Here is a 57,671-nt window from a genome sequence, read left to right on the forward strand (position 1 = left end):
TACACTAGATCGCTCGTCGGCAGCGTCAGATGTGTATAAGAGACAGGTTTATTATAGCACAGATTTTGCCGAGATTGTATATAGTAAAATATTAATACTGTATACATTTGACTTTTTGACGCAAGCACTTTTTGAAGAAACAGTTTGGCAAATGGTTGTCGTTCGCAGAATGCTTTTGCATAAATATTAAAAAAATGTTATAATGGGGACGTTATTTTTAATTTTTTGAAGGAGTGATTGTCCCCTATGCAAACAACGCAAGCAAAAAATCAGACCGGCGGAATTCTCGGTTTGATTGAACGCGTCGGCAACAAAATCCCCGATATCACGATTTTGTTCATCGGTGCGTTTATCATCTGCTGCATTATGTCAGCAATTCTTTCGACGATGCACTTTGGTTATGTGCATCCCACTACCGGTAAGGAAATCGTGGTCAACAATATGTTGAGCGGCAAAAACCTTGTCGCACTGTTAAGCAAGATGGTTACCAACTATTCCGGCTTTCCTCCGCTGGGCATGGTAATCGTTGCTACCCTGGGTATCGGTATTGCTGACGGCTCCGGCTACATTAATACTGCGCTGAAAAAAATTCTGGCTGTTACGCCTAAGTTTTTGATTACCCCGATTATTATTCTCGTCGGTATGCTGAGCCATCTCGGTCCCGATACCGGCTATGTAATCATCATCCCGGTTGCGGCCTACATGTATTATGCGAGCGGCAAGCATCCGCTGGCAGGTATCGGCGCATCCTTCGCAGGTATTGCGGGCGCCTTCGCTGCCAACTATACTCCGTCCGCGATTGACCCGGTTATTCAGGGCTTCACCCAGAGCGCTGCGCAGATTATAGACCCGTCCTATCAGGTTAACGTACTGTGCAACTATTTTTACGCCTTCGGTGCGACCTTCCTCGTAATCCCCAGCTGCTGGTGGGTAACAGAAAAGATTGTTGAGCCGTGGCTGTGGAAAAACTGCCCGCTCGATGATGATATCGAGGTAGGCGAGGACGGCAACACCGCCGTAACTCCCAAAGAAAACCGTGCCTTCTACGCTGCTACCGGCCTTTTGATTGTGATGGTTGCGCTGCTCGTTTACCTGCTGCTGCCGGCTGATTCCATCTTCCGCGATGATAAGGGTATGCTGGCAAGCTTCAAGGCACCGATTATGCAGTCCATCGTTTCCCTGCTGTTTGTGTTCACCGGTGCTGTCGGCCTGACCTACGGCGTAATGGTAGAAAAATTCAAATCCCCGAAGGATGTTACCACTGCGATGGAGGATATCACCAAAACTCTGGTGCAGCTGATTGTATTCTATTTCTTCGCTGCGCAGTTCCTCTATGCCTTCGGTGCTTCCAACATGGGCGCGCTGATTGCGATTGCGGGCGCTGAGTTCCTGAAATCTCTGGCACTGCCGCCGCAGGTAACTATTTTCGGCATCATCATCTTCGTTGCGATGCTGAATCTTATTATTACCTCTGCTTCCGCTAAGTGGGCGATTCTGGCACCTATCTTCGTGCCGATGCTGATGGCTGTAGGCATTGCGCCGGAGCTGACTCAGGTTGCCTTCCGCGTTAGTGACTCTGCGGTTAACGTTGTAACTCCGATGTTTGCGTTCTATCCGCTGATTATCCTCTACTGCCAGAAGTATGTGAAGAGCGCCGGTATCGGTACGCTGAGCTCCCTGATGCTGCCGTACACTATTACGCTGCTGGTTACTCTTACTATTATGCTGTATGCTTTCTGGTTTATGGATATACCTTTGGGATTGCAAGCGGATTATGTGTACCCGCGTAGAATGTAGTGTTTTAAGACGAGTGATAAGGGCGCATCTGCTGTGGGAAGTTTCCTATATAGCGACGAACGATAAGGGCGCATCTGCTTCAGATAATTTTTTTGACGTACCTCTAGTACGCCTTCAAAAATTATCTTCGCATCTGCAACCCTTCTCCTTCGTCTTTGTGGAAGAGGAGAGGGAGTATCTGCAAGCCTTCTCGCTCGTCTTGTGTGGGAGAGGAGAGGGAGCATCTGCAAGCCTTCTCGCTCGTCTTGGTTAGGTAAGATGATAGGGTTCATCTGCTTTATTTTTGCTGTAATATTATTTCAGAGATGATATAATGAAGATAGCCTCTCCTTGGGGAGAGGTGCCGAGCGTAGTACCCGAAGGGTACAAGCGAGGCGGAGAGGGGTGAAACGCTATGTGCAAGCCCTTATCTTGTCCTACGATTAATTCACCTTGCCTCCCCTCAAAGGGGAGGTGGCTGCGAGCATAGCGAGCAGACGGAAGGGTGTTATATGTATTTATGAAAGAAGGTCTTTGAAAATGTCTTTGCAAGAACGTTTGACTGAACGCTTTTTACGTTACGCTGCCGTACCATCCCAAAGTAAGGAGGGCTGTGCTGTTGTCCCCAGTACTCCCGGCCAATGGGATATGGCTAAGCTGCTGAAGGAGGATTTGGCTGAGCTTGGTCTGGTAGACCTGGAAATCAGTGAATTCTGCGTGCTGACCGGCCGTCTGCCGGCTAACCTGCCTGCAGGCCACGCTCCCGTGCCGAATGTAGGCTGGGTTGCGCATATGGATACCGTTGACGTAAACCTTTCTCCCGAGGTACATCCGCAGATTGTGAAAAACTATCAGGGCGGCGATGTACTGCTGAACGCTGAAAAGCAAATCTACATCAAGGTAAGCGAGCATCCCGAGCTGAACAAATATATCGGCAGCGACCTGATTACCACCGACGGCACTTCCGTACTAGGCGCAGACAACAAGGCTGCCGTTGCCAACCTGATGGTAGCACTGGAAACCATCATCAAAGAAAACCGTCCGCACGGCGAAATTTATGTAGCCTTTGTTCCGGATGAAGAGGTTGGTCTTTGCGGTTCCAAGAAGATGGATTTCAGCAAGTTCCCGGTTGAATTTGCATATACCATTGACTGCTGCGAGCTGGGCGAGGTTGTATACCAAACCTTTAACGCAGGCAGCGCACACATCAAAATCAAGGGTGTAACCGCACATCCGATGTCCGCTAAGAACACTCTGGTTAACCCTGCCCTGGTTGCCGTAGATATCATCAACTGCTTCGACAGAATGCAGACTCCGGAGCACACCGAGGGCACCGAAGGCTTTATCTGGGTGCAGGCTATCCATTCCAACGCTGCGGAAGCAACTTTGGATATCAAAATCCGCGACCATAACAAAAAGATGTATGAAGCACGCAAGGAGTTCATCCGTCATGCTGTGGAATATGTACAGGCCAAGAATCCGAAGGCCGGCATTGAGCTGAACATCACCGACGTATACGGCAACATTGCCGATGCGCTAAACGATGACAACAGAAAATGCGTTGAGTACATTTTCGAGGCTATGAAGGAACTGGATATCGAGCCGAAGGATATCGCTATGCGCGGCGGCACCGACGGTTCCTTTATTTCCACCAAGGGCATTCCGACGCCGAACTATTTCACCGGCGCGCTCAACTTCCACTCCAACTGCGAGTTTATGCCGATGGCTGCAGTGGAAAAATCCTGCCTGATGACTTTGAAGCTGGTTGAGCTGATTACCAAATAAAAAATGCTTGACAAAAGCGTCGCTTTACTGTAAAATTTTACTTGTTTCTGACGCAAATGCGCGCGAAGCCTTTTGGGGGCGTAGCTCAGCTGGGAGAGCACCTGCCTTGCAAGCAGGGGGTCAGGAGTTCGATTCTCCTCGTCTCCACCAATCGTTAATTAGCGGTCTTACTTTGGTAGGACCGCTTTTTTTATTCCCTTGAAACACCAAAAATGTTATAATGTAATAGAGTATGTAAGAAGGAAGGAGAAACACATGGGAATCTTTTTGAACCCTGGAAATACTGCTTTTAAAGAAGCAGTGAATGCCAGAATATATGTCGATAAGACCAAGCTTATTGATTTTACCAACCAGTTCATCAATACGCCCCAGAAATTCATTTGCAGCAGTCGTCCGCGCCGTTTCGGCAAATCAATGGCTGCTGATATGCTCCTGGCCTATTACAGTAAGGAGAGCAAATCTGAAGAGCTTTTTGCAGGACTTGCTATTACAGACTGCCAAAGCTTTAAAACGCACCTGAACAAATACGATGTAATCTACTTCGATGTTCAGGAATGCATTGACAACGCAGAAAGCATTGAAAATACTATAGAATACATAACCCAGAGCGTTTTGGAGGAGCTGAACCTGGCTTATCCTAAGACAATACCGTCAGATACCAAGACGGTTTCCGAAGCACTGAACTATATCAATCAGGCTACCGAAAACAGATTTGTCATCATAATAGATGAATGGGATGCTATGTTCCGTGCCGCACCCAAGCAAAAAGAAACCCATGAAAAATATATCGCGTTTCTTCGCAGTCTGTTCAAAGGAGCAGGGGCAAGACGTTTTATTGCGCTTGCTTATATCACAGGCATCCTGCCTATAAAGAAGTATAAAACGCAGTCGACATTGAATAACTTCATGGAATACACTATGATAAACCCCGGCCCGATTGCTCCCTATTTTGGCTTTACGGAAGAAGAAGTAGCAGTACTTTGCAAAACTTACAACAAAGATTTTGGCAATATACGGCGCTGGTACGACGGCTACAGGCTGAGTGGCCTGCACATCTATAATCCTTTTGCTGTAACTAATTTGATCCTGCAGGGAAACTTTCAAAGCTACTGGCTTCAGAGCGGGACTTACGAATCTGTTAAAGATCTTATCAGTATTGACTTTGACGGATTACGCAAGGATGTTATTGAGCTGCTTGCAGGTGGAAGCGTAAAGGTTAATCCCTATTTTTTCCAGAATGATATGGATTCTTTTGATGACAAGAATGATGTACTTGCGCTGCTCATCCATCTCGGTTATCTTGCATATAATCCTGAAGAAGAAAGCGCCGAAATTCCTAATGAAGAAATCAGGACAGAATTTCAGAAGGCTGTACAGTCCGTAAAATGGACAGAGATTTTAGACTTCCTCAAAGAATCCGAAAGACTGCTTGCTGCGGTTAATAAAAAAGACAATAATGAAGTTGCCAAGATTATTGAAGCTGTTCATGATACATCCGTTTCGATACTTCAGTACAACGACGAAAATTCTTTGAGCTACGTCTTAGACAAAGCTTTTCTGGCAACGATGAATTTTTATTTCAAGCCTAAAAGAGAACTTCCTGCAGGCAAAGGATTCGCTGATATTGTCTATATTCCTAAGCCGGAATACAGGAAAAACCATCCGGCATTAGTAGTCGAACTGAAATGGAACAAAGATGCCCAAACTGCAATTGACCAGATTAAAAAGAAGCAGTATCAGGAAACTATCAAAGAATATACTGATAACATCCTGTTTATCGGTATAAACTACGATAGGAAAAGTAAAAAGCACGAATGCCTTATAGAAGAGTTCAAAAATTAAGTTCGATTCTCCTCGTCTCCACCAATTGTTAATTAGCGGTCTTACTTTGGTAGGACCGCTTTTTTGTGCGCAAAAAAAGAATGCAGTTGTTTTCCTGTTTACAAAGTGTCTTTAGAAAATGGTGGCGGAGCGTGCGCCGTGTTCTAAATATTGACAAGCACAGAAGAAAGTGATATAAATAAGGTACTAAGAAAAATATAGGAGTACCAAAAGTATCATGAAAAATATTATTATCAATGCGGCAATGGAGGAAGTCAATCTGCGCGGTCTGCGTTTCACCATGCAGGATTTGGCGACAAGGCTCAAGGTGAGCAAGCGCTCGCTTTATGAAAACTTTTCCTCTAAAGAAAATTTGATTGATGAAATGGTTGATATTATTTTGGCAGATATGGCGCAGGAGGAGCAGGAGATTTATGCCGGTGATGCGCCTGTAATTAGTAAGCTGGAGAAGCTGCTTACACTGCATCCTTATGCTGCCGAAATGTTCAATAAGAATATTTATGAGGATTTGCGCCGTCTGTTTCCCAAGCAGTGGGAAAAGGTTGAAGCTTCCAGAGCTGAAAGGCAAAAGCATTTGCAGCTTTTAGTTGAGCAGGGTATTCAGGATGGCGTGCTCAGGCCTGTTAACGTAAATTTGGTAGGGCAGATACTGAAGGATGCTTTTGACAGCTTTACCTCGTACAGCTTTTTGGAGAGCAACGGCTTAACCTATAAAAAGGCGATGCAGGAGCTTTTGGATATTTTGTTTAAAGGTATGCTATTAAAATAAAAGAATAGAAATGCAGCGTGGCGTTGCATTTTTATTTTTGCATATTGGTACCGAAAATAATGTTATAGTACCAATGGTTTCGGGAGGTTTTAGACATGAAAAAATGGCAAAATTTACTTATTATATGCCTTGCACTGGCAGCGCTGCTGCTTAATGCAGGCTGTGGCAAAAATGAATTACGTGATCCGAATGCTGTCTGGGGACAGGCAGATGCAACCGAGGTGGATGTGAATACGAAGGTTCCCGGCCGTTTGGTTGAGCTGTATGTACATGAAGGCAGCCAGGTTAAAAAGGGCGATAAAATTGCGCAGATTGATGCCAGAGAGCAGGACGCTCTTACTGATGCAGCCAAGGCTAAGGTGGAGGCTGCCAAAGCAAGCAGGCTGCAGGCGCTGGCTAATTATAAGCAGGCGCAGCGTGATTTTGCCCGTTATGCGCAGCTTTATCAAAGCGGTGCTGTTTCCAAGTCCGTTTACGAAGCGTACAACAGCAAGCAGGAGGTTCTGGCTGCTGTTTACGAGCAGGCGAATGCCAGCGTGGAGGCCAGCGAGAAGGCCTTGAAGCAATCAAGCATTAATTTGGGTGAAACTATTCTGGTGGCTCCCTTTGACGGTGTTGTTACAACAAAGTATTCGGATGTAGGCACGATGATTTCCAGCGGTATGCCGATTGTTGCTATTCAAAGCCCGAGCGATAATTGGGTGAATTTTAAAGTCAAGGAAACTGATTTGGAAAAATATACTCTTAACAGCAGCGTTATGCTGCAGGGGCGCAATCCCGAGTTGAAGCTGCAGGGAAAAATTGTTGATATCTCTAAAAAGCCTAATTTTGCAACATATCGCGCTACCAGTGAAAGAGGCAACGATGACGATATTATCACCTTTAATATCAAGGTTCAGACTAATGATGCGCGTGTGCGTCCCGGCATGCGCTTTAAACTTCTGCAGGGGTGAGAAGAATGCTGAGAGAATGGTGTAGGGAGCTGAGGGCAGCTTTCGTTGCTGAATTTAAGGCTGAAGGATGCCTTAATAAAACAGCGCTGCTGCTCCTTGTATGTCTTCCTCTTATATATACAATTCTTTTGGGTGCTGCCTATAGCGCGAACGTCCTGAACGACATTCCTATGGTGGTTTGCGATTTGCAGCAAAGCAAAATATCACGACAGGTTGTGTCCAATTATGATACATCCGACCGTTTTACTGTGGTGAAGCATGTAGGCACACAGGAGGAGCTGCTCCGGGCGATAGAAAACGGCGAGGCCAAGGTGGGACTGTATATAGAGCCTGATCTGGATAAGAATATCAAAACAGCAAAGCCTGCCGAAATCGGTATTTATATTGAGGCCTCGAATATGGTTTACGGCAGTGCGTCGCTTGTTGCTTCGGAAGAAATCAATTTAAACCTGCTGGTATCAGGCAGCCAGAGAATTTTGGAACGCATGACCTATTATCCGGACAGAGCTTTGCGAACCGCTTATCCTGCTACGTATGGCGTGCGTATTTTAAATAACCCTACTCATGGCTATTGTAATTTTATGCTGTTGGGGTTGATTTGTAACGGCGTACAGATTTCGCTGTTCCTTTATGCTGCTGATATTTTCTTTAAAAACAGGCGCAAGGACTGGCGGTTTAAAAGCGCCTTGCTTTTAGGCAAGCTGCTGGCGATTGAAGTAATATCCGGCTTGGCTTTCAGCCTGAGTATTTTGCTGGCGCAGGAGCTTTTTGCAGTTCCGCTGCGCGGCGCATGGTACGAGTTTTTGGCGCTGGAGGCAGCCTTTATCTTCTTCTTTGCCAGTTTGGGCATGATGCTTTCTTTAGCCTTTCCTAATCCTATCCTGATGATTCAGGAATCCTTGCTGTTTATTATGCCCGGTATGCTGTACAGCGGTTTAAGTTGGCCTAATGAATGGTTAAGCACCTTGCCGGCTTATATCCGTGTCATCTTTCCTATAACCTATCTGGCGATGCCGATGAGAGATTTATCCTTGCTGGGCTGGTCGGATTTGCTTGTAAAAAATATTGGCATCCTGGCGGGAGCAGGCCTGGTCTGCTTTATCGCCGCTTATCTGCTTTTGCGCCATCGTGCATGGCAGGAGGTTGAGGTATGAAAAAAATCTTTGCGATTGTTAAATATGAAATAGCCAATATTTTCCTTCATGATATCAGGCGCGGTATTTTGCTTATTTTTGCGGCTTCGGCATATCTGCTGCTGTTTTCGTGGCTGTATCTGTTCGGCATCGTCAATCATATTCCTATGCTGATTGTAGACCAGGATAACACTGCTATCAGCAGAAATTTGACGCAGAAGTTTGCGGACAGTGATGCCTTTGAGGCTGTGGCCTGGGGCGACAAGCTGGAGGATGTAGAAAACTGGTTCCACACGCAGGGACGCCATTGTGCGGCTTTGGTTATTCCCAAGGATTTTGGCAAAAAGATTCAAACCGAAACCCAAAGTAACGTTATGCTGGTTGTTGATGCCAGCAATATCATTGTCAGCAGCAACAGCAATATTGCGGCCTTTGATATCGTTCAGTCCTTTAATCAGGAGATGGGGCGTAAGCTGATTGCCCGCGATGTGAGTCAGGTGCCGTATCTGGCGGAGTTAAGGCTGGAGCCTGTTAAGTTCAATTATCGTATTTTAGGTAATCCGCAGCTGGATTATCTGCGCTTTTTCGTTTTCGGTCTGGCGCTGATAGCTATGCAGCAGGGTATACTTTTGGCGGTGGCAGCAGCTGTTTTGTGGCAGGGCAACAAGCCCTTGCATGCAGAATGGGAGCTGAAGCCGTGGCAGCGCTGGCTGCTGAAAAGCTGCATCTACTGGGTTTTGGGCATGGCAGCCTATGCACTGTTTTTAAATATCGGCAGTACGTTCTTTGTTTTGCCGGTGGCCGCCGGCCTAAAGCAGCATTTGCTTATCGGCGGCAGCTTTATCTTCTGCTTAATACAGCTGGCTGGTGTTTTGGCCGGAGTTTGCAAGGATGAATTGCTCTTTACCCGTATTTCGGTAAGCTATACTGTGCCTGCGTTTATTTTGTCCGGCTTTACCTGGCCGTTGGAGCCTATGCCATCGTGGGTAAGGTTTCTGGCGTATTTTTCGCCTTATACCTACGTGTCGGAGGCTGCCCGCAGCTTATATATTTATGGCTACTATTATCGCCTGAATACTAACGCAGCATTGCTTTTTGCGGTTGGCCTAGTGTGCTTTCCGTTAGCTGCAAGGCTGTACAGCAAAAGAATGCGCAGATGTTAAGGGTGATTTGGTGATTATGATAATCAATAGCCGGTCAGCAAAGGAGGAAAAATTATGCTAAGGCGTTTTTCGCACTTTGAAATCGGCTTGCTGTATTTTGTGTTAATGATATTGGTGGAAATGGTTCTGCCTGTATGGGCAGGAGATGAAAACGGCATTATTGAAAATCTGCAGCTTTTATGGCTGCTGGGCGGTTTTACGTATTGCTATAAAAACCGCAAGGCTAAATTCCGCAACTGGGGCGGAGATAGTGTTTCCTTATGGAATGCCGGAATGATATACTTTTTCTTGCTCTTTATGCGCGAAATCAGCTGGGGACGGGTGCTTTTTACCAATCCTGACGGCTCATCTGTTCAATATAGCCAGATGGGGTTATATGGCAAGCTGGTGCATCCGTTGGTAGGCGTTTTGCTTGTAGTCTTGTTGGTTCTGCTTTACAAGGCTCGCGTCTGGCGCATGCTGTGCAGCATAAAATTTCCTGTGAAATCATTTGTTGTACTCTTGCTGTTTGTTTTTGCAGCCTGGCTTGCCGAAAAAGGTAAGTATGCGGGCTTTCATGGGCAGGTGGCAGAGGAGCTGGCAGAGTTTGGCGCGTATATGATGATGTATTTCCTCTTACGTGATGCTGGCGAGCAGCTTCAGGCGGATTGACGGAAGTGCTGTTATGCTTAGTGAAAAAAGTATTATGCTGTGATTTTCTTCACACACAATAAAAAAGACGCCCATGCATATGAGCGTCTGCGTAATTTGTTTAATTGCTCAGCAGCCTTCGTTTTCTTCCCATTCCTCGCTGTTTTCGTTGATGTACCATTTGCCGTTGATATAAATGTTTTCTTCGACAGTACGCGGTCCCCAGATAACGCTGCCTTCAGGGCCATAGTCCTCGTCATCATCGGGGCAGGTGTCGTCATAGGTGATCAGGGGAACGTAAGCATCGACGCTGTCTGCGTCTATATTATTTACGTTATTGTACTGCTGTTCTTCCTTCTGCGGATGCAGCATCCTATTGTATTTGTACAAAAGCTTTGAGGCATAGACAACGGCGGCAAGCAATACTCCCTCCTTCGGCAGTCCACAGAGAACTAAAATAAAAGCCAGAACGGCTAAAACTACGCTGTGGAAGAAGCTTTCTTGTTCATCCAGCTCTTTCATTTTATGTAAAAGATAAATAATCAGCAGTGTTATGGGCAGCAGCACAAGAAAATAGCCTAATGATGTATGCGTAAAAATTAAAATAACGAGCGTTAAAAGGAGCATTGAAGCTATAAGGGCAGTTACCTTTTTTATGTTACTGCAGAAGCTATCGATAAAATTCATGGCACGCACCTCACTTTTATCTGTATTATAGCATGCCGGGGAATTTTCTACAAAAAATCTAAAAAAAACTGCAGAAATCGCTTGAATATGCTCTTTAAATGTGATATAGTATACACTATATTAAGGATTTCCCCAGAAAAAAGTATAGTATTTTAAAAGGAGCAAATTATTATGGAGAAAGAAAAAGCATTCCTGCTGTGGTTTGACCAGCTGGAGAGAAAAGACGTAGCAATCGCCGGTGGTAAGTCTTCTTCCTTGGGCGAGCTGACTTCTCATGTTGACGTACCTGTACCGTATGGCTTCGCAACTACTGCCTGCGCTTACAGATACTTCTTTGAAAAGACCGGTCTGTATGAAAAGATTAAAGCTTTAATTGCCGGTCTGGACGTAGACAACAGCGCTCAACTGCGCGAGGTTTGCGCTAAGGTCCGCCAGGCAATTATGGACGAAGAAATGCCGCAGGATCTGCAGGACCTGATTGCTGAAGCTTACAAAGAGCTGGGCGAAAAGGTTGGCCAGGCTGATCCGTTCGTTGCTGTTCGCAGCAGCGCTACCGCAGAGGATTTGCCGGATGCAAGCTTTGCAGGCCAACAGGACACCTACCTGAACGTAAAGGGTGCTGAAACCATCGTTGCTAAGGTTAAGGAATGCTATGCTTCCTGCTTTACCGACCGTGCGGTTTACTACCGTGAAAAACAAGGCTTTGACCATCTGGATGTAGCACTGAGCGCTGCAGTACAGATGATGGTATTCTCCAAGGCTGCTGGTGTTATGTTCACTGTTAACGTTGCTACCGGCGACGACAAGAACATCCTCATCGAAGGCGCATGGGGCCTGGGCGAATATGTTGTTCAAGGCACCGTAACTCCGGATAACTATACTGTAAATAAAGCTACCTGCGAGATTGTTGAAAAGAACGTTAATGCGCAGGACATTAAGCTGATCCGTAAGGCTGACGGCGACTGCGAAGAGGTTGTTGTACCGCTGGATGAGCAAAACGAGCAGAAGCTGACTGATGAGCAAATCAAACAATTGGCTGAATGCGCTAAGAAAATTGAAGCACACTATGGCTGCTACATGGATATGGAATGGGGCGTTGACGAGCGCGATAACAAGGTTTACATCCTGCAAGCCCGTCCTGAAACCGTATGGAGCCGTCGTAACAAAGAAAATGGTGCACCGAAAGAGGAGAAGAAAGTGACTACTGATCGCAAAGTTATCGTTAAAGGCTTGCCTGCCAGCCCTGGTAATGTAGCAGGCCGTGTACATGTAATTTTGGATCCGTCCCATATCGACGAGTTCAAGGAAGGCGAAATTCTCGTAACCGAAATGACCGCTCCTGACTGGGTACCGGCTATGAAGAAAGCGAAAGCAATCGTAACCGATAGCGGCGGAATGACCTGCCATGCTTCTATCGTATCCCGCGAGCTGGGCATTCCCTGTATCGTAGGTACCAAGAGCCGTGGCGAAGCTGCTACCACCACTATTCCTGATGGCATTGACGTAACCATTGATGCTACTCATGGTGTTGTATACGAAGGCATTATCGAAGAGCCGAAGGCTGAACAGCCGGCACAACAAGTAGTTGCTGCTGCTGAATACTTCCCGCCGACCGGCACTAAGATTTATATGAACCTGGGCGATCCTGAGCTGGCTGAAAAATATGCTGCTCTGCCTTGCGACGGCATCGGCCTGATGCGTGAAGAGTTCATCTGGACTACCTATATCCATGAGCATCCGCTGTATCTGATCAAAATCGGTCAACCGGAAAAGGTTGTAGACCAACTGGCTGAAGGCATCCGCCAAGTTTGCCAGGCTATGGCTCCGAGACCGGTAACCCTGCGCTTCTCCGACTTCAAGTCCAGCGAATACCGCGACCTGAAGGGCGGCGACGAATTCGAGCCGAACGAGCCTTCCGCTCTGCTGGGCTGGCGCGGTGCTTCCCGTTACTATGATCCTAAATATATCGAAGCATTCAAACTGGAATGCATGGCTGTTCGCAAAGTTCGTGAAGAGTTCGGCCTGAAGAACCTGAATGTTATGATTCCGTTCTGCCGCAACGTAGAGGAATGCGAAAAGGTTACCAAGATCATGGCTGACTGCGGTCTGTCCCGTGGTAAGGACTTCAAGGTTTGGCTGATGGCTGAGATTCCGTCCAACATCATCCTGGCTGACCAGTTCAACAAATTTGTTGATGGCTATTCCATCGGTTCCAACGACCTGACCATGCTGGTTCTGGGTTGCGACCGTGATAACGACACCGTTTCCCATATCTATGACGAACGTAACCTGGCTGTACGTCGCGCAATCCGTCACCTGATCGAGGTTGCTCATAAGGATGGCAAGACCGTTTCTATCTGCGGTCAGGCTCCGAGCGTATATCCTGAGTTCTGCGAGTTCCTCATTAAGAGCGGTATCGACAGCATGTCCGTTAACCCGGATACTGTTAAGTTCACCAAGAAGCTGGCTGCTCAAATCGAGCAACGCGTCATGATGGACGCTCTGACCGGCAAAGGCCGTCAAGAGGTTGAGGACCTGAACTGGTAATCAGTAAGCAAGACTTTCAGCTCTGTAGTCAAGTGCATTGGCTTTATCTGGGAGCAGAAAAAGTAAATATGTAGTAAAGAGTTTTAGGACTCCTGTATTGTAGTACAAATTGCAATATGGGAGTCCTATTTGTGTTTTGAGGGGGGAAACGATTTTAAGGAGGTAAGTATGCTGTCTATTATTTTTATTCTTTGTTTGCTTTATCACACCTATACGGATATGAAATCTATGCTGCTTTATGATAAGGTAACATTGCTTTTGGCGGCAGTAGGCGTAGTGCGTGCCTTTTTTGAGCACCAGCTGCTAGAAGCTCTTTATGGTGCAGGAGGAATGCTAGTAATTATGCTGCTTTTGTATTTTGTCAGTCGCGGCGGTATGGGAGAGGGAGATGTTAAGTTGGCACCGGCGCTGGGAATCTGGCTTGGTCTGGAGCAGGGGCTGTTATGTCTGCTACTGGCTTTTGTCAGCGGTGGCATCGTGGGTGCGTTATTATTGTTGCATAGACGAGGCGGACTAAAACAGGCAATTCCTTTTGGACCGTTTTTGTGCGCAGGGGCTGTTGTTGCATATTTTTGGGGAATCGAAATTGTTACATGGTATTGGAGGGTTATTTTATGATGAAGCTTGGAAAAAGTATGAATCTTGAGGAGCTGTTTGAGCCGCTATTATGTGCTTGTCGTCGCCGTTGGCGTCGTAGGCAGCCGCTTTTGCTGCTGTCGCTGCAGACAGGGGAAATCGCATATTTTGAAAGCGAAGTGCTTAGCTGGCAGGAGATGCTGGATGAGGCTTACCTTGCAGACATGCATAGTCTTACAGATGCGTTACGCGAATTACTGTTACAGCATGAGGTAGAGGAGGAGGCTGCGGTGCTTCTGTTGCCAGCGGCAGAAGCTCTATATTCTGAGCAACTGCTGTTGCCCTCAATGCAGCGGCGTGACCTGCAGGTTGCCTTAATGTGGGAGCTGCAGCAGAGCGTTTCCTGGGCGGAAACAAGCTATAGTTATAGCTTTGAAGCGAATGCTGTCGGTGAAGCGGATGAACAGCAATATCAGGTGACATATACGGCTTTGCCAGATACGTATCGAGCTGAGCTTGAGCAGCTGTGTAGCAGTTTGTTACTGAAGCTGCAGGGCATTTGGTTGGGAAAGGTAACGCTTGACGCAGCAGCGACAGCTTGGTTTGCCGGTAAGTCGTTACCGCCGGTATACAGGCAACAGCAAAAAAGCTTGCAGAGTGCAGCGGCCACTTTTGGCCGCTGGTTGCCTAAGGTTAGTTGTGCTGTATTTGCTTTAGCGCTATTAGCATATGGCAGTGCCTTGGGAGGCTGCTATTTGGCGCAGCATAATTTGCAGAAGGTAGAACAGAAGCTTAAGCAGTATGAAGTGTGGGAGCAACGTATTCAGGAAAGCGAAGCTATGGAACGCAGTTGTCAGCACTTGGAAAAGCTGTTGGCTGCAGCGCCTAAGGCATCTAAAGAGGCTAATGGTGAGGTGGAGCGTATCTGCCGCCAGATGCTGCCTGGTTGCTGGCTTACTGCTTTGGAATATGGCGGTACGAAGAAGCATTTATTGTTGCAGGGAAGGGCAGTTGATGCATTAGCTTTGGAAAGCATGGTTGAGCAGCTGCAAAAATGTGGCTTTTATAGCAGAGTGGAGCTGCTGCAATCACAGCAACAGGGAAATGCTATTGCTTATAAGCTCAAGCTGGAGCTGAAGGAGGGGAAGAAATGAAGCTGGGAGAAAAGACGGTTAATGTATTAGCCTGCGTAGCAATTTTAATCGCCATTGGCTTGCTAGCTAATGCATGGTCTCTGTGGACTGAACGCCAACTGGCGGTAGCAAAGGCAGATAAGCTACAGGCAAAGCTGACGCGGCAGCTGCGCTTTGCTAATGAGCATAGTGATTATAAAACGTATAAAAGAAAACTGCAGGATAAGCAGAATGATTTAGAGCAGAAGGTAGAGCAGCAGCTTAGCTTGAACATCGGGCTCCAGCGACTGCAAAAGCAGGCGCAGGCTCAGGGGATTCAGCTGAGCAAGCTTCAGATAGAAGGGAAGCCTGTTATCTTGCAGAATGGCTTACAAATGCAGACATTAAATGTTAGTGCTGTTGGTGAGTTTTATTCATTGCTGCGTTGGCTGCGACAAGTGGAACGCGATGGCTGCAAGGTAAAGGAGCTGCGCTTACATAGTGACATGCAGGAAAAAGAAGTGCTGAAAATGGAACTTTCTCTAGAATTTCATGTCGCAAACTAATCCAACCAATTAGCCTACGCTAATTTTAACTTGACAAATTCATCTCATTGTAAGATAATGTCATAGTAAAGTTAGACTGGGCTAATTTAATTTAATAGATAGCACTAGCTAATAACGTAAAAGGGAGTTGCGTATGAAAAAATATATCTTACTCGTATTTGTTGTAATCATAGCCCTGGCAGGCTATTTCCTTCTGGCAAGAGGCCAACACAAGCTGGCAGCCAACGCTGCCGTAACTGTAACCGACAGCACCGGCGCAACGGTGCACATCCCTGCTAAGCCGAAGCGTATCGTTTTCCTCAACGCTTCTAACTTGGAAATCTTCACCTCCATCGGTGGCAAGGCCGTCGGCAGACCTACCAGCACTTCATATCCCGATGACGTCAAGGAAAGCATTAAGGACATCCCCGAAGTAGGCATGATCCACGCGCCGAATCTGGAAAAAATCATGAGCCTGAAGCCTGATATGGTCGTAGGTACCAACGTACCCTTCCACGTAATGCTGCGCAAGCCCTTGGAAATGGCCGGCGTACCGCTTTACCTGAACATGATAAACTCTTATGAGGACGTGCTGAAAAGCATAGACGACTTCGGCCGCTTTGCCGGCAGAGAAAAGGAAGCTGCCGCCAAGCGCGCGCAGATAGAAAAGGAATATGCCGCGCTGACACAGGACGTGCAGAAGGGCAAGGGACCGAAGGTGCTGATCATCTTCGGCTCACCGGACAGCTTCAACATGTCCACCCAAAAGAGCTTCGGTGGTGACCTGGCAGAGCGTTTGGGTGCTGTAAACATTGCGGACGAGGCCGAAAACGTGAAGGACAGCAGCTACATTCCGCTGAGCATGGAATTCGTAGCCAAGGAAAATCCTGATGTGGTAATGCTCATTACCATGGGTGGCAGCAAGGAAATTTTAGAAAAGCTGCGCGCCAATATGCGTGACAACGCCATCTGGCATGACGTAAACGCCGTGAAGAATAACCGCGTGTACCAGCTGCCGCCGAGCCTGTTTACTGTTAACCCCGGAACGCATACCATCGACGCGATGAAGATTATGAAAGAATATATGTATGGAGAAGGTAAATAATGAGTAATGATGCAAAGACAAAGGAAAAATTGCGCATAGCAGTGTTCTTCGGCTTGTGCATCCTGCTCGTTGCAGGCGTTTTAGTGAGCATCGGCAGCGGTACGGTGAGCCTTTCCGTGGGCGAAACATGGGCGGCGCTGCTGGGCGAGGCCGATGCTGATACAGACCGCATTGTGAACCTTATCCGCCTGCCCCGCACGATTGTGACTGTGCTGGTGGGTGCCAATCTGGCGCTGGCAGGCTGTAACCTGCAGGGTGTGCTGCACAATCCGCTGGCAGACCCCGGTATCATTGGCGTGAGCGCGGGCGCAGGTCTTTTTGCGATGGTGATAATGCTGCTTTTCCCGGAACAATCTGCTATGGTGCCTGTAGCAGCCTTTGCTGGTGCAGTGCTTTCAACAGGTATTGTTTTCTTCCTGGCTTGGGAAAAGGGCATCAACCCCTTGCGCATGATTCTGGCAGGCGTGGCGGTTGCCACCTTTTTCGGCGGCGGTATGGCGGCGCTGAACGTGTTTTACAGCGACAGAATCCAGGGAACCGTGATGTGGATGGCTGGCGGCTTTCAGGGGCGCAGCTGGGGGCATGTGGAAATGCTTTTGCCTTATAGCGCGATTGGTATTATCGGCACGATTTTGTGTGCGCGTTCCCTAAATGCGTTGCAGTTAGGTGATGAGCTGGCCAAGAGCTTGGGCGTACGCGTCATGCGTATGCGCACGATTTTAATTTTTCTTTCCGCGCTGCTGGCGGCGGTTTCCGTAAGTGTGGCAGGCATGCTGGGCTTTGTGGGCCTCATCGTGCCGCACATCATGCGCCTGTTAATCGGCAGCGACCACGAATACCTGCTGCCCTGTGCGGCGATTGCCGGCGGTGCGGTGGTAACACTGGCTGATACGGCGGCAAGAACGCTTTTCAGTCCGCTGGAAATCCCCGTGGGCATCTTCATGTCCTTCATTGGCGGTCCGTTCTTCTTGTATCTGCTGAAACGGAGGATGCGTTAAGCTATGAATATCCCGACATTACATACACAAAAGATTACTTTGCGCTACGGCGAGCACACGATAATCAGGGACCTGACGCTGGATATAGCCAAGCCGGAGATTGTGACGATTATCGGGCCGAACGGCAGCGGCAAATCAACGCTGCTGAAGGCGTTATGTCGTTTGCTGGAGCCTGCGAGCGGTGCGGTTTATCTCGACAGCAAGGACATCAACAAAATGTCCACGGAAGAGGTTGCACGCACGCTGGCAGTGATGGCGCAAAGCGCGAACGCTCCCGGCGGAACGACGGTGGAGGAGCTGGTGTGCTACGGACGCATGCCGTACCGCAAGTTCTTCGACGGCCTCAATCAGGAGGACCGCCTGGCGATTGAAGAAGCACTGGAGTTTACTGAGCTGGGACCGCTGCGTACGCGCCTGGTGCATACACTGAGCGGGGGTGAACGTCAACGCGCGTGGCTGGCCATGGCGTTGGCGCAGAAGCCTAAGATTCTGCTGCTCGATGAGCCTACGACCTATCTTGACGTGCATCATCAGCTGGAGCTGATGGAGCTGGTTGTGCGCCTGCACAAAGAAATGGGCCTGACGGTTATCATGGTGCTGCATGACTTGAACCATGCGGCGCGCTACAGTGAGCGACTGATTGCGCTGAAAAAGGGCACCATCATGGCAGACGGGCCTACGGACGAGGTGTTTACGCAATCTGTTATTGAAGAGCTTTACGATGTGAAGGCTGTGATCATGCGTGTCGAGGCCAACGGGACGCAGTACCCCGTGTGCTTTCCGTATAGTGTAGAGGAGCATGATTAAGATGAATAAATTCATGAAAACAATCGCTCTTAGCATGGCAATGCTGTGCCTGGGCGCAGGTGCCGCAGGTGCGGCGCAGTTCAGCGATGCACAGAGCGGTAAAAATTTAACAGCAGCGCAGCTGGCAAGCAAGCTGCAAAAGTATGATGTAGTTTTCTTTGGTGAATATCATGACCAAAGTGAAATACACCAATATGAATTAGAGCTTTTGGAGGCAATGTATAAGGCAAAAGGCGCGAAACTGGCCTTATCCATGGAAATGTTTGAGGCAGATAATCAGGATAAGCTGAATAAATTTCTGGCAGGCGCTTTGAGCGAGGAGGATTTCCTGGCCACCGCCCGCCCCTGGCCTAACTACCGCACGGATTATGCTCCGCTGGTAAATTTTGCCAAAGAAAAGAAAATGCCCGTTATTGCCGCTAACGTACCGCGCTTTTTAGCAGCGCACGTAGCGAAAAACAACGCTTCGACGGAGGGCGTGGAGGCGCAGTATCAGCAATGGCTGCCCAAGCATACCTATGCTCCCGAGGGCGCGTATAAGGATAAATTCTATGCGCAGATGAGCTCCCCGGCAGCTCCGATGAAAATGCCGCCGCAGCGCCTGGCTGCCGTGTATGCGGCGCAATGCCTGAAGGATGACAAGATGGCCGAGAGTATTGCTGCGTTTGCCGACGCACATCAGAATATGCAGATTTTGCATATCAACGGCTGCTTCCATTCCGATGCTCATCTGGGAACAGCGCAAAAGCTGGAAGCTTTGCGCCCTGAGCTCAAGGTTGCCGTAATCACACCGCTGGAGCGCAAACAGAAGGGCGAAAAGCCTGCGGGTGATTTTGTCGTATGGTTCGACAGAAAATAAATTTTACCGATATTTTTTTATCCGTGAGTTAGCTACTGCTGACCTTGCGGGTGTAAAATATACCATAAAAAAACAAGTAGAAAAAAGAGGTGCATTATGAGAAATTTAAACAAAAAGAAGATAGCATTACTTACTGCCTGTGTTGTCAGTGCAGTCGGCCATATGGCCTTTGCCGCAGAGGCAAATAATTATGATGAATACAGCGGTGCGGATTATGTTGTGACTGCAACCAAGACACAGCTGGAGAAAAAAGAGGTTCCGCAAAGCGTTGAGGTTATTACCCAAGAGGATATCAAAAATACTGCTGCTTATAACGTGCGCGATGCCTTGCGTTTTGCAACTAACATTGATGTACAAGAGGTTGGCATGACCGGCAATGTAGTTATGGTTCGCGGTATGGAAAGCAAGCACACGTTGATTTTGGTTGACGGTCGTCGTATGGCTGCCGAAAACAGCGGTTCTACAATGAATGCCTATGAGCTGAGCCGTATCAATCTTGCAGATGTAGAACGCATTGAAGTTATACGTGGCAATGGTTCTGCTTTGTATGGCAGCGATGCTATGGGTGGTGTTATTAACATCATTACAAAGAAAGCCAACCAAGAGCATGCAAGTATCGGTGCTCATACCGGCACTAAAGAAATGGGTACAAACTTCTATTATTCTTCCGGACGTCAAGGCAAAGTAAGTGTAAAAGCCAGCGGCGGTATTGAAGATGTCCGTAAAGAGGTTAGCGGCTATTACAATAAAACCAAAGGTTATGATACCAGCAGCTCCAATATGTATGGACCTCGCCGTTTCTTAAATCTTGGTTTTGATTATGCCTTTGATGCTAACCGTGGTCTTGCTTTAGATTTGAATTTTATGCGTGAACAGTTCACCAGTAATAGCATTGAAGGCACTGACAAAGGTGTTTATAATTATGATAACAACCGTTCCGATTATGCTTTGACCTATTATGGCAAGGATAATAAAAACGATTATAATCTGCGTATGTATTACAATACATTAAAGAAAAGCAACGTAACAAACGAAAATAATGCTATTACCGATTTTGACCATACCTCGTATGATACTTTGGTGTTTGAAGGCAAAAACAGCATGAAGCTGAATGATAAAAACACTATGACTTATGGCGCTGAATGGACTACGACCAATATGCGTGGTACACGTTTCGGCGGTGGTGGTGATAACAAATATAGCGAAACCTTTGCAGGTATCACTAAAGCAGGTTCTGAAAAGGATGTAGATACTTATGCTGCTTATCTGCAGGATGAATGGAAAATTACTGATAAATGGCTGCTTATTCCTGCTGTGCGTTTTGACCATCACAATGCCTTCGGCAGTCATACATCTCCTAAAATTGGTACTACCTATAGCTTCAGCGATAATAGCCGCTTTAAGGTTAACTACGGCAAGAGCTTCCGCGCACCAACAGTATATGAATTGTACTCTACCATGGATAAACGCATGGGCATGATGAATGTTCAGGTATTAGGTAATCCTGATTTGAAACCTGAGAAAGCAACTAATTTCGACATCGGTTTGGAAGCAGAGCAAGGTAAATGGTCCGGCAAATTGGGTTATTATCATAATGAAATAGATAATCTTATTGATTCCGATATGTTCTATCAAGGCTATGTTCCCGGTGTCGGTATGGTTGTCAAGAGCAAATACTACAATGTAGGCGAAGCGGAAATCAGTGGTGCAGAAGCAGAGGTTGGTTACAATTTCAATGATAATTGGAATGTTAAGGCTACTTATAACTATTTGGATGCTAAGGATAAAACCACTAATGCTCGTCTGAATAACAGAGCAAGACAAAACGGTGTTGTCCAATTAAGCTACACCGATAATGCGGAATTGCCGTTTACCGCAACTCTGTGGTCTAAGTGGTATGTAGATTATCTGTACAAGGTTTCTAAAAATGTTAATACCTACACCTTCAACACGTTTAACTTTGTTGCAGACAAGCAAATTACTAAAAACCTGCATGTTTATGCCGGTGTAGACAATATCTTTGACAAGACCTTACCATATGATGAAAATCATAGCTATACTATCGACGGCCGCACCTGGCGTGTAGGCGCAGAGATGACCTTTTAATTAACTCAGAGTTTTGATTCCATAATATACAGCATACTGCTCCTTTCTGTACTTTGGGGAGCAGTATGCACCTCCTGTAAAAGTACGACAGCATTTGTAGATTTGTGAGGAAAATATGCAGGCAATAACAGATTTGATAATGTATTTTCATAAGGGCGGACTGGTGATGTGGCCGTTGCTCGCCTGTTCTATAACTGTGATAGCAATCGCCATTGAGCGGTTTATATATTATAAGAGCGTGGACAGCGGCGCTATCTTTGCCTCCCGCTATTGCGCTGCCGTGCGCAGCGGTGATTTTGCTGTGGCAACGGAGCTGGCGCGCAAGGGCAGCGGTCAGTGCGCGCAGATGCTTGCCGATGTGGCGGCAATTGCAGGCGGTAAGGAAGAAAAGAGCGCCTTCCTCGAGAGCCGTGCCGGTATTTTTATGGCGACGCTGCGCGATAAGCTGGATTACCTGGGCATTATCGTAACGATGTCTCCGCTTCTGGGACTGCTGGGCACTATCGTGGGTATGATCGGTGCCTTCAGCATTTTCAATGTAGAAGCGGGTGCGCCGATGGCGATTACCGGCGGCATCGGTGAAGCGCTGATTGCAACGGCGACGGGCTTGTGCGTGGCTATTCTTTCACTGTGCGCACATTCCTATTTCGCTCACCGTATGGACAACATGATTACGGATATGGAGCAGTGCTTCAGCGCGCTGCTGGAGGCTGAAACAAGGAGAGCAAGATCATGAAGCTGCGAGATGTGCGTAACAGAAAAACGCCGCCGCTGATGATTATCCCGATGATCGATATTATGTTTTTTCTGCTGGTCTTTTTTATGCTGAGCACAATGTATATGATTGACCTGAAAACGATTCCGGTGAAGCTGCCGCAGGCCAAAAATGCGGCGACGGATACTACGACAACCTTCGCCGTGACCATGAAGGCCGACGGCAGCATTTATCTGGGAGATGCCAAGACGGATGCGGAGGCTTTGGCGCTGCAGGTAGGGCTGGAGCAGAAGAAGAACAAAAACTTCGCCGTGGTTATCCGTGCGGAAAAGGCGCTGGAGTACGGCGAGGTGATTAAGCTGGTAGATAAGCTGAAGGGTGCAGGCGTAGCACGCTTCGGCCTGGCGACGGATGGCGGTAAGTAACGATGAAGCAGATAGAAAAGCTGCAGGCGAAGGCACGTCAGCGCTTTGGCTTTTGCGGTTCGCTGATAATACATTTTATATTGTTCGTCGCACTGGCGTTTTCGGGCGTTTTTGCTATGCAGCCGCCGGCAGCGGATGCTGACACCGTGGTGTTCTTTGATGCCGGAGGCGGAGGCGGCGGCGGTGGCGACGAAGCTGCCGAAATTACTGAGGCCGACGGCGAGGAGCAGGCAGAGGATATCGTGGAGGAAGAAACGATTACTCTGCCTGACGGCAAGATAGAGCATAAGCAGGTTGTGAAGCATGTAGTGAAGCATGTGCCTGCAGGTGCAAAAAAAGGCAGCGGCAGTGGCAGTGGCGGCGGTCACGGAACCGGCCATGGCACAGGCACCGGCAGCGGTATTGGTGCAGGCAGCGGAAGTGGAAGCGGTGGCGGTCACGGTGCGGGACACGGCAGCGGTATTGGCGACGGAGCAGGCCCCGGCATTGCACGCAATCCCAAGGTGCCACCGCGTGTAGCCTCAACTGCGGTCCCGGTTTATCCGCAGGCGCTGCGTGATGCAGGCATCGGCGGGCGCGTTGTGGTGCGTGGCGTTATAGGCATTGATGGGCGCGTAGAAAGCGCCGAAGTAGTGCGCTCCAGCGGCAACAGCACTCTGGATAACAACGCCCTCAGCGCCTTTTATAAATGGCGCTTCAGTGCTGCCAAAAACGACGCCGGCCAAAAAGTACGCTGCTACTTCGTACAAGGCTTTCCCTTTGTAATTGAATATAGATAAAAGGCTTGTACGCCAAAATTAGGCATAATGTTATAGCACGCAAGAGTAAGGGAAGCAGGCTATGCTTCGCATTGAACAAAAAGCACGTCATTCTTAGCTAGTACGTTTAGCACACCACTCTCGGCGCTGCGCAGACCGGAACGGACGACGGCCCCGAAAGAACACCGATGTCAAGCGAACTGCGCAAGCAACGGACAGGCACAGAAATTTTTCGCTGGAGCGTTGACGCATCCTTCGGAAGCACGTCATGCAAAAATCAGCGACGTGAAAAATTTTGCGAATCTAGTCGCCGGAATCCGGCGGAGCAGCCGTTAAGGGCGTTTTTTGGATACTTTTTGCCGCCCCGGACAAAAAGTATCATAGCACACAAGCGTAAGGGAAGCAGGCTATACTTCGCATTAAACAAAAAGCACGTCATTCTTAGCTAGTACGTTTAGCACACTAACCTTGGCGCTGCGCAGACCGGAACGGACGACGGGCTCGCTAGAACCACGATGTCAAGCGAACTGCGCAAGCAACGGACAGGCACAGGAATTTTTCGCTGGAGTGTTGACGCATCCTGCGGACGCACGTCATGCAAAAATCAGCGACGTGAAAAATTCTGCGAATCCAGTCGCCGGAATCCGGCGGAGCAGCCGTTAAGGGCGTTTTTTGGATACTTTTTGCCGCCCCGGGCAAAAAGTATCATAGCACACAAGCGTAAGGAAGCAGGCTATACTTCGCATTGAACAAAAAGCACGTCATTCTTAGCTAGTACGTTTAGCACACAACCCTTGGCGCTGCGCAGACCGGAACGGACGACGGGCTCGCCAGAACCACGATGTCAAGCGAACAGCGCTTGCAACGGACAGGCACAGAAATTTTTCGCTGGAGTGTTGACGAACCATTCGGAAGCACACCACGCAAAAATCAGCGACGTGAAAAATTCTGCGAATCTAGTCGCCGGAATCCGGCGGAGCAGCCGTTAAGGGCGTTTTTTGGATACTTTTTGCCGCCCCGGGCAAAAAGTATCATAGCACACAAGCGTAAGGGAAGCACACCAATTCATAAATAATAATAATACCCATAAGGAGAAAAACATGAGAAAAATAGCAATCTACGGTAAAGGCGGAATCGGAAAATCCACCACCACCTCCAATTTATCCGCAGCCCTCGCATTAAAAGGCTACAAAGTAATGCAAGTAGGCTGCGACCCCAAAAGCGACAGCACCAAAAACCTCATGGAAGGCAAACGCATCCCCACAGTATTAGAACAACTGAAAGCAAAAGGCGAAGCCTTGAAATTAGAGGACATTGTATTTGAAGGCTTCGGTGGCGTTCTGTGCGTAGAAGCCGGCGGCCCCACCCCCGGCATCGGCTGTGCAGGCCGCGGCATCATCTCCGCCTTCGAAAAGCTGGCCGAGCTGGAAGCATTTGAAACCTATAAGCCTGACATCGTCATCTACGACGTCTTAGGTGACGTAGTCTGCGGCGGCTTCGCCATGCCCATCCGCGGAGGCTACGCACGCGAGGTATTCATCGTATCCTCCGGCGAAATGATGGCCCTTTATGCGGCAAGCAACATCGCCCAGGCCATCAAAAACTTCGGGCGTCGCGGTTACGCACGCCTGAAGGGCATCATTCTCAACGCCAAAAACATTGAGAATGAACAGGAGCTGGTGGCCAAGGCTGCCGCAGAAATCGGCACCGAGGTTGTGCAGTACGTACCGCGCAGCGGCGACATCCAAATCGCCGAAAATCAGGGTGGTACCGTCAGCGAATTTGTCAAGGACTCTCCGATGGTACAGGTATACAACGAATTAGCCGAGCGTGTGCTGGCTATGAGCGAAGACGAAGAAGAATAGGAGGCAGTACATGGGCTTAAAGGAAGATGCAATGTGGAAGATGGCCGAAAAAATGGGCATGCCCAAAAGCGCCATCGAAGCCATCAAAGCTAAGCAGAAAAACGGCGACAAAAGCGCTATGTCCGACATGGGCAAGATGATGAGCATGATGCAGGCCATGAAGGGTGACAAGAAGGATGAAATGCGCAAAATGGCTGAGAAAATGGGTATGCCGCCGCAGGCTGCAGGCATGGACGGCAACGAAATCTTAGGCCGCCTGAACCGCCTGAGCAAGGTGCAGACGATCAAGGATGTGCCCCAGCTCACGACAGCGCTGTTCCCCGGCACCCACTGCCCGCTGATGGGCGCGGCGATGGTGGCAGGCGGTATCGACGATTGTCTGCTGGTAATCGTAGGCACGGACGAATGCAGCTATTACACCAAAAGCCTCACCATCAACGAGCGCTACGGCGGTATTGCGGGACGCTGCGTTTCCGTTGTGCTAGACAGCCATGACGTAACCTTCGGCAGCACCGAAAGCATGCACAAGGCCTTCAAAGAAATAGTGGCGGAATATCAGCCGCAATGCGTAATGCTCGTCACCACCTGCGTAATTGAGGTAATCGGCGATGATTACGATGCCATTGCCGCAGAGCTGACGAAGCAGTACAATATTCCAGTAATGGCGGTGCATACCGAGCACTTTAAGTGCGAGGATCACTTCCCCGGTCTGGAGCGCGCCATTACTGCCTGCGCCGCCATGATGCAAAAGCAGGACTGCGACGGCAGTGTCAACGTTCTGGGACAGCGCATGGGCAACTTTGCCGACACGGAGCTGCACGCATTTTTAGCGGCGGCAGGCGTCAAGCTGGGCGTGCAGTTGCCCAGCGGCTGTACTGCCGAGGAAATCCGCCGTGCTCCCGCAGCGAAGGTGAACATCGTCGTGCATGATATCGCACTGCCCTTGGCGCAGACTATGCAGGAGCAGTACGGCATTCCCTATGTTTACTTCAACCGTTTTGCCGCACCGGAAAAAATTCTGCAGGCCTATCAGCATCTGTTTAATTATCTGGAGCTGCCGCTGCCTGCGGAGATCGGCGCTAAGTTTGAGGAATGCAAGGAAATGGAGCAGAAGGTGCTGCCTGACGTAAAGGGTGTGCCCTATATCTACGGCAATACGCAGTATGACTGCTTCGAGCTCAACAGCTATCTGTGCAGCCTGGGCCTGGTGCCGCAGCTGATTCAGAGCAATAAGCTGAGCGAGGCTAATTTTGCGGATATCAAGAGCATTCTGGCGCAAACCGATCCGTATATCTGCAAGGCGGCGAATATCGCACCGCTGCAATATGTTTACGACGTACTGCATCCGTGGTTCTACATGGGCCATGAATTCGGTGAACGCCTGCGCCGTAAGGGCATCGCTCTGCTGCACAGCGACCCGGCAGGCAAAATGCTGGGCTTTGAATGCAACACCTTTATGCTGCATGCAGTAGCAAAGGCAGTCGCTGATGCCAAAATGTTCAGAGAGGAGGCCGGCCTGTGAGCTTAGTAAGATTTTTACCGACACCGTCGGACAGAATGGGAATTATCTGGAGCCTTTTGGCCGTACAGGGTGCTATCGTGCTGGAATACGGCCCCGCCGGAACCACACACTACAGCATGGGCTTATACGGAGGCCTGGGCCTGCGCTTTCAAAACCGCCTCTTCACCACGCATATGAGCGAGGATGATGTTGTCATGGGTGACGTAACACGTCTGGAGGAAGCAATTATCGAACTGGATAAAAGCTATGCGCCGAAGGTTATCTTCGTCGTAGCCTCATCCGTAACTGCCGTCATCGGCACCGACATCAAGGGCGTGTGCCGTTATATGCAAAACGAGGTCAAGGCTAAGCTTGTGGCCTTCGAGCAGGGCGGCTTCCGCGGTGATTACAGCGTCGGCCTGGCCGAAACCTACAAACTGCTCGTGCGCAACCTGCCACAGAAGGATGTAGCGCAGGAGGCGGGCGTGTACAACATCATCGGCGCCTCTGCGTGGCGCTACCGCATGGCAAGCGACATCTGGGAGGTAAAGAGCCTGCTTGGTGAAGCACTGGGCCTGCGCTGCAATGCCTGCCTTTGCTGCGACACCAGCGTAGACGAGCTGCAGGCTATGGGCAAGGCACAGGTAAATATTGTGCTGGGCAACGAAGGCCTCGCCGCTGCCAAATATCTTGAAGAAAAGTTCGGTACGCCATATGTTTATGCCGTTCCCTACGGCTACAGCGGCACCGTAAGCTTTTTGGAGCAGGTAGGCGCAGCAGTTGGTAAGGCTCCTGAGCCCGTGGTGCTGATGCGCATCAAAATGAAGGAAAAGGGCATGTCCATGCTCAGTATGTTTGCTATGATGGGCGGCAGTAAGCCAAGGCAGGCCGCTGTTAAGGGCGATTATGACCTGGTGCAGGGTGTGGGTGCTTTTCTGGAACAGGCAGGCATCAGCGTGACGCACAAAATGTGCGCGCACAGCCTGAAGGCCATTACCGAACCTGCGGCAGATGTAGAAGCCTACGCCGAGGAGGGCGAATGGCTGCAGGAAATCCGTGAGCTGCGCGACACGTTGCTTTTCGCGGACGATGTGGCGCTCACGCAGGCAGATGCAAGCAACATGAAGGTGCTCATCAGCGCACCGTTTATGAACGGTGTGGTGGCAACGCACCTGCCGTTTATGGGCGAAAAAGGTGCAGACTTCCTGCTGGAGCAAATCCAGGGCTATTATCAGCAATAAGCATACTGCGTCAAGAAAAATTCAATGCCTTTTCATAAAAACTTCTCGCGTTACCTATTGCTAACTATCATAAAGCGTGTTACAATAATCATGGAGTTAGCAATATCTAACCGAAAGGAGAAGGCTCATGAAGCTGTTTGGATTTACATCATTCGACGAGCTGTTGGCGTATAACTGCGCACCTGTATTGGCAGGCATAAAACCAGCGAATCTGCTTTCGCTGATGCCTGACGATGGTGAAGAAATAGACGTGCTGCTTGTGCAGTACAACGCTCAGTTCGCTGAGCGGGGAATAGTCTTCCGCCGTCTGTGCGCGTGTACTAAGCGTGTGCTCGTTTTGGTCTATAATGAGGAGCAACTGGCGCAGGCACTGAGTAATCCCGGCTATCAGGCGTATCTTATTGCAGCAGGCTATGAAGCCGGAGCTTCTGCAGAAGCTTACCTGCATAGGCTTGAGCAGCGGCTGAATACGCAGAAGACCTTTCCACATGAAATCGGTGTCTTCCTCGGCTATCCGCTCGAGGATATTTTGGGCTTTGTGCTCAACAAGGGAACGGACTGCAAGTACAGCGGCTATTGGAAAGTTTATGGCGATGTGCCCAAGGCACGCAGCATCTTTGCGGCCTATGAGCATTTTCGTGATATTATATTGCAAAAGCTGGCGGCAGGCATGTCGCTCAAGGTAGCTGTGGCTACATTATAAGGAGGCAATTGAACTATGAAACAAATTCCTGTAATTTTTTGGACCGGTACCGGTAACACACAAATGATGGCTGACGCTGTTGCGGAAGCAATTAATGCTGCAGGTGCGGAGGCTGTTGAAAAAAATGTCAGCGAAATCACTGCTGACGAGGCTGCAGGCTATGACGCTCTGGCACTGGGCTGCCCGGCAATGGGTGCAGAGGTGCTGGAGGAATGCGAATTCGAGCCGTTCTTCACCGAGCTTGAAGGCAAGCTGGCAGGCAAAAAGGTAGCGCTGTTCGGCTCCTATGGCTGGGGCGGAAGCTATATGCAGGATTGGGAAGCACGCGTTAAGGACGCGGGCGCAACGCTTGTAGCAGACGGCGTACTGGCGCTGGGTGCTCCCGATGACGAAGCAGTAGCCAAGCTGGCGGAAGCAGGCAAACTGCTTGCCGAATAAGGCTAAAATAATATGAAAAACTGCCTTCCAATTTTAGGAAAGGCAGTTTTTTAGTGAAGCGTTTGCATTATAGCAGTTGGCAAATGACTCGCTTTGTGATATTATTTAAGAACACATCCTATTGACTTTATACCTGCTATATAGTGTAGACTGTATCATCATAAAAGAAAGCTTATCATGCTACGGCAGCGTTTTACGCCAGGCGCATCGGCAAAAGCTGTTGTGCGCACTTTAGAATATATATGAATAGAGGATAGGAAAGCTTTATGTTCAAAACATTTCTCAGCTATTATAAACCATATAAGGGCATTTTGCTCTTTCTTGTGATAGGCTCGCTGCTGCGCGCACTGCTCGAGCTGTTCTTTCCCTATGTAGTGAAGCTGATGCTGGAACAGCAGCTGCCGCTTAAGAATCTGCCGCTGCTCCTTGAATGGTCGGCGGCACTGCTGGCCATGTATCTGGTAAACTTCGGCATGCATTTCGGCATCATCTATTGGGCGCAGTCCATGAGCTATTCCATGGAACGCGACATGCGCCGCGATTTGTTCAGCCATCTGCAAAAGCTGTCCTTCGGCTTTTACGATAAAAACAAAAGCGGCCAGCTGCTTTCGCGCCTCACAAGCGATTTGAGCGAAATTAACGGCTTCGCAGGCAATGCTCCGATTGATCTTATCGTCTGCGGGCTGACGATGCTTGGCACGATGGTTATTCTGATTTACATGAATCCTATGCTGGGCAGCCTTATCGCCTTCCTGCTTCTGGTGAAGGCAGTGCATACCGTTTTCGTCAACTTGCGCATGAAAAAGGCCTTCTTTGCCAATCGTGTGGCAATGGGCGAGGTAACGGGCAAGGCTGCGGAAAGCATTAACGGCGTGCGTCTGATCAAAGCCTTTGCCGGCGAGCGCAGCGATATGGCGCAGTTTATGGAAAAGGCGGATGCCTATCTGAAAGTATGCAAAAAATCCTTCAAAATAACATCTTATTTCGTCGGCAGTATGATTTTCTTCAGCAACTTTATCAATGTGGCGATATTAGTAGTGGGCGGCCTGCTGATAAATCAGGGGCTGATGAGCTTCGGCGAGCTGGTGGCCTTCTTCCTCTACGTGGGCCTGTTTATGAAACCGCTGATGCAACTTCTGGGCTTCATTCAGGTATATCAGCGCGGTATGGCAGGCTTCAAGCGTTTTTATGAGCTGTTGCAGGAAAAGCCCGAGATTATTGATGCACCGGATGCTAAAATTTGTCCGCCCTGTAAAGGGAACATCACCTTTGATAACGTCAGCTTTGCCTATGCGGACGGCAGACCAGTTATCCGCAATCTTTCGCTGAGCGTGGCAGCAGGTGAAACCGTGGCCTTTGTGGGTGCTACGGGAGCAGGCAAAACAACTATCGCCAGCCTTTTGCTGCGCTTTTACGAGCCGCAGAGCGGCAGAATTCTGCTGGACGGCTGCGATATCCGTGAATTTACGCAGGAATCGCTGCGCAGGCAAATCGGCCTGGTGCAGCAGGATGTCTTTCTCTTCGGCGACAGCGTGCGCTACAACATAGCCTACGCCAAACCGGACGCAACAGCGGACGAGGTGCAGGCGGCAGCGAAGGCTGCGGCGGCGGATGAGTTCATTCAAAAGCTGCCTGCGGGCTACGATACCGAGGTGGGTGAGCGCGGCGTGAAGCTGAGCGGCGGCCAGAAGCAGCGCTTGGCGATTGCGCGTGTCTTCCTCAAAAATCCTCCGGTAGTAGTGCTGGATGAGGCTACAAGTGCACTCGACAATATTACGGAGCAGCAGATACAAAAGGAGCTCGACGAGCTGGCGGTAGGACGCACTACGCTGATTATTGCGCATCGTCTTTCCACCATCCGTCATGCGGACAAGATTGTGGTGCTTGACGAAGGCGCTGTTGCGGAATGCGGTAGCCATGAGGAGTTGCTGGCGCGCAAGGGACGTTATTATGATTTGTATCAGAAGGAGTAAGGAAGAAGCTTGCGGATGCAGGCGTACTGCAGAAGATAATAAAATAAAAATAGCGCACGCTCTTAAAGCATGCACTGAGAATACAGAAAACCCATGTCTTGCCGATTTCGGCGGGACATGGGTTTTAGTGCTTTGTGTTTAATTTTTCGTATTAGGCTTGCTCAGCTTGCAACGCCTCAACTTGCTCAATCGGGAGAGAAGTAGCCTTGGCGATATCCTTCACAGAAAGGCCCATGCTGAAAAGACGTTTAGCAGTAGCGAGTTTCTCTTTAGCTTCGCCTTCAACAAGGCCTACGTCTTTGCCTTCAGCGAAGCCGATGTCTTTGCCTTCAGCAATGCCTTCACGCCTCTCATCTAATAAACGTGCTTCCATAAGCATAAATTCCCGCCTCACTTTCGTATCTAATTTGAGATAGCTGATTTCATCGTCAATCTGTTTAGTAAATTCAGTAGTTACAATGTGGTTAAGACTCTTCCTTTAGCTTCTCCACATCAGCGAGAGATAAACCGGAAAGTTCCGTGATTTCCTGCAGAGAATAGCAACCTTTAGCCAGCATGAGCTTAGCGACTTTAAGTTTATGTTCAGCTTCGCCCTTAGCAAGACCGATAGCTTCGCCTTCACGCCTCTCATCTAATAAACGTGCTTCCATAAGCATAAATTCCCGCCTCACTTTCGTATCTAATTTAAGATAGCTGATTTCATCGTCAATCTGCTTGGTGAAATCAGTAGTTACAATGTGGTTGTTTACATAATCATAAAAGCTCTTGATGTCCTTGGAGATATCGCCATGCGTACCTTTGGTGTTTAAAATCATGGTTGTCGCTTCATCGGGAAGCTCCAACTCCCGATTTTCCAGACAACATTTTTTAAAGGTATAGACATAATTACCCTGTTCAAAGAAATCAAAAACGCAGATAAAAATGATAAATGTCGGTGGCAGCAGGTCATAAGGCTGTCCCTTTTGCAGCAAATCAATATCAAGCAGCGCCTGATAATAGCGTGAGCGCTTGGGCAGGACGTAGGTATCCGTATCGGGATTTTTATTATTTTTCACCTGCATCTCCAGATTATAATGCGTGTTTTTATCGTCCGCTACGATGATATCAAGACGGATGCCATGGCTTGTGTAGTTAGGATCAATAGTTTTTTCTGCCTCAATGTAGTTGATGTCTGCAATCTCAATTTGCAGCAGCTCCTCCAGCAGATGCTTGCAGATGCGCTTGCGCGACATAACCTTCTTGAAGATGAAGTCACTTTGAATCGTCAGGTTTGCAAATTTTGTTAGCAGGTCTTGCATGGTTTCTCTCCTTTCATTTTAACACAGATGTTATAAAAAATACATAAGCAGTGCCAAAACAAAAAAGAGCAGCACCCTGACGATTAAAAATCGTCAGTTTGTACTACTCTTAGAATGTACCAGATAAATGGCCTTGCTTAAGCTTCTGCAGACAAAGTACATCTGCAGGATATACTGCTTATTTAATTGTCCGCAGGTAAATGAGCCGGATGCATAAGCTTACTTGCGGTTTTGAAGAACTTAATTTAAGTTTACTTGAAATATGGGGGAATGTCAAGGGAGTGAATTTCTTCTGCGAACATTATACTTACTATAATCCGCTTATAATACGGGTACTTCTATTTTAGAAATGAAGTTGTCATGCGAATCGGTTGACCAGTAATTTCTTAATGTTTTGATATAAATAATGTTATTTGTTTTTAAATTCAGTGCTTTGCAAAAATTATTTAAAAACGGTTTGGCAGTATTAACTGCGTCGGCAAAATTGGTATTAACGCAGATTTGCAGATACAGACCGTAAGGCTTGACGTAATTGTGATTGCTTTTGTTAGTTTTGCAGAATACCTTATAGGATTCCGGAGAAAAATCAGTAATTTTTTCATTAAAAATAAATCCGCTGAGGTTGTATTCTTTGAGTCCGTTTTTATCGACTGCTGAATTCAGCAGGGTAGCAGCAGCTAAAAACCGTTCCTTTTGTGGTAACGAAAGCAGGATTTTCTCGCTTACCAAAAAATACTCCTCTTCTCTGTAGGACAAGGTTATTTCGTTCAGCTTGCAATCGTTGTAGATATTTATGGTATTTATTTTAGATTTTATGTTGTCGCATAGTTTTGTAGTAAGTTCTATTTGCTTTGTCAATTTATGTAATTGCTTATTGAGCAGAGAAAGCGTATCGTCAGGGGTGCGATGGTCCAGAAAATTTTTTATATCATTAAGGTGAAAGCCCATTATTTTCAAATCCAGAATTATTCCCAAGATGAAAAACTGCTTTAGCGAATACATGCGATAACCGTTCGAATCTACATAATCAGGTTTAAACAAATCCTTTTTGTCATAGAAAATCAGCGTCTGCTTGGATATGTTATATAATTGCGCCAAGTCGCTGGCATAAAAGAAATTGCCCTTATCTATCATTTAAAAATCTCTCCTATTGACATTATAGTTACTATATGGAGTATACTGTATCATCATAACATAAACAACATAATAATGCTAGAGTATAAGCATTAGGTGAGTGTATGAGTTTGTGATGAAGTTGTTAGGAGGTATTGTATTTTTATGTTGAAAATGAACCGAAAAAAAGTTGCCGCTTTATTCATGATTTTGGGAATTTTGCCTCAAAGCGTAAGTTTTGCAGCAGAAAAGCTGGATCAATATAATTTAGATGAAATTGTTGTAACAGCTTCTCAGGAGAAAATTAAGCAGGAGCTGAATACTCCCGCTACTACCGAAATTTTCACTGCGGAAGATATTAAAAACTACAACGGCAGCAACGTACAGGAAGTATTGGAATATGCAGCGGGCGCAATTGCCGCTCAGCCTACCGGTGTTGGCTCTACATTTGGTATGAGAGGTCTGACCGGCGCAAGCCGTAATCCGACTATCCTGGTTGACGGTGTTCCTTTAAATATGCAGGGCTTTGGTAACCTGGACGCTATTCCTGTTAATGCTGTGGAAAGAATCGAGATTATCCGCGGTACCGGCGCAGTTCTTTACGGCACCGATACCCTGACCGGTGTTATCAATATCATTACCAAGCAGTCCCAACAAATTTCTGCAAGTGCAGGCTACGGCAGCAGAGGCAAGCGCCTGGCTACCTTGAATGTAAGCGACAGCAAATTCGGTATGGCATATACTCATGACAGAATTGCGGAACGCAACTGGTACACTGCGAAGAAAACATCTCAAGGCAAGTGGATGGAGAAAAACAGTGTTATGTTAAAGTACAAACCTAATGATAATTTATCTATGAGATATATGCTGACTGATAATCAGAATGATTACGATAAGTTTAAAGCTTTAAAGAAGACCGGCTCCAATGAAACCAATATCGTATTCCATGACCTTAATGTAGCATATAATAATAAAGGCCTTGATGTTACCGTATTCGGCCAAAAGCGCAGATACAAAAATGATGCCTATAACGCAGCTTATGAGCTGATGCCCAAGAGTTCCCTGCGCAGAACAAGCTGGAACTATGGCGTAGACGCTAAATATAATTTTGATATTGGTAAGTTTAACATTACTACCGGTGCGGAAATGGCTTTGGAAGCAGATTCTCATGGAAACGTTAAAGGTACCTCCTTCGGTCTGGACATGATTAAACGTCACAGAAAGGCTGTATATATCCAGGCTGTTGACAACATGACCGACAAAACAACCTTATCGTTCGGCGGCCGTGAAGTAATGTATGACGATATGAAAAATGAATTCCTGCCGTCCTTACAATTACTGCACAAGCTGAACAATAAGGATACCGTATTCTTGAACGTCAACAAATCCTTCCGTATGCCTACCATTGGCGACCAATACTCCGACAGCGATTCTATGATTTTCAATGATAACCTTGGTCCCGAAACCGGCTGGAACTATGAAATCGGCTGGAAGAAGCTTTTGTCTCCCCGCGAATTCTTAAAGGTTTCTTTGTATCATCTGGATATCAGCAACAGAATCTTTACCCAGAAAATTGACGATGACCACAGCATGGTTGTCAATGCCAACAAGTTTAAAAACACCGGCTTAGAGGTTTCCTATGAAGGCGTTTTGAGCGATCATTGGAGCTTCAAGACCTCTGTTGCATATTCTGATCCTAAGCAGATTGATAAACCGGGTGCTGATTTCAGAAACTGCGATGATAAATTGCTGATTAACAGCGTTCTTGGCTATAAAAACGGTAAGTTAGCCACCAACCTGTTGCACCAATATGCTGCTATGCGTTATCTGTCATATGCACCGTATTCCGGCAATGGCATCAAGCAATATCTGAGCTTTAATGCTACATATCAGTTTGACAAAGAAAACAGCGTGAAGTTTGCAGTCAATAACATTCTGAACAGAACCGAAGAGATGGCTGCTTCCAGAGGCTGCCTGTTGCCGTACCGTGACTGGTTCATTACTTATGAAAGAACATTTTAATTAAATGCTTTGAAGGTGAATAATGAAAAAGCTTTTTCTGGTAATAATGGCATTAGCCTTGTTATTAGTCACCGGTTGCGCCAAGGATTCCTTGTCCTCGCAGGAGCAGGGCGGCGGTTATACCGTTGTTGATGCCAGAGGCAAGAAGATAACCTTTGCATCAGCACCTAAAAGAATAGTTTGCTTAAATTACAGCGCTACAGATATTTTAACGGACCTTATACCGACAGACCGGATAATTGCTACAGATATGTGGGCAAGGGAAGAGGATTTGTCAAACTGCTACGAAAAGCTGAAGGGTATACCTGTATGCGAAAATAATCCCGAGCAGATTATGAAATTTAAACCGGATATTGTTATTCTGACTGACGGCAGAGCCAACGAGCTGGCGGACACTCTTGACAGTGTCGGCATCAAGACATGTGTCTTGCGTCAGCCCAAGACTATACAGGAAATTCCTGATTACATTAAAATTGTGGGCGAGGTAGCAGATAATAAGGCTGCTGCCAACAGCCTGGCAGAAAAGGTTGCCGCATATCTTAAGGCTTCTACCGAAGGACAGAAGATTGGAAGTGTTCTGCTGATTCATCCTAACGGCGGTATCGGCCAAAAGGGCTCAATGCCTGCTAGCATCTGCGAAGCATGTAATATTGAAAATCTGGCTGCAAAATACGATTTCCCGCAGTCATCTTATCTCAGCAAGGAACAGATTATTGCTATGAATCCCCAAAGACTGATTGTATTGGACTGGTCTTTTGGCGGACAGCACAAAAATGCCGAGATACGCAAGGAAGAAATTTTGAATGATCCCAGCTATCAGACTGTTTCTGCCGTGCAAAACGGGAAGGTTGTTATTGTGCCGATGAAATATATGCATTGCTCCAGTCAGTATGTGATGAAGAATCTGGAAGAATTAAAACGTATTATGCGCACTACCCTATAATATAAAAACAAGCAGTGAACTACGAAAAATAGTTCCTGCTTGTTTTTTAGAATATGTAAATATATGGTATGGGGAAAGTTTATGTTCAAAACATTTCCCAACTATTACAAAACATAAAAGGAGAAGGTTATGAGAAAAATTGCAATTTACGGTAAGGGCGGTATCGGCAAATCCACCACCACCTCCAATTTATCGGCAGCACTGGCCTTAAAGGGCTACAAGGTTATGCAGGTTGGCTGTGACCCCAAAAGTGACAGCACGAAAAATCTTATGGAAGGCAAACGTATTCCTACGGTGCTGGAGCAGTTAAAAGAAAAGGGCGAAGCATTAAAGCTTGAGGACATCGTCTTTGAAGGCTTCGGCGGTGTCCTGTGCGTAGAAGCCGGCGGCCCCACCCCTGGCATCGGCTGCGCAGGCCGCGGCATCATCTCCGCCTTCGAAAAATTGGCCGAGCTGGAAGCCTTTGAAACCTATAAGCCTGACATCGTAATCTACGACGTCTTAGGCGATGTAGTATGCGGCGGCTTTGCCATGCCCATCCGCGGAGGCTACGCACGTGAGGTATTCATCGTTTCCTCCGGCGAAATGATGGCCCTCTATGCGGCAAGCAACATCGCCCGGGCAATCAAAAACTTCGGCCGTCGCGGTTATGCACGTTTAAAGGGCATCATTCTCAACGCCAAAAATATTGAAAATGAGCAAGAGCTTGTGGCCAAGGCTGCCGCAGAAATCGGTACCGAGGTTGTGCAGTACGTTCCGCGCAGCGGCGATATTCAGATTGCCGAAAATCAGGGCGGTACTGTCAGTGAATTTGTTAAGGATTCTCCGATGGTACAGGTATATAATGAGCTAGCCGAGCGTGTTTTGGATCTCAGCGAGGATGAAGAGGAATAGGAGAAAAAGATGGATTTGCAAGAAAAGGCAAGGCGCAAGCTGCAGGAAAAACTGAGCGGGCCACCACAGGCTGTAGGCATTGATGGTAACGAGCTTTTAGAACGCCTGAACCGGTTGAGCAAAGTACAGACGATTAAGGACATTCCCCAACTGACGACGGCACTCTTCCCAGGCACCCACTGTCCGCTGATGGGTGCAGCTATGATTGCCGGCGGCATCAAGGATTGCCTGCTGGTTATCGTGGGTACGGACGAATGCAGCTATTATACCAAAAGCCTGACTCTCAGCGACCGCTACGGCGGTATTAACGGGCGCTGTGTTTCGGTAGTGCTCGACAGTAATGATGTGACCTTCGGCAGTGCCGAAAGTATGCATAAGGCGTTTAAAGAGATTGTGTCGGAATATCAGCCTAAATGCGTAATGCTTGTGACTACCTGCGTTATTGAGGTTATCGGTGATGATTATGACGTGATTGCCGAGGAGCTGACAAAGCAGTATAGCATTCCGGTAATGGCGGTGCATACCGAGCACTTTAAGTGCGAGGATCATTTTCCCGGCTTTGAGCGCGCCATTACTGCCTGCCAAAGCATTATGCAGTCGCAGAAATGTGATGGCAGTGTGAATGTTTTGGGACAGCGCTTTGGTGATTTTGCGGATACGGAGCTCTATGCACTGCTGACAAAGTCCGGTGTGAAAATCGGTGTACAGCTGCCCAGCGGCTGCACAAGTGACGACATCTGTCACGCTCCGGCGGCAAAGGTCAATATTGTTGTCAATGATATTGCGCTGCCGTTGGCGCAGACTATGCGGGAGCAGTACGGCATTCCATATGTTTACTTCAACTGTTTTGCCGCACCGGAAAAGATTTTACAGGCCTATCAGCATCTGTTTGCGTATCTTGAGCTGCCGTTGCCTGCGGAGGTCGGTGCGAAATTTGACGAATGCAAGGCGTTGGAGCAGGAGATTTTGCCTGTTGTGCAGGGAGTGCCGTATATTTTTGGCAATACGCAGTATGACTGTTTTGAGCTCAACAGCTATCTGTGCAGGTTGGGAATGGTCCCGCAGCTGATTCAGAGCAATAAGCTGCGGGAGGAGGATTTTGCGGATCTCGAAAGCATTTTGGCAGCTACTGATCCGTATGTCTGCAAGGCGGCGAATATCGCACCGCTGCAATATGTTTATGATGTACTGCATCCGTGGATTTACATAGGACATGAGTTTGGCGAACGTTTGCGACGCAAGGGTATTGCACAGCTGCACAGTGATCCGGCAGGCAAAATGCTGGGCTTTGAATGCAACACCTTCCTGCTGAAAATCCTGCAGCAGGCTGTGGCTGATGCGAAAAAATTCAGAAAGGAGGCAGGTCTGTGAGCTTAGTAAGATTTTTACCGACTCCGTCAGACAGAATGGGAATTATTTGGAGCCTTCTGGCAGTACAGGGAGCAATTGTGCTGGAGTACGGCCCTGCAGGCACCACGCATTACAGCATGGGCTTATACGGAGGCCTGGGCCTGCGCTTTCAAAACCGCTTCTTCACCACGCATATGAGCGAGGACGATGTTGTCATGGGCGACGTAACACGTCTGGAGGATGCGCTTGTCGAACTGGATAAAAATTATGCGCCGAAGGTTATTTTTGTCGTTGCATCTTCCGTAACTGCCGTTATCGGCACCGATATCAAGGGTGTGTGCCGTTATATGCAAAATGAGGTCAAGGCTAAGCTCGTAGCCTTTGAGCAGGGCGGCTTCCGCGGCGATTACAGCATTGGTTTGGCTGAAACGTATAAGCTGCTGGTGCGTAATCTGCCGCAAAAGGGCGTTGCGCAGGAAAAAGGCATTTACAATATAATCGGTGCTTCTTTGTGGCGTTACCGTATGGAAAGCGATATATGGGAGATAAAGAGTTTGCTGAGCGAAGCGCTGGAGCTGAGCTGTAACGCCTGTCTTTGCTGCGACACGAGCGTGGAGGAGTTGGAGGATATGGGCCTGGCACAGGTGAATATTGTGCTGGGCAACGAAGGCCTTGCTGCTGCCAAATATCTGCAGGAAAAATTTGGCACGCCTTATATTTACACTGTTCCCTACGGTTACAGCGGCACGCTGAGCTTTTTGGCGCAGGTTGGAGAAGCGGTAGGCAGGGAGCCGGATTCTATGGTATTGCTACGTCTGCAAACAAAGGAAAAGAGCCTTTCCAGACTCAGTCTTTTCACTATGATGGGCAACAACAAGCCAAGGAAGGCTGTAGTTAAGGGCGATTATGATTTGGTACAGGGCGTGAGTGCCTTTCTGGAGCAGGGCGGCATCACTGTACTGCACAAAATGTGTGCGCACAGCCTAAAGGCTATTGCTGAGCCGGCAGCAGACATAGAAGCATACGCTGAGGAGAGCGATTGGCTGCAGATAATTCGTGGGCTGCAGGATACGCTTATTTTGGCGGATGATGTGGCACTGCTGCAGGCGGATGCCGGTAATACGAAGGTGCTCATCAGCGCACCGTTTATGAATAGCGCTGTGGCAACGCATTTGCCGTTTATGGGCGAAAGGGGAGCGGATTACCTGTTTGAGCGGATGCAGGCGTATTGCAGAAGATAAAAAAATAGCGCACGCTATTAAAGCATGCATTGAGAATAAAGAAAACCCATGTCCTGCCGATTTCGGCGTGACATGGGTTTTAGTAATTTCTTATAAACCAATCTCAGCTCTATTCTGCTTTAACCTTAAACACAATCGCGTACAGCACCGGCAGTACCACCAGCGTCAGCAGCGTTGCTCCGGTCAGACCGCAGGCAATAGCCACAGCCATCGCATTCCAGAACTGGCTGGCGAACATCGGAATCAATCCCAGTACCGTAGTGAAGGCTGCCAGCATAATCGGACGGAAACGCACAATTGCTGATTCCGTAATCGCCTTGGCAGGCTCCATCCCGGCATCAAGATGCTGCTGAATCTGGTCAACCAGCACCATACTGTTACGGATAATCGTACCGGTGAGCGCCAGAATACCAAGCTCAGCCATAAAGCCCAAAGCGGAATTGAACAGCAGTAGGCCGAAGATAACGCCGATTATACCCATCGGCGCCGTCAGCATAATAACCAGCAGCTTGCGGATATCCTGCATCTGCAGCATAATCAGAACGACAATCAGCAGCAGCATCAGCGGTATAGGCTTCATCAGATAATTCAATGTATCGTTGCTGTCCTCCAGCGAACCGCCTACCTCGATGCTCATGCCGGCAGGCAGCTCCTTGCGCAGGGGCTCCAGCTCCTTATACACCTGCTTGGTAACATCGTTGCCGGTAACGCCGTCAACAATACCGCCGTTGACGGTAATCGTAGGACGCAGGTTGCGGCGCCAGATGATATTGTCCTCGCTGGTGTAATCAAGATGCGCAATTTGTGACAGCGGCACAGCGCCCTGGCTCGTAGGAATGGAGATAGTTTCCAGCTGCGAAATATCTGCGCGCTGGTCAGGCTGCAGGCGGAAAACGATACCAATCTGCTGGTCGCCCTCTAGGTAGGTTGCAACAGTATAACCGGATACCTGAGCCTGCAGAGCGTTGGCCACAGTCTGGCGCGTGAGCCCCATTTGCAGCAGCTTGTCATTGTCGACCTTCAGCTTAACTGCGTTGGTCTGCTCCAGCCAGTCAAGACGTGTCATGTTGACGTAGGGATTAGCGGCCATCACCTTGCGCACCTTTTGCGCATATTCCTTAACCTGCGCATCGCTGTTGCCGGTGACGCGGATCATAACAGGATAGGGAGCAGGCGGACCGAGCGGAATCGAGCGGGAGTAGACAATAGCCTCCGGCAAATGCTCGGCAGCCAACTCGCTGATGCGCTTCTCCAGCTTTTTGCGGTCCTCAACGCTCTTGGCTACAACTACGAGCTGTGCATAGTTATCACGCGGCTGCACCGGATCGATTACCAGCACAAAGCGCGGTGCGCTTTCGCCTACATAGGTGGAAACGTGGTCTAATTCTTTATCGTCCTTAATCAGATTCGTCAGCTTGCGTGCTGCGGCATCTGTAGTTTTAATCGAACTGCCCTCAGGCATATTAAGCTCTACCAAAAGCTCCGGACGTACGGAGGCGGGGAAGAATTCCTGGCTGACGAAGCGCAGCATGAACATGGAAAGTCCCAGCATCGCCAGCGTAATGCCGATAACTGTAATGCGGTGTCCCAATGCCCAGTGCAGCAGCTTGCGGAAGGCGCGGTAGAAGCTGTTGTCATAAGATTCCTGCTTGATAACGGTAGGACGGATCCATTCATAGCCCAATACCGGTGCCAAGGTTGCGGAAACAAGCCAGGACAGCATCAGGGTTACGGTCATAACCGGGAAAAGGCTGTAGGCAAATTCCGAAGCACTGGCCTTGGAAAAGGCAATCGGCATGAAGCCGAGGCAGGTAATGGTGGTGCCTGTCAGCAGCGGCCAGGCGCAGGTTTTGAAGGCATAGGAGGCTGCCTCCTTACGCGGCATGCCTTCAGACATTTTTACTTCCATCAGCTCCACGACGACGATGGCGTCATCGACCAGCATACCAAGGGAAACAACCAGTGCGCCCAGGGATACCTTATGCAAATCGATGCCCAAAGCGAACATGGCGCAGAAGGAGCCTAACAAAATCAGCGGGATGCAGCAGGAAATTACGTAACCGCTGCGGCGTCCGAGTGTCATCAGGCTGACTACCAGCACGATGATAATTGCCTCGTAAAGGCTTTCGGAGAATTCGCTGATGGATTTCTTTACGACCTCAGGCTGGTTGGCAACCTGATTAAGCTCCAGTCCGAGCGGCAGTTCCTTTTGGATACGGGCGATTTCCTTGGCAAGATTTTCGCCGAGCTTGATGTTATCGCCGCCGTCCTCCATAGAAAGAGCAATGCCGACTGCGGGCTTGCCGTTATAGTACATCATTGTTTCCGGCGGGTCTGCATAACCGCGGGTGATGGTTGCGATATCGCCCAGGCGGAAGACACGGCCGTTGGCATTGATGGGGATGGCAGCAATATTTTCCACGCTGTCGGGGCTGCCGGTAATGCGCAGGTAGGAGTTGGCTGTGTCGGCTTCAATCATACCGCTGGCATTGACCGAGGTCTGTGCTTTGATAGTGTTGGCAATACTGTTGATATCCAGTCCCAGCTGCGATAGCTTGGCGGTTTGCATCTGCACGAAGATTTTCTCCGGCTGAACACCTACCAGCTCAACCTTTTTGACATCAGGCACGCTGAAGAAGTCCAGCTTAATTTTTTCGGCGTATTTACGCATATCCTCATAGGTGAAGCCGTCACCGGTAATTGCGTAGATATTGCCGTAAACATCATCAAAACGGTCGTTATAAAACGGACCTACGGTACCCGACGGCAAGTCCTTCTTGCCGTCATTGACGATATTGCGCAGCTCCAGCCAGCGCTGACGTACCGTGTTGCCGGTAACCTCATCCTTGAGCGCTACGGTAATAACGCAGACGCCGGGGCGCGAATAGCTGGTGATTTTCTTAACCTGCGGCAAGCTTTGAATCTGCTTTTCCAACGTATTGGTCAGATGCATCTCGACATCTTTGGCGCTGGCACCGGGCCAGGCTGCGGATACTACCATCTGCTTGACGGCAAAGCTGGGGTCCTCGCTGCGTCCGAGCGATTTAAAGGAAAACATACCCATAATCAGCACAAGCACAGCAAAGAAGTAAACTAACTGGCGATGGTTAATAGCCCATTCTGCCCAGTTGGCATGATGCTTTTCGTTGTTTGACATCAGATATCACCGCCTTTGGTCAGACGTACCTGTTGGTTATCGACAAGCTTGCTGAGGCCGGCGGTTATCAGAATATCACCCTTGTTTAAGCCGCCTGCCAGACGCACATTGTTGCCTACGTAGCCGGCAACCTTAACGTCCTGCAGCACAGCGCGGTTATTGCGCACCAGCCAGACCTGTGTCTTGCCGTTCACCTGATACAGCGCCGTAGCGGGGATAACAAGCTCGTCCGCTGCTGCCGCAGCGTCCTTAAAGCTGACCTTGGCAGTCATGCCGAGCTTGGCTGCTGCAGGCAGCTGCGGCACCGCAACGCGCACCTTATAGGTACGTGTAATGCTGTCGGCAATAGGCGAAATTTCGCGGACAGTGCCCTTCGCCGTAACATCGGGAAGCGCCCAGAAGCTGATTTCTGCCTGCTGGCCGATACTTAGCTTGACGTTTTCCGGCACATTAATCTGGATTTCTCGTTCACCGCTGCGCACGATGGTGACCATCGGCGTACCGGCTGCCGTTACCTGGCCTGCTTCGCCGGTGATGGCTGCCACAACGCCGTCGGCATCACTCGTCAGCTGCGTGTAGCCAAGCTGGTTGCCGCTGGCGTTGGCGTTGGCCTGTGCCTGACGCAGCGCAGCATTGGCTGCCTCTAGCTGGGTGTTGTATTGGTCGCGCGTTGCTTCGCTTACAGCACCGCCGGCATACAGCTTGTTAAAGCGTGCTGCATTGTCGGCTGCCAGCTTTTGGTTGGCAATGGCAGATGCCAGCTGCGCATTGGCTGCTTCTACGCTCTGGTTTACATCCTTCGGGTCGATGGTCATCAGGATCTGGCCGGCGTGTACCCGGTCGCCGACGTTGACAAGACGGGAAGCAATTCTGCCGGCAGTCTGGAAGGCCAGCTGGCTTTCGTAGCGCCCGCGTACCTCGCCTGGATAGACGGTGGAGGAATCGACAATGCTTTCGCCAATCGTCATAGTCCGGACGATGGGGATGTAGTTTGCCTCCTGCGGCTTATGCGTAATACTGCTGTAAAGCTGCCAGCCTGCGGCTGCCAGTATGACAACGGCAGCTCCGGCAGCGAGTTTCTTTTTATCAGGAAGTTTTTCCATAATAGACTGCATGATTTAACAGCTCCCTTGCAGAAAAGTTTTATTGTTGTAAAATTTTTAATCGTTCAATTAAATTATAGGTTGTAATGTAGACAGCGTCAAGCAACAAAGTTGTAAACAAAAATAAAGCTGCCGGAAAGCAGCTTTGTTTAAGGAATATATTTATTTTTTGCTAAGCGATGCAAGGTAGGTGTTGAGCGCTTGCAGCAGATAATCCAGCTCTGCGCCGTTTTTGAAATTGCCCAGCTCGCAGATATGGCTATGCATCAGAAAGAAGAACATGATAATACCTTCCAGCGTGAAGGCAACGTGGGTTGCTTTGATATCTGCAACGATTTCGCCGCACGCAATCGCTTCCTCAACCAGCTCCGTCATGAACTGGTGGATGCGGTACAGCTTGCTGCGCACATAGTTTTCAAACATGGGCTGTGGTGTCAGCAGCTCGCGGTAAATCAGGTGAATGTTATAGGGGTTCTGCTGCTGCATTTCGGCAATGCCGTCTACATAGGTTCGCAGCTTGGTCAGCGGTGAACCTGGCTGCTGACGGATTTTGTCCTGCAGCTTCAGAAATTTTTCGGCCTCGGTATATAAAACCTCCTGATATAAATTCTTCTTGCCACCGAAATAATAGGAAATCAATGCGCTGTTGACGCCGCTGGCAACAGAAATCTGCTTGATGGACACGGCAGCAAAGCTGTCCATGGCAAACAGCTTGGTTGCGGCTTCAAGAATTTTATCAGCAGAGTTGAGATTAGGACTTTCATCTATCATATAATGTAATACCTCTTTGGAATAAATAATGTATGAATATATTATACACGATTTGGGCGCAGATGTAAGCTGATTTTGTTAAAAAAGTTGAATTGCGAAAATGTTATAACGAACATAAAAATTTTGTTCGTTAATCTGTTGGCTATGTGGTTGATTTCTGCTATAATAAAAAAATAACGGAGGTCACTATAAAAGAAATGAGTACATTAGCTATAGCTTTGATGATTGTCATAGCCTTGCTTTTGGCAGGTGTGATAATATTATTGATACAGGGACGGCCCAAGGCTGATATGACAGCGCAGCGGCTGGAGCTTTTGGAGCGCAGGCTGTCGGAAAGCATGTATGACCTGCGCGGCGAGCAGAGCACGCTGGCGCGGGCAGCACGCCTGGAAAACCAGGCGGCGAGCGACAGGCTGAGCGAGCAGATTGACAAGCGGGTGGCACGTCTGGCGGATATGACGGACCAAAACCTGGAGCGCATCCGCATGACTGTGGACGAGCGCCTTAATCAATCGCTGGAGCAGAAGTTCGCGCAGGTCAACAAATGCCTGGGCGAGGTACACCAGTCCTTGGGACAGATGCAGAGCCTTTCCTGCGGCGTGGACGAGCTGCGGCGCGTTCTTTCGAACGTCAAGGTGCGTGGCACCTGGGGTGAAATGCAGTTGGGCAATATCCTCAAGGATATTCTTGACCGTGCAAGATATGTAGAAAATGCTGAGGTGCGTCCGCACAGCGGCCTGCGCGTGGAATATGCCCTGCGTTTGCCGGGGCAGCGGGAGCAGGAGGTGCTGTTGCCAATTGATGCCAAGTTTCCGCTGGAGGATTACCAACGCCTGCAGCAGGCGCGTGAGGCCGGTGATACGCAGTCAGCGGATGCAGCGGCGAAGCAGCTGGAGCGACGCTTGAAGAGCGAAGCGAAGGATATTTGCGAAAAATATATCTGCCCGCCGTATTCGACGGATTTTGCCGTAATGTATCTGCCGAGCGAGGGCTTGTTTGCGGAGGCTTTGGCTTTGCCGGGACTGGCCGAGGAGCTGCAGCTGAAATTCAGAGTTTGCGTGGCGGGGCCTACGACGCTGGCAGCGTTGGTCAACAGCCTGCAGCTGGGTTTCCGTACCTTGGCGGTGCAGCAGCGTACTACCGAGGTATGGCAGCTGCTGAACAAGGTGAAGCAGGAGCTTGCCGGCTTGGAAGCAGCCCTTGATAAAACAGCCAAAAAGCTGGAGGAGGGGCAGAATGCTCTGCATACAACCAAGCGCTATACAGCACGCTTGCAGAAGCAGCTGGATGCTGTGCAGCTGCTAGATGAGGAAAAGCATCATGATAAAGAATAATGAGCCTCATCCCTATAAAAAGCCGCCGCTGTGGGTACAGATATTATTGTGGGCCTACGGCTTTATGTGGCTGAATATGATTTTTGTTACGGGCTTAAACAGCCTGTATCTCGGTTATATAGATTATGACAGCGGCAGCATTGCCTTCGCCATGACCTGTGGCTTTTGGCTGATTTTCAAATATTTGCCGCGCTTGCTTTAAGAGGGGGAATTTATCATGGAGCAATGGGATATTTATGACAGTGAACGCCGTCTTACCGGACGGACAATGAAAAAGAATGACTGGATACTGCAGGACGGTGAATACCATCTGACAGTGCTTGGTGTTGTGCGTAACACCGACGGACGCTTTCTGATTACCAGACGTGTGCTGACGAAGGCCTGGGCTGCCGGCTGGTGGGAGGTTCCCGGCGGTGCGGTGCAGGCGGGTGAAAGCTCACGCGAGGCTGTAAACCGCGAGGTGTGGGAGGAAACAGGTCTGGATGTTTCTGCCTGCGTTGGCGGGCCGGCGCTTACCTATCACCGCGAAAATCCGGGTGAGGGCGACAATTATTTCGTCGACTGCTATCTCTTTACGTTGCCTTTTGCACCGGAGCAGGTAAAAATTCGCCATAATGAGGCGCTGGAATATAAGCTGGCGACGTTAGAGGAAATTCAGGAGCTGGCGCAACAGGGAATTTTTTTACATTATGACAGCATTAAGGATGTTTTTGCAAAATAAAGCTATCTGCTGGCGTTTGCTGTTGAAAAAACACAGCTGGCGTGGTAAAATATTATGGTAAATGCTTAAATAAATATGGCAAAGAGAAAGTTTGGAGGAATTTACAATGTCAGGACATTCTAAATGGGCGAACATTAAACATAAAAAAGGCAAGGCTGACGCTCTGCGCGGCAAAATCACTACTAAAATCAGTCGCGAAATCACCATTGCTGTTCGTATGGGTGGTGCTGATCCTACCGGTAACATGAAGCTGAAGCTGGCTCTGTCCAAAGCTAAGGCTAACAATATCCCGAAAGACAACATTCAACGTGCAATCCAAAAGGGTGCAGGTGCTCTGGAAGGCCAAAGCTTCGAAGAGATTACCTATGAAGGCTACGGTCCTGCAGGCGTTGCTATGATGGTTAGCTGCCTGACCGATAACCGTAACCGTACCGCTGCTGATGTACGTCACGTATTTTCCAAGCACGGCGGCAACCTGGGTGCCAGCGGCTGTGTAAGCTACATGTTCAAACAAAAAGGTATCTTCGCAGTTAGCGCTGAAACCGGTGTTAGCGAAGACGATCTGATGATGATCGCTCTGGATGCTGGCGCTGAGGATATCAAGAGCAGTGAAGACGGCTTCGAAATCATTACCGATCCGGCTGCTTATGACGATGTAGAAAAGGCTTTGGCTGATAACAATATTGAAGTTGCAATGTCCGAAATCACCATGGTACCTGATACTATGGCTGAGCTGTCCGGTGAGGACGCTGAAAAGGTTCAGAAGATGCTGGACGCATTGGATGATTGCGATGATGTACAAGACGTTTACACCAACGCTGACTTGCCGGAAGACGACGAGGAATAATATTATTATTACGAAGTAACTGCAATATGCGCGAAGCATAGTTGCAGAAAGGAAAGCAGGCAGTTGATGTCTGCTTTCTGTTTTTTGAGAGGTTTTTATGCTGGTTTTAGGAATTGACCCTGGTACCGCCATTTGCGGTTATGGCCTGGTAGATATGACAGGCAACCGTCTGCGCCCGGTTTTTTACGGCTCGGTGCTGACGGATAAGGACATGCTGCCTGAGCTGAGGCTGAAGAAGATTTACGATGATATTTCAGATATCATAGAACACTTTAAGCCAGATTTGCTGAGTATTGAAAAGCTGTTTTTCAACCGCAACGTGACTACTGCGATTCCTGTAGGACAGGCACGCGGCGTTGTGCTTTTGGCTGCTGCCAACAAGGGACTGCCGGTGATGGAGTTTACGCCGATGCAGATTAAGCTGTCGGTAGTAGGCACAGGCAGTGCGACGAAGGAGCAGGTTATCTATATGGTGATGCATCTGCTCAATATCCGCGAAAAAATTAAACCGGATGATACGGCAGATGCGCTGGCAGCGGCAATCTGCGGCATCAATACTGCGTCTACGCGCAGATGGCAGGAGGGCAGATAAATGATAGGTTCATTGAAGGGCACTGTTGACAGCCTGGGCATAGACAACTGCATAATCGAAACGGCAGGCGGCGTAGGCTACCGTGTTTTCATGCCGGCAGCACAGCTGGCACAGCTGACGCAGGGTGCATCCGTACGCCTGCACATCCACACGGCGGTACGCGAGGATGCCATTGTTCTTTACGGCTTTTTGAGCCAAGAATATTATGACCTCTTTGAGCTGCTGCTGACTATCAGCGGCGTAGGGCCCAAGATGGCCTTGGGTATTTTATCAGCAGTCAAGCCCGATGACTTTTATCTGGCGGTGCAGAGCCGCGATATCAAGGTGCTCACTAAGCTGCCGGGTATCGGCAAAAAGACGGCGGAGCGCCTGCTGCTGGAATTGAAGGACAAGGTCGGCCCCGTGGCCGCCGAAAGCGCTGACAGCTTCGGCGAAGCAGTAGCTGCCGGAGGCAGCGGAGCGGTAGCGGAGGCTATTGAAGCACTTGCTTCCCTTGGCTACAGCAACAGCGAGATTATGCCCGTAATCAAGAAAATCGAAGGCGCAGAGAGCAAGACGAGCGAGGAAATTCTGAAGCAGGCCTTAAGACTGATGATGAAGTAATTTCCCGTAGATAAATCGTCTGGCGGTATTTGAGCCTGCAGCAGTAGGCTGCAAAAGGCTTACTAGGAGGTACTTATGGAATTTGATGATAGAATTATTGCCGGGGCGGAACAGGAAGCAGATGGCTGGCAGTACAGCCTGCGTCCGCGTCTGTTAAATGAATATATAGGTCAGACGCAGGTCAAGGATAATCTGTCGATTTTCATTAAGGCTGCCGCTGCCCGCCACGAAGCGCTGGATCATGTGCTGCTGTTCGGGCCTCCGGGCCTGGGCAAAACTACGCTGGCCAACATTATTGCCAATGAGCTTAATGTCAACATCCGCGTTACCAGCGGACCGGCGATTGAACGTCAGGGAGATTTGGCAGCAATCTTAACCAATCTTGGCGACAATGATGTACTTTTTATTGACGAAATCCACCGCTTGTCCAAGACCGTAGAGGAAATCCTGTATTCTGCTATGGAGGATTTTGCGTTAGATATTATTATCGGCAAAGGTCCGGCGGCGCGCAGCGTGCGTCTGGACCTGCCGCATTTTACGCTTATCGGCGCTACCACGCGCCTGGGCGCGATAGCAGCGCCTTTGCGTGACCGCTTCGGCGTGCAGTGCTGCCTGGAATTTTATAAGCCGGAGGAGCTGCAGTTTATTATTACACGTGCAGCGGAAATCCTGAATGTGAAAATCGACCAGGAAGGCGCTATGGAAATTGCCCGCCGCAGCAGAGGCACGCCGCGTATTGCGAACCGTCTGCTGAAGCGTGTGCGCGATTTTGCACAGGTGCTGGGTGTGGAGGTTATCGACCGTCAGCTGGCAGACGAGGCATTGGCCAAGCTGGAGGTTGACCGCTACGGCTTCGACCGCAATGACCGCAAAATCCTGACAACCATCGTCAAAACCTTCGGTGGCGGTCCTGTCGGCATCGAAACGATTGCTGCAGCCGTAAGCGAGGAGTCCTCAACCATTGAAGATGTAATCGAGCCGTATCTGATGCAGCAGGGAATGCTGAACCGCACCTCGCGCGGACGTATGGCAACACGCGAAACCTACAGATATCTGGGAATGCCATATCCCGAAAATCAATGAAGCAGCCAAGCTGCTCAGGAGGAAAAATGAAATTATTATTACACGCCTGCTGTGGCCCCTGCGCCTGTTATCCTACGGAGCAGCTGACGGCAGCGGGTACAGATTTCGATATTTTGTTTTTTAATCCTAACATTCATCCATACAAGGAGTTCAAGCACAGGCTGAGCACGCTGCGGGAGTTTTGTGAAAAGAAGCGTTACAATCTTATTATCGACAAAAGCTATCCAATAGAGGAATGCATTCGCGGTATGCTGGCGGAGCCAACTGTGCGCTGCGCCTTCTGCTATCGTATGCGCTTGCGCTACGCAGCGCAGTTCGCCAAGGAAAACGGCTACGATGCCTTTTCTACTACGTTGCTCGTCAGTCCCTATCAGCGCCATGAGCTGATAAAAAAGGAGGCTGAAGCCGCAGCGGCGGAGTTCGGTATTCCGTTCTATTATGAAGACTTCCGCGTCGGCTATCAGCGCGGCGTGAATATCAGCCTGGAGCTGGGGCTGTATCGCCAGCAGTACTGCGGCTGTGTCTTCAGCGAGCGCGACCGCTACGAAATCCGCAAAAAGCCGAAGGCTGAAGCAGCGCAGGATAAGTTTGTGGTTGTAAGCAAAAATATTAAAATGGTGAACAGATAAAGGCTGACGGATAATTGGAGTTTAATGGCAAGCAGTAGAAAAGCCTCTCCTAGGGGAGAGGTGGCATCGCGTAGCGATGACGGAGAGGGGATTTCTATAAAGCTACGTTGCTTGTATTCCCCTCTCAGTCACCCTATCGGGTGACAGCCGCCCCAGGGCGCCTTCTCTTGCCCTGCGGGCAATTCACCTTGTCCCCCCCTAGGGGAGCCTCTCTGGCCATATGTCCTCAAAGGGAGCCTTTCACTGTTCACTGCTCCTCTTCTTAAACTTAGCAAATCGAGGAAAAGTATATGCTTAAAAAATTACTGATACTGTTTGTACTGTTATTTACTTTTATATTTGCCTCTGCTGCAGCTGCCGCCGAGCAAATCCGTATAGGAATTGTGGTGGGGCAGGCAACGGCAGAGCTGAGCTGTGAGGATGAATTCACAGTGCGTGATTCGGCGGGCAAAACGACTACGATGCCCAAGGGAAAATATTTCATCCATGTGCAGCAGGGAAAGCTTTTCTTTGATGATAACAATGAATTTGGTAATGAAGCGTTTGTTGCTGCGGCGGCAGGCAAAAGCTCACCGCAAATCAATAAACGCAGTTATAAAGGGGATTTTCAGCTTCGTGCTGAGCAGGGGGATAAGCTTTTGGTAGTTAACAGACTGCCTTTGGAGAATTATCTGGCGAGTGTGCTGCCTGCCAAAACGATGGTCGTATGGCCTGATGAGGTCATCAAGGCCCAGGCAGTTGCTGCCCGCAGCTATGCTATGTATAAAATGGAGCAGAGCAAAAATGCTTATGCTTTGCTGGCAACAGATAAGGAGCTGCCTTACGAAGGCACAGGCAAGCGCATCGAAAAGTCTGCTGTGACGAAGCTGATTCAGGCGACGAAGGGGCAGTATCTTGCTGATGCTTACGGACGTGCCATCGAAGCAGTAACCACCTCGAGCACTGGCGGCAGAACCGAAAGCGCTTTAAATCTTTGGGGAACTCCCGTCAGCTATCTGCAGTCGGTAGAGGATTACGACAGCGATAGTCCTGAATATACCTGGGAACGTCGCGTGACACCGGCGTTTTTGGAAGGCTTGCTGGCGCAGCGTGGCTATGCTGCTGGCAAGCTGACAAGCATTCGCCTGTCACCGCTAGATGACGCAGGTGTTGACAGAACGCCTACGGGACGGGTAAAATATATTATCCTCTCCGGTGAAGCTGCCACTGTAAAAATCAGTGGCGATGAGCTGGTGGAGCTGTTGGGATTGAACAGCGCTCTGTTTGAGCTGGAAACCGGTACACCGGTGCCAGAAACGCTCAAGGTGCCTATTGAAGATCATTATGGTATGGAAATTGGCAGCAAGGATATAGACATCAAGGTTAATGAGTCGAAAAGGCCTGTCTGGAAAAATTTAGTCCGTAGCTACCATCTTTTGGGAGGCGGCAAGGAGGAAAAAATAATTTTCCATGGCAAGGGTAAGGGCTCCGGCCTTGGCTTAAGTGCCTGGGGGGCGCGCGGCCTGGCGAATGCTGATGCCAAAGCAACCTATAAAACGATTCTGGCACACTATTATCCCGGAGCTAAGCTTGTCCGTTAGCAGGAAGCTATGTCCTGTAATATATAAGAAAAGAGAGAAATTTACATGTTAGTAACTGATTTTGATTATGAGCTGCCACAGGAGCTGATTGCTCAGCATCCTATGGAGCCACGTGACCATTCGCGTCTGCTGGTGGTTGACAAAAAAACTGGTGAAATTGAGCACAAGCATTTTTATGACCTGGTAAATTATCTTAAGCCCGGTGACGTGCTGGTGTTTAATGATACCCGCGTTATTCCTGCACGTTTGCATGGTACGAAGGATACCGGCGCTCATGTCGAGGTGTTTCTGCTGACTCGCAGAGATGCAACCGACTGGGAGGTTCTGGTACGCCCCGGCAAAAAACTGCAGGTTGGTGCCAAGATTAAATTCAGCGATGAATTGAGCTGCGAGGTTATCGAGCACACCGACTTCGGCGGACGCGTAGTACGCTTCAAGTATGACGGTATCTTCGAAGAAATTCTTGACCGTCTGGGTGAAACTCCTCTGCCGCCGTATATTACGGCACCGCTGGAGGATAAGGAGCGTTATCAGACTGTTTATAACCGTGAGCGCGGCAGTGCTGCCGCTCCGACTGCAGGCCTGCACTTTACCAAAGAGCTGCTGCAGAAAATCAAGGAAATCGGCTGCGAAGAGGTTTTTGTAACGCTGCATGTAGGCCTTGGTACCTTCCGTCCCGTAAGCGAGGCGAAGATTGAAGACCACAAGATGCATAAGGAGTTCTACACCGTATCGCAGGAGGCAGCGGATGCAGTAAATAAGGCGAAGGCTGAAGGCCGCCGTATTATTGCGGTAGGCACCACGGCAGTACGCACTCTGGAGGCTGCAGGCGCTGACGGTCAGCTGCACGCCGGCAGCAGCTGGACGAATATCTTCATCTACCCTGGCTATAAATTCCGTCTGGTAGATGACCTCGTAACCAACTTCCATCTGCCGCAGAGCACGCTGCTGATGCTGGTAAGCACTCTGTCTACCCGTGAGATTATGCTGCAGACTTATAAGAAAGCGGTTGAAGAAAAATATCGCTTCTTCTCCTTTGGCGATGCCATGTTTATTACAGACCTCAATAAATAAGATTTTTTTGCCTTCGCCGCAAAGCCGAAGGCGCTGATAAATATTTTTAGGAGTTGCATATGACAAAACACGCAGTAACCTACGAACTAATAAAAGAATGTCCGCGCAGCGGCGCACGTCTTGGCCGCCTGCATACGCCGCATGGTACCTTTGAAACTCCGATGTTTATGCCTGTCGGCACACAGGCAACGGTAAAAACTCTGGCACCGGAAGAGCTGTATGATATGGGCAGCCAGGTTATTTTGTCTAATACATATCATCTGTTTTTGCGTCCCGGTCACGAGCTGGTGCGCAAGGCAGGCGGCTTGCATAAGTTTATGAATTATAAGCGCGGTATGCTTACCGACAGCGGTGGCTTTCAGGTATTCAGCTTGGGTGCAATGCGCAAAATCACCGAAGAGGGCGTAATGTTCCGTTCGCATATCGACGGCAGCAAGCAGTTCCTCTCGCCGGAGGTTTCTACTCAGGTGCAGGAGGCACTGGGCGCTGATATCGCGATGGCCTTTGATGAATGCATCCCGTATCCCGCTGATTTTGATTACGCTAAGCGTTCTACCGAGCGTACCACCCGTTGGGCCAAGCGCTGCCTGGAAACGCATACACGCGAGGACCAGTCCATGTTCGGTATCGTGCAGGGCGGTATGTATCCTGAGCTGCGCCGCATGAGCGTGCAGCAGCTGACAGAGCTGGACTTTGCCGGTTATGGTATCGGCGGTCTGTCCGTAGGCGAGCCTAAGCCTATGATGTACGATATTCTTTCGCAGACCACCGAGCTGATGCCGAAGGATAAGGCCCGTTATCTGATGGGCGTAGGCACTGCCGACTGCATTGTAGAGGCAGTAAACCTGGGCGTTGATATGTTTGACTGTGTGTTCCCGACACGCGTTGCCAGAAACGGCACCGCTATGACGCATACTGGCCGTCTGGTAGTACGCAACGCAACCTACGCTGAGGACTTCCGTCCGATTGAGGAAGGCTGTGACTGCTATGCCTGCCGTAACTTCAGCCGTGCTTATATCCGCCATCTGTTTAAGGCAGAGGAGATTTTCGGCCTGAGACTCTTGTCTATTCATAATCTGCATTTCCTGCTGCATTTCGCTAAGGAAATCCGTGAGGCAATCGCTAATGACTGCTTCCCTGAGTTCCGCGAAAGATTCTTAGAAAATTATCGTTGATAACAAGGATTTTTCCGATTTGCAGAGAATATATAAAAGTGGTATAAATAAACCAAACTATTGCATACTAAAAGGTTTGCAAGAGGAACCTGCAAATATGTCCGAATTTGCGGGAAGTGATAAAATGTGGAGGTGTTCAATATGCAAGGTGGAGATACAATGGCTTTGCTTAATTCTCTCTGGCCCTTTGTTTTAATGGGCGGCATATTCTATTTCATGCTGTGGAAACCCCAGAAAAAAGAGCAGCAGAAAAGACAGGATTTGTTAAATAGCCTTAAGGAAGGCGACGAAATCATTACCATTGGTGGTATCTATGGTAAGATTACGGCTATTTCTGAAAAACGCGTTAAGGTAGAAGTTGCCGAGGGCGTAGTAATCGAAATGGCGCGCAACGCTGTCAGCGGCTTCCAAAACCCCGCTAAGAATTCCTGATGGTGATTGCAGAAGAAAAAGTTGAGCTGCGCAAGTATTTTAAAAGGCTGCGGTCGCAACTGACCGCAGAGCAGGTTGCATCCGGCAGCCTGCTGACTGCCCGTCAGATACTGGCCTGTGATGCATATCGCAAAGCGAGTTGCATCATGGGCTATTTGGCTTTCGGAAATGAGCTGTCTGTAGACCTGGTGTTGCAGCAGGCCTTGCACGACGGCAAGACTGTTGCTGTGCCGCTGGTACAGTCGGCTACGGAGATGGCTCCTGTTCAGCTGGAGAACATGCTGAACTTTGAGCTTGACCGTTACGGCATCCGCAGCGTCCGCCAGCCGGCGAAGCTGCTGCAGCCGCAGCAGCTTGACCTTGTACTGGTGCCTGGAGTGGCCTTCGGCCGCGACGGCAGCAGACTGGGGATGGGCGCAGGCTATTACGACCGTTTTCTGCCGCAGGCGGAAAACGCATTGCTCATGGGCATCGCTTACGATGCTTTTATTCAGCCGAGTCTGCCGCGGGATGAATTTGACGTGCTTGTACAGCTTTTAGCAAGTGAAAGCGGGATTACCACTCTCAGTCCGCTTAGCTTATAAATTAAATCCAGTTAATCCAAAAAAATCTTAAGGAGGAAGTTATTTTGCGTTGGAATGAATTCGGGAAATTTCTGATTGTCGCTTTGGCGATTATCGGCGGTTTCTGCGTATACATCTCGCCTCTGGCTAATTCCATTAAACAGGGCTTGGATCTGCAAGGTGGTACTCATGTAGTTTTACAGGCAGTGGATACGCCGGAACTTAAGGTTGACGATGACGCTGTCAACCGCAGTGTAAAGGTTATTGAGCGTCGTGTCAATGAGTTGGGCCTGACCGAACCTGTTATTCAGCGTCAGGGCAAAGACCGTATTATTGTTGAACTGCCGGGCGTAAAGGACCCTGAAAAAGCTATTTCTATGCTGGGCCGTACCGCTATGCTGCAGTTCAAGGATGAAAGCGGCAAGGTTGTCCTCACAGGCAGTGACCTGAAGGACGCTAAGGCACAGGTTTCCCAAGGCAATCAGGCTGTAGTTGGCCTGGAATTTAATGATGCAGGCGGCAAAAAATTTGCTGACCTTACTGCCCGCAATGTAGGCAAAAAAATTGCTATCGAGCTTGACGGTCAGGTACTGACTGCTCCTGTAGTACAGGAAGCTATCACCGGCGGTCATGCACAGATTTCCGGCTCCCGTAACGTTGAGGAGGCCGAGCATCTGGCAATCCTGCTGCGCAGCGGCAGTTTGCCGGTTAAAATCGAAGTTATGGAAAACCGTACCGTTGGTCCTACCCTCGGTCAGGATTCCAAGGACAAGAGTGTTAAAGCCTTCAGCATCGGTATCATCGGCGTATTTGTCTTCATGCTGCTGTTCTACCGTCTGGCAGGCGTAGTTGCGGACATTGCTCTGCTGCTGTACGTAATGCTGCTGCTGCTGGTAATGCGTTATCTGGGTGCAACACTGACACTGCCCGGTATCGCAGGTATTATCCTGTCTGTCGGCATGGCGGTTGACGCCAACGTACTGATTTTCGAACGCTTCAAGGAAGAAGTTAAGCGCGGCAAAACTCTGCGCAGTGCGATGGATTCCGGCTTTGGCCGTGCTATCGTAACCATCCTTGACTCCAACCTTACTACTATTATGGCCGCAGCCGTACTGTTCTACCTGGGCACCGGTCCTATCAAGGGCTTTGCTGTTACCCTGGCACTTGGTACCTTGCTGAGTATGTTTACCGCAGTAACCGTTACCAAATTCCTGCTGCGCTTTTTGATTTACAGTAACATCACCAAGAGTCCCTTCCTGTTTGGTGCAAAAGCACCGAAAGCAAAAGAGGAGGTGGCTAAATAATGAAGTTATCTATTGTTAAGCGTTATAAAATTTTCTTCGCTATTACCATCACCTTCCTGATTATCGGTATCGGCTCCATGCTCTTCAAGGGCTTCAACTTGGGCATTGACTTTACCGGCGGCAGCATCATGGATCTGCAGTTCAACAAGCCTGTTACTGTATCTCAGGTACGTGATGTGCTCAAGGAAAAGGATCTGGGTAATGCTATTATCCAACTGGAAAGCAGCGACAGCAATGCCAAGAGCTCTAAGGGCGTGCTGATTCGTACCGGCGTTATCAGCGACGAGCAGCGTCAGCAGGTTATGACCGACCTGAAGAGCAAGCTTGGCGACTTTGCTATCCAGCGTGTTGAAAACGTTGGTGCTACCGTCGGCGGTGAGCTGATTCAACAGGCTGTTATGGCGATTGTGCTTTCCTGGTTCCTGATGATTGCTTATATCACCATCCGCTTTGAATTCCGCTTTGCTCTGGCAGCAATTGTCGCTTTGATTATCGACGTAATGGTAACTCTGAGCTATTTCTCTCTGTTCCATATGGAACTGGATTCCTCCTTCGTTGCAGCTCTGCTGACGGTTGTAGGTTATTCTGTCAACGGTACTATCGTTATCTTCGACCGTATCCGTGAAAACCTGAAAATCCATCGCCGTAGCGAAAGCATGACGGAAATGGTAGACAACAGTATCTGGCAGACCATGGGACGCAGTATCTATACTGTAGGTACCTCTCTGTTCGCTGTTGTAGCTATCTTCATCTGGGGCGGCGAAACTATCCGCAATTTCTCCTTTGCGATGCTGGTAGGCTTCTCCAGTGGTGCTTATACCTCCACCTTC

Annotated in this window: 54 protein-coding genes and 1 tRNA gene (1 of these 55 running past the window's edge); 48 read left to right on the plus strand and 7 right to left on the minus strand. The window is 48.9% G+C overall.

Translation table 11 applies throughout. From position 1 onward, the window contains the following. The 10 genes from Q0612_RS04900 to Q0612_RS04945 form a co-directional block, all read left to right on the plus strand. Window positions 1–190, plus strand: a 190-nt coding sequence (locus tag Q0612_RS04900) for a hypothetical protein (RefSeq protein ID WP_298881486.1), incomplete at its 5' end; no start/stop codon positions are given. Between the two features lie 56 nt (window positions 191–246). Beyond that, window positions 247–1,797 (plus strand): AbgT family transporter, encoded by a 1,551-nt coding sequence (locus Q0612_RS04905; protein WP_298881489.1) that lies wholly within the window; start codon window positions 247–249, stop codon window positions 1,795–1,797. A gap of 519 nt (window positions 1,798–2,316) precedes the next feature. Continuing rightward, on the plus strand, window positions 2,317–3,561 hold the full coding sequence (pepT, locus tag Q0612_RS04910; protein ID WP_298881492.1) for a peptidase T: 1,245 nt from the start codon (window positions 2,317–2,319) through the stop codon (window positions 3,559–3,561). A 74-nt stretch (window positions 3,562–3,635) separates the two neighbouring features. Continuing rightward, window positions 3,636–3,711, plus strand: a tRNA-Ala gene (locus tag Q0612_RS04915). Window positions 3,712–3,816: 105 nt separating this feature from the next. Next, entirely contained in the window at window positions 3,817–5,403 is a 1,587-nt protein-coding gene (locus tag Q0612_RS04920) for an AAA family ATPase (protein WP_298881495.1), read from the plus strand. A gap of 217 nt (window positions 5,404–5,620) precedes the next feature. Next, window positions 5,621–6,172: a TetR/AcrR family transcriptional regulator gene (locus tag Q0612_RS04925; protein WP_293822380.1), complete on the plus strand. Its 552-nt coding sequence runs from the start codon at window positions 5,621–5,623 to the stop codon at window positions 6,170–6,172. Between the two features lie 95 nt (window positions 6,173–6,267). Next, complete coding sequence (locus tag Q0612_RS04930; protein ID WP_298881505.1) at window positions 6,268–7,125, plus strand: efflux RND transporter periplasmic adaptor subunit; 858 nt, start codon at window positions 6,268–6,270, stop codon at window positions 7,123–7,125. Between the two features lie 5 nt (window positions 7,126–7,130). Continuing rightward, a complete protein-coding gene (locus tag Q0612_RS04935) occupies window positions 7,131–8,279 on the plus strand; it encodes an ABC transporter permease (RefSeq protein WP_298881508.1) in 1,149 nt (382 codons plus the stop codon). Continuing rightward, a complete protein-coding gene (locus tag Q0612_RS04940) occupies window positions 8,276–9,421 on the plus strand; it encodes an ABC transporter permease (RefSeq protein WP_298881511.1) in 1,146 nt (381 codons plus the stop codon). The genes Q0612_RS04935 and Q0612_RS04940 overlap by 4 nt, the downstream gene beginning before the upstream one ends. A gap of 54 nt (window positions 9,422–9,475) precedes the next feature. Continuing rightward, on the plus strand, window positions 9,476–10,072 hold the full coding sequence (locus tag Q0612_RS04945; protein ID WP_298881514.1) for a hypothetical protein: 597 nt from the start codon (window positions 9,476–9,478) through the stop codon (window positions 10,070–10,072). Window positions 10,073–10,180: 108 nt separating this feature from the next. On the opposite strand, the gene Q0612_RS04950 is transcribed toward Q0612_RS04945, so the two are convergent. After that, on the minus strand, window positions 10,181–10,738 hold the full coding sequence (locus tag Q0612_RS04950; protein WP_298881517.1) for a hypothetical protein: 558 nt from the start codon (window positions 10,736–10,738) through the stop codon (window positions 10,181–10,183). A gap of 171 nt (window positions 10,739–10,909) precedes the next feature. Here Q0612_RS04950 and ppsA point away from each other — a divergent pair, with 171 nt between their 5' ends. The 18 genes from ppsA (at window position 10,910) to Q0612_RS05040 (ending at window position 31,012) form a co-directional block, all read left to right on the plus strand. Beyond that, complete coding sequence (gene ppsA / locus Q0612_RS04955) at window positions 10,910–13,285, plus strand: phosphoenolpyruvate synthase (protein WP_298881519.1); 2,376 nt, start codon at window positions 10,910–10,912, stop codon at window positions 13,283–13,285. 168 nt (window positions 13,286–13,453) lie between these two features. Continuing rightward, window positions 13,454–13,903: an A24 family peptidase gene (locus Q0612_RS04960; RefSeq protein ID WP_298881522.1), complete on the plus strand. Its 450-nt coding sequence runs from the start codon at window positions 13,454–13,456 to the stop codon at window positions 13,901–13,903. Beyond that, on the plus strand, window positions 13,900–15,015 hold the full coding sequence (locus tag Q0612_RS04965; RefSeq protein WP_298881525.1) for a PilN domain-containing protein: 1,116 nt from the start codon (window positions 13,900–13,902) through the stop codon (window positions 15,013–15,015). The genes Q0612_RS04960 and Q0612_RS04965 overlap by 4 nt, the downstream gene beginning before the upstream one ends. Next, window positions 15,012–15,539, plus strand: coding sequence for a hypothetical protein (locus Q0612_RS04970; RefSeq protein WP_298881528.1), 528 nt, complete (start codon window positions 15,012–15,014; stop codon window positions 15,537–15,539). The genes Q0612_RS04965 and Q0612_RS04970 overlap by 4 nt, the downstream gene beginning before the upstream one ends. Window positions 15,540–15,672: 133 nt before the next feature. After that, window positions 15,673–16,623, plus strand: a complete 951-nt coding sequence (locus Q0612_RS04975) for an ABC transporter substrate-binding protein (protein ID WP_298881530.1) — start codon at window positions 15,673–15,675, stop codon at window positions 16,621–16,623. Then, the gene (locus Q0612_RS04980) at window positions 16,623–17,621 is read left to right on the plus strand and encodes an iron ABC transporter permease (RefSeq protein WP_298881533.1); all 999 of its coding nucleotides are present in this window, start codon (window positions 16,623–16,625) and stop codon (window positions 17,619–17,621) included. Before Q0612_RS04975 ends, Q0612_RS04980 begins: the two co-directional genes overlap by 1 nt. Window positions 17,622–17,624: 3 nt before the next feature. Beyond that, complete coding sequence (locus tag Q0612_RS04985) at window positions 17,625–18,428, plus strand: ABC transporter ATP-binding protein (protein WP_298881536.1); 804 nt, start codon at window positions 17,625–17,627, stop codon at window positions 18,426–18,428. Between the two features lies 1 nt (window position 18,429). Then, the gene (locus tag Q0612_RS04990; protein ID WP_298881541.1) at window positions 18,430–19,287 is read left to right on the plus strand and encodes a ChaN family lipoprotein; all 858 of its coding nucleotides are present in this window, start codon (window positions 18,430–18,432) and stop codon (window positions 19,285–19,287) included. Between the two features lie 96 nt (window positions 19,288–19,383). Further along, window positions 19,384–21,393, plus strand: a complete 2,010-nt coding sequence (locus Q0612_RS04995; RefSeq protein ID WP_298881544.1) for a TonB-dependent siderophore receptor — start codon at window positions 19,384–19,386, stop codon at window positions 21,391–21,393. Between the two features lie 115 nt (window positions 21,394–21,508). Next, window positions 21,509–22,129 (plus strand): MotA/TolQ/ExbB proton channel family protein, encoded by a 621-nt coding sequence (locus Q0612_RS05000; protein WP_298881547.1) that lies wholly within the window; start codon window positions 21,509–21,511, stop codon window positions 22,127–22,129. Further along, the gene (locus Q0612_RS05005; protein ID WP_298881550.1) at window positions 22,126–22,533 is read left to right on the plus strand and encodes a biopolymer transporter ExbD; all 408 of its coding nucleotides are present in this window, start codon (window positions 22,126–22,128) and stop codon (window positions 22,531–22,533) included. Before Q0612_RS05000 ends, Q0612_RS05005 begins: the two co-directional genes overlap by 4 nt. A 2-nt stretch (window positions 22,534–22,535) precedes the next feature. Further along, window positions 22,536–23,312 (plus strand): energy transducer TonB, encoded by a 777-nt coding sequence (locus Q0612_RS05010; protein WP_298881552.1) that lies wholly within the window; start codon window positions 22,536–22,538, stop codon window positions 23,310–23,312. Window positions 23,313–24,391: 1,079 nt separating this feature from the next. After that, a complete protein-coding gene (locus tag Q0612_RS05015) occupies window positions 24,392–25,156 on the plus strand; it encodes an AAA family ATPase (protein ID WP_021720260.1) in 765 nt (254 codons plus the stop codon). Between the two features lie 10 nt (window positions 25,157–25,166). Then, window positions 25,167–26,678: a nitrogenase component 1 gene (locus tag Q0612_RS05020; protein WP_298881556.1), complete on the plus strand. Its 1,512-nt coding sequence runs from the start codon at window positions 25,167–25,169 to the stop codon at window positions 26,676–26,678. Then, window positions 26,675–27,898: a nitrogenase component 1 gene (locus tag Q0612_RS05025; RefSeq protein ID WP_298881557.1), complete on the plus strand. Its 1,224-nt coding sequence runs from the start codon at window positions 26,675–26,677 to the stop codon at window positions 27,896–27,898. Before Q0612_RS05020 ends, Q0612_RS05025 begins: the two co-directional genes overlap by 4 nt. A gap of 127 nt (window positions 27,899–28,025) precedes the next feature. After that, window positions 28,026–28,601 carry a DUF3793 family protein gene (locus tag Q0612_RS05030; RefSeq protein ID WP_298881560.1) on the plus strand — a complete coding sequence of 192 codons (576 nt, stop codon included), beginning with the start codon at window positions 28,026–28,028 and terminating at the stop codon, window positions 28,599–28,601. A gap of 15 nt (window positions 28,602–28,616) precedes the next feature. Beyond that, entirely contained in the window at window positions 28,617–29,039 is a 423-nt protein-coding gene (locus tag Q0612_RS05035; RefSeq protein WP_293822344.1) for a flavodoxin, read from the plus strand. 266 nt (window positions 29,040–29,305) lie between these two features. Continuing rightward, entirely contained in the window at window positions 29,306–31,012 is a 1,707-nt protein-coding gene (locus tag Q0612_RS05040) for an ABC transporter ATP-binding protein (RefSeq protein ID WP_298881565.1), read from the plus strand. A 151-nt stretch (window positions 31,013–31,163) separates the two neighbouring features. Here Q0612_RS05040 and Q0612_RS05045 read toward each other — a convergent pair whose 3' ends face one another. The 3 genes from Q0612_RS05045 to Q0612_RS05055 all read right to left on the minus strand — a co-directional run bounded on the left by Q0612_RS05045 (window position 31,164) and on the right by Q0612_RS05055 (window position 33,444). After that, window positions 31,164–31,391, minus strand: coding sequence for a hypothetical protein (locus tag Q0612_RS05045; RefSeq protein ID WP_298881568.1), 228 nt, complete (start codon window positions 31,389–31,391; stop codon window positions 31,164–31,166). An 85-nt stretch (window positions 31,392–31,476) separates the two neighbouring features. Further along, on the minus strand, window positions 31,477–32,310 hold the full coding sequence (locus tag Q0612_RS05050) for an Rpn family recombination-promoting nuclease/putative transposase (protein WP_298881571.1): 834 nt from the start codon (window positions 32,308–32,310) through the stop codon (window positions 31,477–31,479). Window positions 32,311–32,631: 321 nt separating this feature from the next. Further along, entirely contained in the window at window positions 32,632–33,444 is an 813-nt protein-coding gene (locus Q0612_RS05055) for a MerR family DNA-binding transcriptional regulator (protein ID WP_298881574.1), read from the minus strand. 144 nt (window positions 33,445–33,588) lie between these two features. On the opposite strand from Q0612_RS05055, the gene Q0612_RS05060 reads away from it, so the two are divergent. From Q0612_RS05060 to Q0612_RS05080, 5 genes are all read left to right on the plus strand, one after another. Further along, a complete protein-coding gene (locus tag Q0612_RS05060) occupies window positions 33,589–35,445 on the plus strand; it encodes a TonB-dependent siderophore receptor (RefSeq protein WP_298881577.1) in 1,857 nt (618 codons plus the stop codon). 22 nt (window positions 35,446–35,467) lie between these two features. Further along, on the plus strand, window positions 35,468–36,388 hold the full coding sequence (locus Q0612_RS05065) for an ABC transporter substrate-binding protein (RefSeq protein ID WP_298881580.1): 921 nt from the start codon (window positions 35,468–35,470) through the stop codon (window positions 36,386–36,388). Between the two features lie 129 nt (window positions 36,389–36,517). Continuing rightward, window positions 36,518–37,282: a nitrogenase iron protein NifH gene (locus tag Q0612_RS05070; protein ID WP_298881583.1), complete on the plus strand. Its 765-nt coding sequence runs from the start codon at window positions 36,518–36,520 to the stop codon at window positions 37,280–37,282. Between the two features lie 9 nt (window positions 37,283–37,291). Further along, window positions 37,292–38,653, plus strand: a complete 1,362-nt coding sequence (locus Q0612_RS05075) for a nitrogenase component 1 (RefSeq protein ID WP_298881586.1) — start codon at window positions 37,292–37,294, stop codon at window positions 38,651–38,653. Then, window positions 38,650–39,873, plus strand: coding sequence for a nitrogenase component 1 (locus Q0612_RS05080; RefSeq protein ID WP_298881589.1), 1,224 nt, complete (start codon window positions 38,650–38,652; stop codon window positions 39,871–39,873). The genes Q0612_RS05075 and Q0612_RS05080 overlap by 4 nt, the downstream gene beginning before the upstream one ends. 109 nt (window positions 39,874–39,982) lie before the next feature. Here the strand turns inward: Q0612_RS05080 and Q0612_RS05085 are convergent, their stop codons facing one another. From Q0612_RS05085 to Q0612_RS05095, 3 genes are all read right to left on the minus strand, one after another. Further along, window positions 39,983–43,030: an efflux RND transporter permease subunit gene (locus Q0612_RS05085; RefSeq protein ID WP_298881592.1), complete on the minus strand. Its 3,048-nt coding sequence runs from the start codon at window positions 43,028–43,030 to the stop codon at window positions 39,983–39,985. Then, window positions 43,030–44,145: an efflux RND transporter periplasmic adaptor subunit gene (locus Q0612_RS05090; protein ID WP_298881595.1), complete on the minus strand. Its 1,116-nt coding sequence runs from the start codon at window positions 44,143–44,145 to the stop codon at window positions 43,030–43,032. The genes Q0612_RS05085 and Q0612_RS05090 overlap by 1 nt, the downstream gene beginning before the upstream one ends. A gap of 150 nt (window positions 44,146–44,295) precedes the next feature. Continuing rightward, complete coding sequence (locus tag Q0612_RS05095; protein WP_249747157.1) at window positions 44,296–44,904, minus strand: TetR/AcrR family transcriptional regulator; 609 nt, start codon at window positions 44,902–44,904, stop codon at window positions 44,296–44,298. Between the two features lie 197 nt (window positions 44,905–45,101). Between Q0612_RS05095 and Q0612_RS05100 the strand changes: the two genes are divergently transcribed. The 15 genes from Q0612_RS05100 to secF all read left to right on the plus strand — a co-directional run. Then, a complete protein-coding gene (locus Q0612_RS05100; RefSeq protein WP_298881604.1) occupies window positions 45,102–46,238 on the plus strand; it encodes a DNA recombination protein RmuC in 1,137 nt (378 codons plus the stop codon). Then, window positions 46,225–46,440 (plus strand): hypothetical protein, encoded by a 216-nt coding sequence (locus Q0612_RS05105; RefSeq protein WP_298881607.1) that lies wholly within the window; start codon window positions 46,225–46,227, stop codon window positions 46,438–46,440. Before Q0612_RS05100 ends, Q0612_RS05105 begins: the two co-directional genes overlap by 14 nt. 15 nt (window positions 46,441–46,455) lie before the next feature. After that, complete coding sequence (locus Q0612_RS05110; RefSeq protein WP_298881610.1) at window positions 46,456–46,959, plus strand: NUDIX domain-containing protein; 504 nt, start codon at window positions 46,456–46,458, stop codon at window positions 46,957–46,959. Between the two features lie 106 nt (window positions 46,960–47,065). Next, the gene (locus tag Q0612_RS05115) at window positions 47,066–47,806 is read left to right on the plus strand and encodes a YebC/PmpR family DNA-binding transcriptional regulator (protein WP_009146253.1); all 741 of its coding nucleotides are present in this window, start codon (window positions 47,066–47,068) and stop codon (window positions 47,804–47,806) included. Between the two features lie 97 nt (window positions 47,807–47,903). Continuing rightward, window positions 47,904–48,398: a crossover junction endodeoxyribonuclease RuvC gene (gene ruvC / locus Q0612_RS05120; RefSeq protein ID WP_293691877.1), complete on the plus strand. Its 495-nt coding sequence runs from the start codon at window positions 47,904–47,906 to the stop codon at window positions 48,396–48,398. Continuing rightward, window positions 48,399–49,001, plus strand: a complete 603-nt coding sequence (gene ruvA, locus Q0612_RS05125; RefSeq protein ID WP_298881617.1) for a Holliday junction branch migration protein RuvA — start codon at window positions 48,399–48,401, stop codon at window positions 48,999–49,001. It begins immediately after the preceding gene. 75 nt (window positions 49,002–49,076) lie between these two features. Beyond that, window positions 49,077–50,084, plus strand: coding sequence for a Holliday junction branch migration DNA helicase RuvB (gene ruvB / locus Q0612_RS05130; RefSeq protein ID WP_298881620.1), 1,008 nt, complete (start codon window positions 49,077–49,079; stop codon window positions 50,082–50,084). 26 nt (window positions 50,085–50,110) lie between these two features. Next, window positions 50,111–50,713: an epoxyqueuosine reductase QueH gene (locus tag Q0612_RS05135; protein ID WP_298881623.1), complete on the plus strand. Its 603-nt coding sequence runs from the start codon at window positions 50,111–50,113 to the stop codon at window positions 50,711–50,713. 290 nt (window positions 50,714–51,003) lie between these two features. After that, a complete protein-coding gene (locus Q0612_RS05140) occupies window positions 51,004–52,293 on the plus strand; it encodes a SpoIID/LytB domain-containing protein (protein ID WP_298881626.1) in 1,290 nt (429 codons plus the stop codon). A gap of 45 nt (window positions 52,294–52,338) precedes the next feature. Beyond that, a complete protein-coding gene (gene queA, locus Q0612_RS05145; protein WP_298881629.1) occupies window positions 52,339–53,367 on the plus strand; it encodes a tRNA preQ1(34) S-adenosylmethionine ribosyltransferase-isomerase QueA in 1,029 nt (342 codons plus the stop codon). Window positions 53,368–53,426: 59 nt separating this feature from the next. Then, window positions 53,427–54,542 (plus strand): tRNA guanosine(34) transglycosylase Tgt, encoded by a 1,116-nt coding sequence (gene tgt, locus Q0612_RS05150; protein WP_021721033.1) that lies wholly within the window; start codon window positions 53,427–53,429, stop codon window positions 54,540–54,542. A gap of 141 nt (window positions 54,543–54,683) precedes the next feature. Then, complete coding sequence (yajC, locus tag Q0612_RS05155; RefSeq protein WP_298881633.1) at window positions 54,684–54,974, plus strand: preprotein translocase subunit YajC; 291 nt, start codon at window positions 54,684–54,686, stop codon at window positions 54,972–54,974. After that, window positions 54,974–55,558 carry a 5-formyltetrahydrofolate cyclo-ligase gene (locus tag Q0612_RS05160; RefSeq protein ID WP_298881638.1) on the plus strand — a complete coding sequence of 195 codons (585 nt, stop codon included), beginning with the start codon at window positions 54,974–54,976 and terminating at the stop codon, window positions 55,556–55,558. The genes yajC and Q0612_RS05160 overlap by 1 nt, the downstream gene beginning before the upstream one ends. Window positions 55,559–55,602: 44 nt before the next feature. Next, window positions 55,603–56,841 carry a protein translocase subunit SecD gene (gene secD / locus Q0612_RS05165; protein ID WP_298881640.1) on the plus strand — a complete coding sequence of 413 codons (1,239 nt, stop codon included), beginning with the start codon at window positions 55,603–55,605 and terminating at the stop codon, window positions 56,839–56,841. Beyond that, window positions 56,841–57,671: the 5' portion of a protein translocase subunit SecF gene (gene secF, locus Q0612_RS05170; protein ID WP_298881642.1), read on the plus strand. The gene runs 54 nt beyond the window's last position; 831 of the gene's 885 nt are visible here — the first part of the coding sequence; the start codon lies at window positions 56,841–56,843; its stop codon lies off the right edge, out of view. Before secD ends, secF begins: the two co-directional genes overlap by 1 nt.

Origin of the sequence: uncultured Phascolarctobacterium sp., assembly GCF_937920985.1 — a bacterium.
Classification (GTDB): Bacteria; Bacillota; Negativicutes; order Acidaminococcales; family Acidaminococcaceae; genus Phascolarctobacterium_A.

Bases quoted from the DNA above. Each gene is read 5' to 3' on its own strand.
- Q0612_RS04985 (WP_298881536.1), top strand. From the start codon at position 17,625: ATGAATATCCCGACATTACATACACAAAAGATTACTTTGCGCTACGGC.
- Q0612_RS05065 (WP_298881580.1), top strand. From the start codon at position 35,468: ATGAAAAAGCTTTTTCTGGTAATAATGGCATTAGCCTTGTTATTAGTC.
- tgt (WP_021721033.1), top strand. From the start codon at position 53,427: ATGACAAAACACGCAGTAACCTACGAACTAATAAAAGAATGTCCGCGC.
- Q0612_RS05085 (WP_298881592.1), bottom strand. From the start codon at position 43,030: ATGTCAAACAACGAAAAGCATCATGCCAACTGGGCAGAATGGGCTATT.
- ruvB (WP_298881620.1), top strand. From the start codon at position 49,077: ATGGAATTTGATGATAGAATTATTGCCGGGGCGGAACAGGAAGCAGAT.
- Q0612_RS04990 (WP_298881541.1), top strand. From the start codon at position 18,430: ATGAATAAATTCATGAAAACAATCGCTCTTAGCATGGCAATGCTGTGC.
- Q0612_RS04960 (WP_298881522.1), top strand. From the start codon at position 13,454: ATGCTGTCTATTATTTTTATTCTTTGTTTGCTTTATCACACCTATACG.
- Q0612_RS05105 (WP_298881607.1), top strand. From the start codon at position 46,225: ATGATAAAGAATAATGAGCCTCATCCCTATAAAAAGCCGCCGCTGTGG.
- Q0612_RS05015 (WP_021720260.1), top strand. From the start codon at position 24,392: ATGAGAAAAATAGCAATCTACGGTAAAGGCGGAATCGGAAAATCCACC.
- Q0612_RS04950 (WP_298881517.1), bottom strand. From the start codon at position 10,738: ATGAATTTTATCGATAGCTTCTGCAGTAACATAAAAAAGGTAACTGCC.
- Q0612_RS05110 (WP_298881610.1), top strand. From the start codon at position 46,456: ATGGAGCAATGGGATATTTATGACAGTGAACGCCGTCTTACCGGACGG.
- Q0612_RS04975 (WP_298881530.1), top strand. From the start codon at position 15,673: ATGAAAAAATATATCTTACTCGTATTTGTTGTAATCATAGCCCTGGCA.
- yajC (WP_298881633.1), top strand. From the start codon at position 54,684: ATGCAAGGTGGAGATACAATGGCTTTGCTTAATTCTCTCTGGCCCTTT.
- Q0612_RS05030 (WP_298881560.1), top strand. From the start codon at position 28,026: ATGAAGCTGTTTGGATTTACATCATTCGACGAGCTGTTGGCGTATAAC.
- Q0612_RS04980 (WP_298881533.1), top strand. From the start codon at position 16,623: ATGAGTAATGATGCAAAGACAAAGGAAAAATTGCGCATAGCAGTGTTC.
- Q0612_RS04945 (WP_298881514.1), top strand. From the start codon at position 9,476: ATGCTAAGGCGTTTTTCGCACTTTGAAATCGGCTTGCTGTATTTTGTG.
- Q0612_RS04905 (WP_298881489.1), top strand. From the start codon at position 247: ATGCAAACAACGCAAGCAAAAAATCAGACCGGCGGAATTCTCGGTTTG.
- Q0612_RS05060 (WP_298881577.1), top strand. From the start codon at position 33,589: ATGTTGAAAATGAACCGAAAAAAAGTTGCCGCTTTATTCATGATTTTG.
- Q0612_RS04970 (WP_298881528.1), top strand. From the start codon at position 15,012: ATGAAGCTGGGAGAAAAGACGGTTAATGTATTAGCCTGCGTAGCAATT.
- Q0612_RS04965 (WP_298881525.1), top strand. From the start codon at position 13,900: ATGATGAAGCTTGGAAAAAGTATGAATCTTGAGGAGCTGTTTGAGCCG.
- Q0612_RS05140 (WP_298881626.1), top strand. From the start codon at position 51,004: ATGCTTAAAAAATTACTGATACTGTTTGTACTGTTATTTACTTTTATA.
- Q0612_RS05075 (WP_298881586.1), top strand. From the start codon at position 37,292: ATGGATTTGCAAGAAAAGGCAAGGCGCAAGCTGCAGGAAAAACTGAGC.
- Q0612_RS05100 (WP_298881604.1), top strand. From the start codon at position 45,102: ATGAGTACATTAGCTATAGCTTTGATGATTGTCATAGCCTTGCTTTTG.
- Q0612_RS05035 (WP_293822344.1), top strand. From the start codon at position 28,617: ATGAAACAAATTCCTGTAATTTTTTGGACCGGTACCGGTAACACACAA.
- Q0612_RS05050 (WP_298881571.1), bottom strand. From the start codon at position 32,310: ATGCAAGACCTGCTAACAAAATTTGCAAACCTGACGATTCAAAGTGAC.
- Q0612_RS04935 (WP_298881508.1), top strand. From the start codon at position 7,131: ATGCTGAGAGAATGGTGTAGGGAGCTGAGGGCAGCTTTCGTTGCTGAA.
- Q0612_RS05040 (WP_298881565.1), top strand. From the start codon at position 29,306: ATGTTCAAAACATTTCTCAGCTATTATAAACCATATAAGGGCATTTTG.
- Q0612_RS05005 (WP_298881550.1), top strand. From the start codon at position 22,126: ATGAAGCTGCGAGATGTGCGTAACAGAAAAACGCCGCCGCTGATGATT.
- Q0612_RS05095 (WP_249747157.1), bottom strand. From the start codon at position 44,904: ATGATAGATGAAAGTCCTAATCTCAACTCTGCTGATAAAATTCTTGAA.
- Q0612_RS05010 (WP_298881552.1), top strand. From the start codon at position 22,536: ATGAAGCAGATAGAAAAGCTGCAGGCGAAGGCACGTCAGCGCTTTGGC.
- Q0612_RS04940 (WP_298881511.1), top strand. From the start codon at position 8,276: ATGAAAAAAATCTTTGCGATTGTTAAATATGAAATAGCCAATATTTTC.
- Q0612_RS04920 (WP_298881495.1), top strand. From the start codon at position 3,817: ATGGGAATCTTTTTGAACCCTGGAAATACTGCTTTTAAAGAAGCAGTG.
- Q0612_RS05135 (WP_298881623.1), top strand. From the start codon at position 50,111: ATGAAATTATTATTACACGCCTGCTGTGGCCCCTGCGCCTGTTATCCT.
- Q0612_RS04925 (WP_293822380.1), top strand. From the start codon at position 5,621: ATGAAAAATATTATTATCAATGCGGCAATGGAGGAAGTCAATCTGCGC.
- ruvC (WP_293691877.1), top strand. From the start codon at position 47,904: ATGCTGGTTTTAGGAATTGACCCTGGTACCGCCATTTGCGGTTATGGC.
- queA (WP_298881629.1), top strand. From the start codon at position 52,339: ATGTTAGTAACTGATTTTGATTATGAGCTGCCACAGGAGCTGATTGCT.
- Q0612_RS05020 (WP_298881556.1), top strand. From the start codon at position 25,167: ATGGGCTTAAAGGAAGATGCAATGTGGAAGATGGCCGAAAAAATGGGC.
- Q0612_RS05000 (WP_298881547.1), top strand. From the start codon at position 21,509: ATGCAGGCAATAACAGATTTGATAATGTATTTTCATAAGGGCGGACTG.
- Q0612_RS04930 (WP_298881505.1), top strand. From the start codon at position 6,268: ATGAAAAAATGGCAAAATTTACTTATTATATGCCTTGCACTGGCAGCG.
- pepT (WP_298881492.1), top strand. From the start codon at position 2,317: ATGTCTTTGCAAGAACGTTTGACTGAACGCTTTTTACGTTACGCTGCC.
- Q0612_RS04995 (WP_298881544.1), top strand. From the start codon at position 19,384: ATGAGAAATTTAAACAAAAAGAAGATAGCATTACTTACTGCCTGTGTT.
- ppsA (WP_298881519.1), top strand. From the start codon at position 10,910: ATGGAGAAAGAAAAAGCATTCCTGCTGTGGTTTGACCAGCTGGAGAGA.
- Q0612_RS05115 (WP_009146253.1), top strand. From the start codon at position 47,066: ATGTCAGGACATTCTAAATGGGCGAACATTAAACATAAAAAAGGCAAG.
- Q0612_RS05055 (WP_298881574.1), bottom strand. From the start codon at position 33,444: ATGATAGATAAGGGCAATTTCTTTTATGCCAGCGACTTGGCGCAATTA.
- ruvA (WP_298881617.1), top strand. From the start codon at position 48,399: ATGATAGGTTCATTGAAGGGCACTGTTGACAGCCTGGGCATAGACAAC.
- Q0612_RS05160 (WP_298881638.1), top strand. From the start codon at position 54,974: ATGGTGATTGCAGAAGAAAAAGTTGAGCTGCGCAAGTATTTTAAAAGG.
- Q0612_RS05090 (WP_298881595.1), bottom strand. From the start codon at position 44,145: ATGCAGTCTATTATGGAAAAACTTCCTGATAAAAAGAAACTCGCTGCC.
- Q0612_RS05045 (WP_298881568.1), bottom strand. From the start codon at position 31,391: ATGCTTATGGAAGCACGTTTATTAGATGAGAGGCGTGAAGGCATTGCT.
- Q0612_RS05070 (WP_298881583.1), top strand. From the start codon at position 36,518: ATGAGAAAAATTGCAATTTACGGTAAGGGCGGTATCGGCAAATCCACC.